This window comes from Nocardiopsis sp. N85, from assembly GCF_028882275.1.
Lineage (GTDB): Bacteria > Actinomycetota > Actinomycetes > Streptosporangiales > Streptosporangiaceae > Nocardiopsis > Nocardiopsis lambiniae.
The window spans coordinates 1-56,679 of record NZ_JARBUT010000027.1; the positions used below are offsets into that span (position 1 = coordinate 1).

The 56,679-nt window shown below is 72.6% G+C and carries 51 protein-coding genes and 1 tRNA gene (1 of these 52 only partly in view); 32 read left to right on the forward strand and 20 right to left on the reverse strand.

Features of this window, described 5'->3' with window-relative positions:
- Positions 1-220: 220 nt before the first annotated feature.
- Positions 221-661 (reverse strand): hypothetical protein, encoded by a 441-nt coding sequence (locus tag PWG71_RS26295; protein ID WP_274812712.1) that lies wholly within the window; start codon positions 659-661, stop codon positions 221-223.
- Positions 662-929: 268 nt separating this feature from the next.
- Between PWG71_RS26295 and PWG71_RS26300 the strand changes: the two genes are divergently transcribed.
- Positions 930-2,387: an alanine/glycine:cation symporter family protein gene (locus PWG71_RS26300; RefSeq protein ID WP_274812780.1), complete on the forward strand. Its 1,458-nt coding sequence runs from the start codon at positions 930-932 to the stop codon at positions 2,385-2,387.
- A 30-nt stretch (positions 2,388-2,417) separates the two neighbouring features.
- Here PWG71_RS26300 and PWG71_RS26305 read toward each other — a convergent pair whose 3' ends face one another.
- Positions 2,418-3,530, reverse strand: a complete 1,113-nt coding sequence (locus PWG71_RS26305; protein WP_274812713.1) for an NADH:flavin oxidoreductase/NADH oxidase — start codon at positions 3,528-3,530, stop codon at positions 2,418-2,420.
- 70 nt (positions 3,531-3,600) lie between these two features.
- A complete protein-coding gene (locus PWG71_RS26310) occupies positions 3,601-4,566 on the reverse strand; it encodes a helix-turn-helix transcriptional regulator (protein ID WP_274812714.1) in 966 nt (321 codons plus the stop codon).
- A 62-nt stretch (positions 4,567-4,628) separates the two neighbouring features.
- On the opposite strand from PWG71_RS26310, the gene PWG71_RS26315 reads away from it, so the two are divergent.
- A complete protein-coding gene (locus tag PWG71_RS26315) occupies positions 4,629-6,884 on the forward strand; it encodes an ATP-binding cassette domain-containing protein (RefSeq protein ID WP_274812715.1) in 2,256 nt (751 codons plus the stop codon).
- Here the strand turns inward: PWG71_RS26315 and PWG71_RS26320 are convergent.
- From PWG71_RS26320 to PWG71_RS26335, 4 genes are all read right to left on the reverse strand, one after another.
- Entirely contained in the window at positions 6,870-8,279 is a 1,410-nt protein-coding gene (locus tag PWG71_RS26320) for a serine hydrolase domain-containing protein (RefSeq protein ID WP_274812716.1), read from the reverse strand. The genes PWG71_RS26315 and PWG71_RS26320 overlap by 15 nt on opposite strands.
- Before the next feature lie 176 nt (positions 8,280-8,455).
- Positions 8,456-8,698, reverse strand: coding sequence for a copper amine oxidase (locus PWG71_RS26325; protein WP_274812717.1), 243 nt, complete (start codon positions 8,696-8,698; stop codon positions 8,456-8,458).
- Positions 8,699-8,775: 77 nt separating this feature from the next.
- The gene (locus PWG71_RS26330; RefSeq protein WP_274812718.1) at positions 8,776-9,168 is read right to left on the reverse strand and encodes an SRPBCC domain-containing protein; all 393 of its coding nucleotides are present in this window, start codon (positions 9,166-9,168) and stop codon (positions 8,776-8,778) included.
- 242 nt (positions 9,169-9,410) lie between these two features.
- On the reverse strand, positions 9,411-10,223 hold the full coding sequence (locus PWG71_RS26335; protein ID WP_274812719.1) for an SAM-dependent methyltransferase: 813 nt from the start codon (positions 10,221-10,223) through the stop codon (positions 9,411-9,413).
- A gap of 250 nt (positions 10,224-10,473) precedes the next feature.
- Between PWG71_RS26335 and PWG71_RS26340 the strand changes: the two genes are divergently transcribed.
- Positions 10,474-11,247 carry a nucleotidyltransferase domain-containing protein gene (locus PWG71_RS26340; protein ID WP_274812720.1) on the forward strand — a complete coding sequence of 258 codons (774 nt, stop codon included), beginning with the start codon at positions 10,474-10,476 and terminating at the stop codon, positions 11,245-11,247.
- Positions 11,248-11,503: 256 nt separating this feature from the next.
- Here the strand turns inward: PWG71_RS26340 and PWG71_RS26345 are convergent, their stop codons facing one another.
- On the reverse strand, positions 11,504-12,364 hold the full coding sequence (locus PWG71_RS26345; protein WP_274812721.1) for a zinc finger Ran-binding domain-containing protein: 861 nt from the start codon (positions 12,362-12,364) through the stop codon (positions 11,504-11,506).
- A 248-nt stretch (positions 12,365-12,612) separates the two neighbouring features.
- Here PWG71_RS26345 and PWG71_RS26350 point away from each other — a divergent pair, with 248 nt between their 5' ends.
- The 6 genes from PWG71_RS26350 to PWG71_RS26375 all read left to right on the forward strand — a co-directional run bounded on the left by PWG71_RS26350 (position 12,613) and on the right by PWG71_RS26375 (position 17,367).
- The gene (locus PWG71_RS26350) at positions 12,613-13,365 is read left to right on the forward strand and encodes a hypothetical protein (RefSeq protein ID WP_274812722.1); all 753 of its coding nucleotides are present in this window, start codon (positions 12,613-12,615) and stop codon (positions 13,363-13,365) included.
- Between the two features lie 134 nt (positions 13,366-13,499).
- Positions 13,500-13,685, forward strand: coding sequence for a hypothetical protein (locus PWG71_RS26355; RefSeq protein ID WP_274812723.1), 186 nt, complete (start codon positions 13,500-13,502; stop codon positions 13,683-13,685).
- Between the two features lie 146 nt (positions 13,686-13,831).
- Entirely contained in the window at positions 13,832-14,416 is a 585-nt protein-coding gene (locus PWG71_RS26360; RefSeq protein WP_274812724.1) for a MauE/DoxX family redox-associated membrane protein, read from the forward strand.
- Complete coding sequence (locus tag PWG71_RS26365; protein WP_274812725.1) at positions 14,413-14,961, forward strand: TlpA disulfide reductase family protein; 549 nt, start codon at positions 14,413-14,415, stop codon at positions 14,959-14,961. Before PWG71_RS26360 ends, PWG71_RS26365 begins: the two co-directional genes overlap by 4 nt.
- On the forward strand, positions 14,951-16,816 hold the full coding sequence (locus PWG71_RS26370; protein ID WP_274812726.1) for an ABC transporter ATP-binding protein: 1,866 nt from the start codon (positions 14,951-14,953) through the stop codon (positions 16,814-16,816). The genes PWG71_RS26365 and PWG71_RS26370 overlap by 11 nt, the downstream gene beginning before the upstream one ends.
- Positions 16,813-17,367 carry a S26 family signal peptidase gene (locus PWG71_RS26375; protein ID WP_274812727.1) on the forward strand — a complete coding sequence of 185 codons (555 nt, stop codon included), beginning with the start codon at positions 16,813-16,815 and terminating at the stop codon, positions 17,365-17,367. Before PWG71_RS26370 ends, PWG71_RS26375 begins: the two co-directional genes overlap by 4 nt.
- 51 nt (positions 17,368-17,418) lie before the next feature.
- Here the strand turns inward: PWG71_RS26375 and PWG71_RS26380 are convergent, their stop codons facing one another.
- Positions 17,419-19,242 carry an AfsR/SARP family transcriptional regulator gene (locus PWG71_RS26380; RefSeq protein ID WP_274812728.1) on the reverse strand — a complete coding sequence of 608 codons (1,824 nt, stop codon included), beginning with the start codon at positions 19,240-19,242 and terminating at the stop codon, positions 17,419-17,421.
- Positions 19,243-19,512: 270 nt separating this feature from the next.
- Between PWG71_RS26380 and PWG71_RS26385 the strand changes: the two genes are divergently transcribed.
- The 3 genes from PWG71_RS26385 to PWG71_RS26395 all read left to right on the forward strand — a co-directional run bounded on the left by PWG71_RS26385 (position 19,513) and on the right by PWG71_RS26395 (position 23,557).
- Positions 19,513-19,584 (forward strand) — tRNA-Pro (locus PWG71_RS26385).
- 110 nt (positions 19,585-19,694) lie between these two features.
- Positions 19,695-22,007, forward strand: coding sequence for a transcriptional regulator (locus tag PWG71_RS26390; protein WP_274812729.1), 2,313 nt, complete (start codon positions 19,695-19,697; stop codon positions 22,005-22,007).
- 551 nt (positions 22,008-22,558) lie between these two features.
- The gene (locus PWG71_RS26395; RefSeq protein WP_274812730.1) at positions 22,559-23,557 is read left to right on the forward strand and encodes a phosphatidylinositol-specific phospholipase C; all 999 of its coding nucleotides are present in this window, start codon (positions 22,559-22,561) and stop codon (positions 23,555-23,557) included.
- A gap of 241 nt (positions 23,558-23,798) precedes the next feature.
- Here PWG71_RS26395 and PWG71_RS26400 read toward each other — a convergent pair whose 3' ends face one another.
- The gene (locus PWG71_RS26400; RefSeq protein WP_274812731.1) at positions 23,799-24,227 is read right to left on the reverse strand and encodes a hypothetical protein; all 429 of its coding nucleotides are present in this window, start codon (positions 24,225-24,227) and stop codon (positions 23,799-23,801) included.
- Positions 24,228-24,752: 525 nt separating this feature from the next.
- Between PWG71_RS26400 and araB the strand changes: the two genes are divergently transcribed.
- Genes araB through mmsB form a run of 6 tightly spaced genes read left to right on the forward strand, consistent with a single transcriptional unit; the run spans position 24,753 to position 32,587 of the window.
- A complete protein-coding gene (araB, locus tag PWG71_RS26405) occupies positions 24,753-26,471 on the forward strand; it encodes a ribulokinase (protein ID WP_274812732.1) in 1,719 nt (572 codons plus the stop codon).
- Positions 26,468-27,160: an L-ribulose-5-phosphate 4-epimerase gene (locus PWG71_RS26410; protein WP_274812733.1), complete on the forward strand. Its 693-nt coding sequence runs from the start codon at positions 26,468-26,470 to the stop codon at positions 27,158-27,160. The genes araB and PWG71_RS26410 overlap by 4 nt, the downstream gene beginning before the upstream one ends.
- A 13-nt stretch (positions 27,161-27,173) precedes the next feature.
- Positions 27,174-28,610 carry an L-fucose/L-arabinose isomerase family protein gene (locus PWG71_RS26415; protein WP_274812734.1) on the forward strand — a complete coding sequence of 479 codons (1,437 nt, stop codon included), beginning with the start codon at positions 27,174-27,176 and terminating at the stop codon, positions 28,608-28,610.
- Between the two features lie 37 nt (positions 28,611-28,647).
- Positions 28,648-29,739 (forward strand): multiple monosaccharide ABC transporter substrate-binding protein, encoded by a 1,092-nt coding sequence (chvE, locus tag PWG71_RS26420; RefSeq protein ID WP_274812735.1) that lies wholly within the window; start codon positions 28,648-28,650, stop codon positions 29,737-29,739.
- A gap of 35 nt (positions 29,740-29,774) precedes the next feature.
- Positions 29,775-31,304, forward strand: coding sequence for a sugar ABC transporter ATP-binding protein (locus PWG71_RS26425; RefSeq protein WP_274812781.1), 1,530 nt, complete (start codon positions 29,775-29,777; stop codon positions 31,302-31,304).
- A complete protein-coding gene (gene mmsB / locus PWG71_RS26430) occupies positions 31,301-32,587 on the forward strand; it encodes a multiple monosaccharide ABC transporter permease (RefSeq protein ID WP_274812736.1) in 1,287 nt (428 codons plus the stop codon). Before PWG71_RS26425 ends, mmsB begins: the two co-directional genes overlap by 4 nt.
- 43 nt (positions 32,588-32,630) lie before the next feature.
- Here mmsB and PWG71_RS26435 read toward each other — a convergent pair whose 3' ends face one another.
- Positions 32,631-33,662, reverse strand: coding sequence for a LacI family DNA-binding transcriptional regulator (locus PWG71_RS26435; protein ID WP_274812737.1), 1,032 nt, complete (start codon positions 33,660-33,662; stop codon positions 32,631-32,633).
- 1,267 nt (positions 33,663-34,929) lie between these two features.
- On the opposite strand from PWG71_RS26435, the gene PWG71_RS26440 reads away from it, so the two are divergent.
- Positions 34,930-35,667, forward strand: coding sequence for an SDR family NAD(P)-dependent oxidoreductase (locus PWG71_RS26440; protein ID WP_274812738.1), 738 nt, complete (start codon positions 34,930-34,932; stop codon positions 35,665-35,667).
- 255 nt (positions 35,668-35,922) lie between these two features.
- On the opposite strand, the gene PWG71_RS26445 is transcribed toward PWG71_RS26440, so the two are convergent.
- Positions 35,923-36,141 (reverse strand): EF-hand domain-containing protein, encoded by a 219-nt coding sequence (locus PWG71_RS26445; protein WP_274812739.1) that lies wholly within the window; start codon positions 36,139-36,141, stop codon positions 35,923-35,925.
- A gap of 225 nt (positions 36,142-36,366) precedes the next feature.
- On the opposite strand from PWG71_RS26445, the gene PWG71_RS26450 reads away from it, so the two are divergent.
- Both PWG71_RS26450 and PWG71_RS26455 read left to right on the forward strand, forming a co-directional pair.
- Positions 36,367-38,100 (forward strand): hypothetical protein, encoded by a 1,734-nt coding sequence (locus tag PWG71_RS26450; protein WP_274812740.1) that lies wholly within the window; start codon positions 36,367-36,369, stop codon positions 38,098-38,100.
- A 231-nt stretch (positions 38,101-38,331) separates the two neighbouring features.
- Positions 38,332-38,508: a hypothetical protein gene (locus PWG71_RS26455; RefSeq protein WP_274812741.1), complete on the forward strand. Its 177-nt coding sequence runs from the start codon at positions 38,332-38,334 to the stop codon at positions 38,506-38,508.
- A 333-nt stretch (positions 38,509-38,841) separates the two neighbouring features.
- On the opposite strand, the gene PWG71_RS26460 is transcribed toward PWG71_RS26455, so the two are convergent.
- Positions 38,842-40,242: a GH1 family beta-glucosidase gene (locus PWG71_RS26460; protein WP_274812742.1), complete on the reverse strand. Its 1,401-nt coding sequence runs from the start codon at positions 40,240-40,242 to the stop codon at positions 38,842-38,844.
- Positions 40,243-40,466: 224 nt separating this feature from the next.
- Here PWG71_RS26460 and PWG71_RS26465 point away from each other — a divergent pair, with 224 nt between their 5' ends.
- Together PWG71_RS26465 and PWG71_RS26470 are read left to right on the forward strand one after the other, a co-directional pair.
- A complete protein-coding gene (locus tag PWG71_RS26465) occupies positions 40,467-42,026 on the forward strand; it encodes a hypothetical protein (protein ID WP_274812743.1) in 1,560 nt (519 codons plus the stop codon).
- A gap of 48 nt (positions 42,027-42,074) precedes the next feature.
- Positions 42,075-42,842 (forward strand): DUF1266 domain-containing protein, encoded by a 768-nt coding sequence (locus PWG71_RS26470; protein ID WP_274812744.1) that lies wholly within the window; start codon positions 42,075-42,077, stop codon positions 42,840-42,842.
- 21 nt (positions 42,843-42,863) lie between these two features.
- Here the strand turns inward: PWG71_RS26470 and PWG71_RS26475 are convergent, their stop codons facing one another.
- From PWG71_RS26475 to PWG71_RS26500, 6 genes are all read right to left on the reverse strand, one after another.
- On the reverse strand, positions 42,864-43,931 hold the full coding sequence (locus tag PWG71_RS26475) for a magnesium and cobalt transport protein CorA (protein WP_274812782.1): 1,068 nt from the start codon (positions 43,929-43,931) through the stop codon (positions 42,864-42,866).
- 234 nt (positions 43,932-44,165) lie between these two features.
- Positions 44,166-44,828 (reverse strand): alpha-ketoglutarate-dependent dioxygenase AlkB family protein, encoded by a 663-nt coding sequence (locus PWG71_RS26480; protein ID WP_274812745.1) that lies wholly within the window; start codon positions 44,826-44,828, stop codon positions 44,166-44,168.
- A gap of 91 nt (positions 44,829-44,919) precedes the next feature.
- Positions 44,920-45,999 carry an IS110 family transposase gene (locus tag PWG71_RS26485; protein ID WP_274812746.1) on the reverse strand — a complete coding sequence of 360 codons (1,080 nt, stop codon included), beginning with the start codon at positions 45,997-45,999 and terminating at the stop codon, positions 44,920-44,922.
- A 234-nt stretch (positions 46,000-46,233) separates the two neighbouring features.
- A complete protein-coding gene (locus PWG71_RS26490) occupies positions 46,234-48,036 on the reverse strand; it encodes a hypothetical protein (RefSeq protein ID WP_274812747.1) in 1,803 nt (600 codons plus the stop codon).
- Between the two features lie 234 nt (positions 48,037-48,270).
- Positions 48,271-48,438, reverse strand: coding sequence for a DUF397 domain-containing protein (locus PWG71_RS26495; RefSeq protein WP_274812748.1), 168 nt, complete (start codon positions 48,436-48,438; stop codon positions 48,271-48,273).
- The gene (locus PWG71_RS26500; protein WP_274812749.1) at positions 48,438-49,229 is read right to left on the reverse strand and encodes a helix-turn-helix domain-containing protein; all 792 of its coding nucleotides are present in this window, start codon (positions 49,227-49,229) and stop codon (positions 48,438-48,440) included. Before PWG71_RS26500 ends, PWG71_RS26495 begins: the two co-directional genes overlap by 1 nt.
- 234 nt (positions 49,230-49,463) lie before the next feature.
- Here PWG71_RS26500 and PWG71_RS26505 point away from each other — a divergent pair, with 234 nt between their 5' ends.
- The 8 genes from PWG71_RS26505 to PWG71_RS26540 all read left to right on the forward strand — a co-directional run bounded on the left by PWG71_RS26505 (position 49,464) and on the right by PWG71_RS26540 (position 54,737).
- Positions 49,464-49,676 carry a hypothetical protein gene (locus PWG71_RS26505; RefSeq protein ID WP_274812750.1) on the forward strand — a complete coding sequence of 71 codons (213 nt, stop codon included), beginning with the start codon at positions 49,464-49,466 and terminating at the stop codon, positions 49,674-49,676.
- The gene (locus PWG71_RS26510) at positions 49,673-49,948 is read left to right on the forward strand and encodes a DNA-binding protein (RefSeq protein ID WP_274812751.1); all 276 of its coding nucleotides are present in this window, start codon (positions 49,673-49,675) and stop codon (positions 49,946-49,948) included. The genes PWG71_RS26505 and PWG71_RS26510 overlap by 4 nt, the downstream gene beginning before the upstream one ends.
- Positions 49,949-50,021: 73 nt before the next feature.
- Positions 50,022-50,918, forward strand: a complete 897-nt coding sequence (locus PWG71_RS26515; protein WP_274812752.1) for a helix-turn-helix domain-containing protein — start codon at positions 50,022-50,024, stop codon at positions 50,916-50,918.
- 213 nt (positions 50,919-51,131) lie between these two features.
- Entirely contained in the window at positions 51,132-52,535 is a 1,404-nt protein-coding gene (locus PWG71_RS26520) for an amidohydrolase family protein (RefSeq protein ID WP_274812753.1), read from the forward strand.
- A 38-nt stretch (positions 52,536-52,573) separates the two neighbouring features.
- Complete coding sequence (locus PWG71_RS26525) at positions 52,574-53,284, forward strand: Atu4866 domain-containing protein (protein ID WP_274812754.1); 711 nt, start codon at positions 52,574-52,576, stop codon at positions 53,282-53,284.
- Positions 53,285-53,307: 23 nt separating this feature from the next.
- Positions 53,308-53,574 (forward strand): Atu4866 domain-containing protein, encoded by a 267-nt coding sequence (locus tag PWG71_RS26530; protein ID WP_274812755.1) that lies wholly within the window; start codon positions 53,308-53,310, stop codon positions 53,572-53,574.
- A gap of 408 nt (positions 53,575-53,982) precedes the next feature.
- On the forward strand, positions 53,983-54,408 hold the full coding sequence (locus PWG71_RS26535; protein WP_274812756.1) for a hypothetical protein: 426 nt from the start codon (positions 53,983-53,985) through the stop codon (positions 54,406-54,408).
- Positions 54,405-54,737 carry a winged helix-turn-helix domain-containing protein gene (locus tag PWG71_RS26540; RefSeq protein WP_274812757.1) on the forward strand — a complete coding sequence of 111 codons (333 nt, stop codon included), beginning with the start codon at positions 54,405-54,407 and terminating at the stop codon, positions 54,735-54,737. Before PWG71_RS26535 ends, PWG71_RS26540 begins: the two co-directional genes overlap by 4 nt.
- 252 nt (positions 54,738-54,989) lie before the next feature.
- Here the strand turns inward: PWG71_RS26540 and PWG71_RS26545 are convergent, their stop codons facing one another.
- Positions 54,990-56,120 (reverse strand): EamA family transporter, encoded by a 1,131-nt coding sequence (locus PWG71_RS26545; RefSeq protein WP_274812758.1) that lies wholly within the window; start codon positions 56,118-56,120, stop codon positions 54,990-54,992.
- Positions 56,121-56,191: 71 nt separating this feature from the next.
- Between PWG71_RS26545 and PWG71_RS26550 the strand changes: the two genes are divergently transcribed.
- Positions 56,192-56,679, forward strand: partial view of a LysR family transcriptional regulator gene (locus PWG71_RS26550; protein WP_274812760.1) — the 5' portion only. The gene runs 451 nt beyond the window's last position; 488 of the gene's 939 nt are visible here — the first part of the coding sequence; its start codon is at positions 56,192-56,194; its stop codon lies off the right edge, out of view.

The following is a 56,679-nucleotide window of genomic DNA, read 5'->3' on the forward strand; positions in this document are numbered from 1 at the left end:
AGGTCACCGCGATGGTCCACCGGGTCCTGACCGACCGTTTCCCCTTCCCCTCCCGGTTCGAGAAGACCGACGCCTGACGGGTGATCTCACCCGACCCGGTGAGAGGTCGCTGGCGTGGTCGACCGGTACGGGGGCCAAGGCACCGGTCGGATGGACCGTGAAGGCGTCAGCCGCCCGGGTCAGACGTTGTCGGCGCCCCTGAGTGATCACGCCCTCTCGATCATCCCGCCGGCGGGTCCGCCCGGCCTCGGAGTGGGGCCGGGTGGATCTCGGTGGGAATGCCCGCCTCCTCCAGGAGCGCGGCGAGCAGGAGGACCTCGGTACGGGTGCCCTCGTACCCTTCCTCCCGCAGCGCGGCGACCGCCTCCCCGGCCTCGTGAAGGGTCATGCCGAACACGTCCCGAAAGGCCTTCGGGATCCTCCCGCTCCGGGTCCGGGGGTCCGCGAGGACCAGGCGGTGCGTCCCGTGCGACGCCACGATGACCGCGCGCACCCGCGTCGGGGCCGGGCCTCTCCCCCGATCACAGACCTCGCCACAGTCGCAGGACCATTCGAGCGTCCAGCGCAGCCGCCCGCCCGCGGCCTCCTGTGCCGCCCATCCGGCGCGGGAGGCGCCGCACGTTCCACAGCGCTCGGACAGCGGCGTGGCCTGTTCGTTCACGTGTCCTCCAAGTTTTCCAGAGGGCCACCGCCGGGCGGGGCCGGGACTCTCTCTTGAGCGGGCGGCGCGCGCCAGGGCGAGGACACCGGGAGGGCGGCCCGGCGACGCTCCCGAGGCGCCTCCGGGGGCACAGCACCGCTCCTCGGCAACGATTCCATGACGGAAAGACTCCGAGCGGACGCATCGTGTTTAATACGGACGAATCGGGCGAGTAAGGGCCTCCGTACGGACATCCCCATCCTCTGTGGAAACGGTGAGCTCCCCTCTCATGCAAGGGTTGACCGACGCCATCGGCGTCTTCAACAACGAACTCTTCTGGCCCCTGGTCATCGTGGTGCTGGTCGCCGCGAGCCTCTACTTCACCGTCCGGCTGGGGCTGGTGCAGTTCCGGCTCCTCCCCGCCATGTTCGGTGCGTTGGCCGGCTCGGGGCACGCGGACGACGGGAACAGGCGGTCCATCTCCTCCTTCCAGGCGTTCGCGGTGTCCGCCGCGGCCCGGGTGGGGACCGGCAACGTCGCGGGCGTGGCCACCGCGATCTCCCTGGGCGGCCCCGGCGCCGTGGTGTGGATGTGGCTCATGGCGTTCCTCGTCGGCGCCGCCAGCTTCGTGGAGTCCACGCTGGCGCAGCTGTGGAAGGTGCCCTACAAGGACGGCTTCCGGGGCGGCCCGGCCTACTACATGCAGTACGGACTGGGTAAGCGCTGGCTGGGCGTGGTCTTCGCGATCACCATCACGGTGACCTTCGGCTTCGTCTTCAACGCCGTGCAGGCGAACACGATCTCCAGCACCCTCGTCGGATCCGCGTCCGAGCTGGGCGCCGACACCGACGCCATGCCGTGGCTGCCCGCCGCCGTCGGCGTCGCACTGGTGGTGCTGACCGCGGGCGTCATCTTCGGCGGCATCCGGCGCATCGCCCACGTCGCGCAGCTGCTGGTCCCGTTCATGGCGCTGGCCTACCTGGTGCTGGGCGTCATCGTCGTGCTCATGAACATCGAGCAGATCCCCGGCGTCGTCTCGCTCATGTTCGCGCACGCGTTCGGCCTGCGCGAGGTCGCCGCCGCCGGTCTGGGCACCGCGATCATCCAGGGCGTGCGGCGCGGGATGTTCTCCAACGAGGCGGGGCTGGGTTCGGCCCCCAACGCCGGGGCCACAGCCAGCGTCAGCCACCCGGTGAAGCAGGGTCTGGTGCAGACGCTGGGCGTCTACTTCGACACCCTGGTCGTCTGCTCGGTCACCGCCTTCATCATCCTGCTCTCCAACCCCTCCTACGGTGAGAATCTGGGCGCCACGATGACCCAGGACGCGCTGGGCGCCAACCTCGGCGCCTGGGCGGTGCACGCGCTGACGGTCATCATCTTCCTGCTGGCCTTCAGCTCGGTGCTGGGCAACTACTACTACGGGGAGTCCAACATCGGCTTCCTCAACTCAAGCGAGAGGCTGCTGACCACCTACAAGTGGGTCTTCCTGGTGGCGACCTTCCTGGGCTCCATCGGCTCGATCCAGCTGGTGTGGACGCTGTCCGACACCACCATGGGGTTCATGGCCCTGCTCAACCTGGCGGCGATCGTGCCGTTGGCGGGCGTCGCGCTCAAGCTCCTCAAGGACTACACGGAGCAGCGCGGGCAGGGGCTGGACCCGGTGTTCACCGCCGACCGACTGCCGGAGCTGCCCAACGTCCGGTGCTGGGACCCGGCCCCGGAGCGGAAGGAGGAGGCCGGTGTCTGACCTCCTCCTCCCGCTCTCCCATCGCGTCCGCTACCTCCCGGCGCGCGGGGTGATGGCGTAGCCGTACTGCTCGGGCCAGCGGGGCGCGGCGCCGAGTTCGGCGGCGGCCCTGTTGGCCCAGTAGGGCTCGCGCAGGAGCCGGCGGCCGAGCAGGACGGCGTCGGCGCGGCCGGAGGCGACGATCTCCTCGGCCTGGGCCGGTTCGGTGATGAGGCCGACCGCTCCGGTGGGCATGCCGGTCTCGGCGCGCACCCGTTCGGCGAAGGGCACCTGGTAGCCCGGGGCGACCGGGATGCGCGCCTTGGGCGCCATACCCCCGGTGGAGACGTCGAGCAGGTCCACGCCCCGGGCCTGGAGTTCCTTGGCCAGGCGGACGGTGTCCTCGCCGGTCCATCCTTCGCGGGGGTCCTCGGTGTTCTCGGTGAGCCAGTCGGTGGCCGAGACCCGGAAGAACACCGGCAGGTCCTCGGGCCAGACCGCGCGCACCGCGTCGACGACGGCGAGCGGGAGGCGGAGTCGGTTCTCGAAGCTCCCCCCGTAGGCGTCGGTGCGGTGGTTGCCGACCGGGGACAGGAACGAGTTGAGGAGGTAGCCGTGGGCGCCGTGCACCTCCACCACGCGGAAGCCCGCGGCCAGGGCGCGTTCGGCGGAGGCGGCGAAGTCGGCGATCAGCCGCTCGATCTCGTCGACGGTGAGCTCGTGGGGCACGGGCAGGGGAGGGAAGGCCTCGGCGCTGGGCGCGACGGGGGTCCAGCCGCCCTCGTTCCCGGGGACGGAGCGGTGGCCGTTCCAGGGACGGTCGACGGAGGCCTTGCGGCCGGCGTGGGCGAGCTGGACGGCGGGGACCGCGCCGTGGTCGGCGATGGCGGAGGTGACGCGGGCGAAGGCGGCCTGCTGGGCGGAGTTCCACAGGCCCAGGTCCGCGGGGCTGATCCGACCCTCGGGCCGCACGGCGGTGGCCTCCGCCATGACCAGGCCGGTCCCGCCGGCGGCGCGGGAGGCCAGGTGGGTGAGGTGGAAGTCGGTGGGCACACCGGCCTCGGGACCCTGGTCGGCGGCCGAGTACATGCACATCGGGGCCATCCACACGCGGTTGGGGATGGTCAGTGACCGCAGGGTCAGCGGGGTGAACAGGGAGCTCACGGCGGCTCTTCGCTCCTCGGTGCGGGGGAGTCCGGCGGACTTTTATACGACGAACATCGTACTACGGTGTTCATCGGACCATCGCGTCGCCCCCGCGCAGGTGCGCGCCGAACCCGCGCAGGGCGTCACGGATCGCGTCGGGTTCGTGGACGGTGACCCCGGCGGCCAGGAACGCCAGGGGCGGCAACAGCCACTCCCAGGTGTCGGTCATCACCGCGACGCGGGTCCGGGCGTCGTCGAGGGCCTCGAACTCGGCGTCGTGCTCGGCGAAGGCGTCCGCCACCGCCGCCGAGGGCGCGTCCACGGTGAGGACGACCCGGGTACGGTCGCGGTCCAGCCCTCGCCGCAGATAGTCCGCGGCGGTGTCGGCGGGCAGCGGTCGCGGCCCGTGCACCCCGTGCGTCACCCGCAGGTCGGCGACGCGGTCCGTCCGGAACAGCCGCCAGTCCTCCTTGTCGACGTCCCAGGCCAGCAGGTACCACCGCCGTCGGTGGTGGATCTGGCGGTGCGGCTCGACCCGCCGCGAGGAGACCTCTCCCGTGCGGCCCCGGTAGTCGAAGGCGACGATCCGTCGACGCCGGACGGCGTCGGCGAGGGTCGACAGGTCCCGGGCCGCGGTGGCCGGACCGGGCACGGTGGTGCTCTCCAGGCTCTCGCGGAGCCGGGCGGCGCGGTGCCGCAGCCGGGCGGGCAGGTACTGGTCGACCTTGCCGTAGGCGCGGGTCGCGGCCTCCTCCACGCTCCCGCCCTCGGCGTCGCCTCCGACGGCGAGGGCGGCGAGCCCCAGGAGGGTGGCGACGGCCTCGTCGTCGTCGAACACCAGCGGCGGCATGGCCGCGCCCGCCACCAACCGGTAGTGGCCGCCGGGCCCGGGGCGGGTGCTCACCGGATAGCCGTAGCCGCGCAGGCGTTCGACGTCGCGGCGCAGGGTCCGGGGGCTGATGTCGAGCCGCGCGGCCAGTTCCTCCCCGGTGAAGGAGCGTCCGGACTGGAGGGTGGTGAGCAGGGCGAGGATGCGCCCGGTGACGTCCGCCATGGGTCCAGTCTCGCCGAGATCGCGGTCGTTTTCCGGCCGCATCCGGTTCTAGCCTCGCCATCATGGAGACGACCGGCATGGAGACGAGGGACGACCCGGTGATCCGCCTGCGCGGCGTGCGGACCAACAACCTGAGGTCGATCGACCTCGACGTGCCCCGTGGACGCCTGGTGGTGTTCGCGGGGGTGTCGGGGTCGGGCAAGTCGTCGCTGGTGTTCGCCACCATCGCGGCCGAGGCCGGGCACCGACTCAACGAGACCTTCCCGCCGTTCGTCCGGGACCGGCTTCCCACGTGGACCCGGCCCGACGCGGACCGGATCGAGGGGCTGTCCCCCGTGGTCGTCGTCGACCAGCGGCGGCTGGGCGGCAACGCCCGCTCCACCGTCGGGACCGTCACCGGGATCTGGACGTACCTGCGGCTGCTGTTCTCCCGGATCGGCACGCCGCACGTGGGCGAGGCGTCCCGGTTCTCGTTCAACGACCCCGCCGGGATGTGCCCCACCTGCTCCGGGCTGGGCGAGGTCGTGGTGAGCGCGATCGACCGGTTCCTCGACCTCGACCTGTCCCTCGCCCGGGGGGCGATCCGCGTCCCGGGGTTCGGCGACGGCCGGCACTGGTACGAACGCTACGCCGACGTCGGGTCCTTCACCGCCGACACCCCGCTGCGGGAGTGGACGGAGGACGAACGCCGGGCCCTGCTGTACGGCGGTGAGCACGCGGCGCGGCTGGGCGGCCGGCCCGCCAGGGAGTACGAGGGGATCGTGGAGCGCTTCGAGCGGATCCACCTGCGCGCCGCCGGCGAGACGTCCGACCGCAAGAGGGAGACCACGGCGCGGTTCACCCGCTCCGGGGTCTGCCCGGAGTGCCGCGGCGACCGACTGAACGAGGCGGCCCGTACCGCCACCGTCCTGGGGTCCACCCTCGGGGAACTGGCCCGTACGGAGATCGCCGACCTCGCCGCCCTGGTGGCGGAGGTGGACGACCCCGCGGTCGCGCCCGTCGTGGCCGAACTCGGGGAACGCCTGCGGGCCATGGTGGAGATCGGCCTGGGGTACCTGCACCCGGGGCGGGCCACCACGAGCCTGTCCGGCGGGGAGTCGCAGCGGGTCAAGACCGTCAAGCACCTGGGCGGCGACCTCGTGGAGATGATCTACGTGTTCGACGAGCCCACCGTCGGCCTGCACCCGAGCGACGTCGCGTCGATGACCGGGCTGCTGGCGCGGTTGCGCGACCGGGGGAACACCGTGCTGGTCGTCGAGCACGACCCCGCCGTCATGGCCGTCGCCGACGAGATCGTCGAGATCGGACCGGGCGCGGGCGCCGACGGGGGTCGGATCGTCCACCGGGGGTCGTTCGAGGCGCTGCGGGCCGCGGGCACCGCGACCGCCGCCGCCCTCGCGGCGCGGACACCGGTGCGCGCGGAGCCGCGACCGTCCGCCGGGGCCCTCACGGTGCGCGACGCCACCCGCAACAACCTGGGGAACCTCACCGTGGACGTCCCCCTCGGGGTGCTCACGGTGCTCACCGGCGTCGCCGGGTCGGGCAAGTCCAGCCTGGCGGCGGAGCTCATCGCCGGCCACGGGGCGGTCGTGATCGACCAGCGGCCCGTCACCGTCAACCGGCGTTCCACACCCGTCACCTACACCGGTGTCGCCGCCCCGCTGCGCGCCCTGTTCGCCGCGCACAGCGGTCTGCCCGCCGGCCGGTTCAGCGCCAACTCCGACGGGGCCTGCCCCGAGTGCCGCGGGCTGGGCACGGTCCGCACGGACCTGGCGTTCCTGGAGAGCCGGGAGACCGTGTGCCCGGTCTGCGACGGCCGCCGCTTCACGGAGGAGGTGCTCCGCCACCGGGTCGGCGGGGCGTCCATCGCCGACATCGACGACCTGACGGTCACCGAGGCGATCGGACGGCTGCCCGACGACCGGATCCGCGCGGCGCTGCGCCGGCTCGACCGGGTCGGTCTGGGCCACCTGCGCCTGGGCCGCCCCCTCACGAGCCTGTCGGGCGGTGAGTGCCAGCGCCTCAAGATCGCCCGGGAACTGCGGGAGGCCCCCGAACCGGCGACGTACGTGCTGGACGAGCCCACCACGGGCCTGCACCCGGGCGACGTCGCCGTCCTGCTCGACGTCCTGGACCGGCTCGTCGAACAGGGGCACACGGTGGTCGTGATCGAGCACGACGTGGACGTCATGCGGCACGCGGACCACATCATCGACCTGGGCCCCGGACCCGGCGCGCGCGGCGGACGGATCCTCTACCAGGGCCCGCCCGCGGGTCTGCGCGGCACCGCCACCGCCGACGCGCTACACGGCGGGTGAGCCCGCCCGGGGCAGCGCCCGCCCGTTGCGGTGGACGTACTCCCGTCCCGTGTCCAGACGGTAGAAGGTCACCGGGGTCCAGGTCAGCGTGTCCGCGGGGCGGGTCGCGTGGACCCCCGGGCCGACCGCGACCAACGGGTGCTCCCGAACGGGTTCGGGCTCCAGGGCGGCCAGCGGACCCAGGGCGGTCACCCGGAGCACCGGCCCGTCCGCGCTCTTGAGGACCTCCAGGCGTTCGGCCGCGTTCTCGTACACGCCCAGGTGGGGGGTGATGTCGACGTCCACCGGGACGGCGGGCGGCGCCAACGCCTCCTGGATCCGCACCCCGGCCAGCGTGTCGAAGACCTCCCCGTACAGGTCCCGGTAGAGGTCGCGGGCGCGGCCGCCGTTGGTGAGCAGGACGACGGCCGTGCCGATCTCGGGCAGCAGGCGCAGGAAGGCGGACTGGCCGAAGGTGTTGCCGTCGTGGCCGATCAGACGGTGCCCGTGCCAGTCGTGGCGGATCCAGCCCAGTCCCCAGGAATCGCCGAGGGTGTGGGGGTCGGGCACCTTCACCTGGAACTCCGTCATGGCGCGCACGGTGTCCTCTTCGAGGATCCGGGTCCCGTCGGCGGTGACGCCGCCGCGCAGGTGGACGGCGGCGAAGCGCAGCACGTCACCGACGTCGGCGGTGACGCCGCCAGCCGGTCCCACCGAGCGGGGCAGCCCCCACCGCGCGGCGCGCACCGGCTCGGGCAGGCCCGTGACATGGCCGATCGCGGCGTCGTGCAGCAACGCGTCCTCGGGGAGGGTGCCGGTGCGCTCCAGCCCCAGGGGGACGAAGAGGCGTTCGCGCATCGCCTCGTCCCAGACCAGTCCGGTGAGCCGTTCGATGATCCGGCCGAGCAGCACGAAACCGGAGTTGCAGTAGGAGAAGGTGGCGCCCAGGGGGTGGACGCGGGCGGCCTCGGGGAGCGCGGCGACGTACCGCTCGATCGCGTCGTCGCCCCGGCCGGTGTCGGTGAACAGGTCGCCGTCGATCCCGCTCGTGTGGGCGAGCAGGTGGCGCACGGTCACCCCGGCCGTGGTCGCGGCCTCGGACGGGACCGCCTCGGGCAGGATCTCCGCGACCGGGGTGTCCACGGTCAGCAGCCCCTCCTCGACCAGACCCATGATCACGGTCGCCGTCCACACCTTGGTGATCGATCCGATCTGGAAGGCCGAGCGCGTGCCGACGGGGTGGCCGGTGCCGGCGTCCAGGACGCCGTGCGCGACCGCGATCGTCTCCCCGCCCCCGTCGGGGGTCGGGCGCAGCACGCCCAGTTGGGCGCCGGGCACACCGTGACGCCGCGCGAGATCGGACAGCCGGGCGGTCCAGTGGTCGGGGTCGAGGGGGGTGGTCGGGTCGTGAGGCAAGGCGCTCCCCTGTCGGTCGTGGCCGGTGGGACTCCGCGCGGCCCGCGCCCGAGACCCACGGCCACCCTAGAGGGCCGGAGGGTCGACCCACCGGGCATCGCGGCCGGTCGCGGCCGGGGGTTCGACGGGGCCGGGTGCCCCGGCCGCGAATCGTCCTCGATGAGCGCCTCACACCGTCAGTCGTGGCAGTGGCCCGCCCCGCCTTCCGGAGCGCGGTGGGCGGAGGTGCCCGGCGGGACGTCCAGGGTGGGGTTGCGGTCGAAGAACCCCACCGGCCACAGCTGGAACCCGGGGCGGGCCACCGGGATGATCGACCGGTCCTCCGGCCGGGGAGCGTGGGTCAGCCCGAAGGTGTGCCGGACCCCGACGTCCTCCCCGTCGATGGTGCGGCCCGCCGGGATGTGCTGGACACCGGTCATCTGGGGCGGATGCTGCGCGCGGAGTTCGGTGAGACCGTCCCGCAGATCCGCGCCCGCGCAGGCTCCTGAGGGACCGTTCAGCCGCGTTCGACGAAGGCGGCCGGCCGGGCCGGGGAGGACGCGAGCCCGGCCGCGTGGTCCTCGGGGGAGATCCCGGGCGGAACGTCCTCGGCGGTGACGGTGACCAGGGTGGTGGCGCCGTCGGAGGCCGGCCGCCAGGTCATCGTCGTGGTCCCGGCGAAGGCGGGATCGTCCGATGCGAAGACCACGCGCTGGACGACCCGCTCCTCGGGGACCAGGTCCACGAACCCGACCTCGACGACGTCGGTGTCCGCGTCGGTCTTGCCGCGTCCGGGATCCCGATAGGTGAGGGTCATCCGGTATCCGCCGCCCGGACGCGGGTCGAAGCGCTCCACCCGGCCGGTCATCCCCTCCGGGGGCAGCCACCGTTCCAGGGAGCGCGGGTCCATCAGCGCCCGGTGGACGACGTCGGCGGGGGCGCCATCCGGAGCTCCCCGCGATCCACGCGTCGCCCGTCCATGACGGTCCTTCCCGTTCCCTCGACGTCCCATCAGACTCGCACACGGCGGTGACCGTCGGCCCGGGGCCGGTACGCGATGCGGCGTGCCACCGAACCCTCGGCCGGGGCGGAGCACGGCGTGGCCCCGCCCCGATCGGACGGGGCCGCGCGTCGACCGGTCGCCGTGACCGGCTAGTTCTTACGGGCGACGCCGCCGTACTCGGCGACCGGGCGGATCTCGCCGATCTCGGTCTCGGCCGGACGCCACAGCGAGCAGGAGACCACCCCGGGCTCCAGCAGTTCCAGGCCGTCGAACAGCGCCTCGATGCCCTCCGCCGAGCGGATGGTGAGCTTGGGCGTTCCCTTCTCGTTCCAGGCCGCCGCGACCTGGTGGGCGCGCTCGCGGTCGATGTCGTCGGTGGGATGCGAGATGACCAGGTGGCTGCCCGGGGCCAGCGCGCCCAGCAGCGTGTCGAGAATGGCGCGGACCTCGTCGTCGTCCTCGACGAAGTTCACCACGCCGAGCAGCATGAGACCGACCGGCCGGGACAGGTCGAGGGTCTTGGCCGCCTCGGCCAGGATGCCCTTCGGATCGCGCAGGTCGGCGTCGATGTAGTCGGTGACGCCCTCCTCGCTCCCGGTGAGCAGGGCACGGGCGTGCGCCAGCACCAGCGGGTCGTTGTCGACGTAGACCACGCGGGCGTCCGGGGCGAGGGACTGGGCGACCTCGTGGGTGTTGTCGAGGGTGGGCAGACCGGTGCCGATGTCCAGGAACTGCCGGACGCCCTCCTCGCGGACGAGGTGGGTGACGGTGCGGACCAGGAAGGCCCGGTCGGCGATCGCGTTGTCCACGATCTCGGGGAAGAACGAGCGGATCTGCTCGCCCATCTCCCGGTCCACCGGGTAGTTGTCCTTGCCGCCCAGCCAGTAGTTCCAGATGCGGGCGTTGTGGGGGATGGTGGTGTCGATCTTCGAGGGCCGACCCTCGGGCGTCTCCGGGGACACGTTCCTACTTCCTGTCCTGATCGGGCACTGATGGCCGATCGCGCACGGTACGCCGATCAGTAAACGGTTCCCGGGCCCCGTGGGGCAAGCGTGGGACGCCGCTCATCGCACTTTTCTTCAGATTCTCCTCTTTTTCTTACTATTACGGACATGGCGACCGCATCGGTGCGCCTCGTGTGAAAACCACGGGCGTTCCGTCGTCGGGAGCGATAGTTTGCCGGTCGACCGACCACGATCCGGGGAGCCACCCGTGAAGCACTCGACACCGGAATTCGCCGCCATCGCCGAGAAGGGCACGGTGCTGCGCTGCCAGGTCGGCTCCGGCGTGCACGGCGTCACCGTCACCGACCAGGACGACCGTGACGAGATGGGCCTGTGCGTCGAGCCCCCCGAGTACGTGGTCGGCCTGCGGACCTTCGAGCAGTACATCCACCGCACCCGACCCGAACACGTGCGCTCGGGCCCCGGCGACCTCGACCTCACCGTCTACTCGCTGCGCAAGTGGATGCGCCTGGCGCTGGAGGGCAACCCCACCGTGCTGCTCCCGCTGTACGTGCCCGAACACGAGATCGTCGAGATCACCGACGTCGGCCGCGACCTGCGCTCCCGGACCGACCGCGTCCTGTCCCGTCGGGCCGGCCACCGGTTCCTGGGCTACCTGCGCGCCCAACGCGAGCGGATGGAGGGGACGCACGGCGGCAAGCACACCAACCGGCCCGAACTCGTGGAACGGTACGGTTTCGACACCAAGTTCGCCTACCACATGGTGCGGCTGGGCGTCCAGGGCGTGGAACTGCTGGAGACCGGTCGGCTCACCCTGCCCATGCCCGAACCCGACCGGACGTGGCTGCGCGAGCTGCGCAGGGGCGAGCACACCAGGGCCGAGGCACTGGAGCGCGCCCGGGACCTGGAGGAGCGACTGGTCGTCCTGTGCGAGACCGCCGAACTGCCCGCCGACCCCGACACCGACTGGGCCGACCGCTGGCTCGTGGACACCTACCGTCGGGCCTGGGACCGGGGATGACCGCGCAGGTCGCGGCACCCGCCCCGGCGCGGCGACCCGGCAGGGGGGAGATAGGGTGACCCCCCGTAGAGGTACGCGCGCCGGTCGAGTGCCGGGCAAGAGCGAACGTGAGGAGAACCAACCGTGATCGGAACCATCGCCTTCGTGCTGATGTGCGTGAGCCTGTCGATGATGTTGATCGCCGGCATCGTCGCCACGCTGGTCAAGACCCGCTAGCGAACGTTCGGGCGCGCCCCGGCGGGGTGCGCCCGTCGTCTCACGACGGGTCGACCTCGATGAGGTCGTGACGGGCCAGTTCGGCCCCGTCACCTCCGATGACGACGACCCTCCCGTCGGCGATCTCGTACCGCGTCTCCCCCGCCCGCGCCGTGTACCCGTCCCCGTCGCGCTCGGCGGGCACCACCATGGGCTCGCCGGTGCCGTCGAGGAACTCCCCGAAGTAGTACAGGGCGCCGGTCCCGTCGGCGCACAGGACGATCCGGTGCCGCTCGGTCTCATAGGACTCCACCAGGGGCCCGTCCCCGGAACCGGGAATGAGCGCGGCCACCCGGTCCGGGCAGGGCCGCTGGGGCGGAGGCCCCGTCGACGCCTCCTCCTCGCCCTCGCCCCCGGGCAGCACCCACCAGAGCACGATGAGGGTCAGGCCGAGCGCGCCGAGCGCCAGGGCCCGCACCGTCCCGGGCGACACACGCGGCCACGTCCGTCGGCGTTCGCCGGGGACCACCGGCAGCGGCGCCGTGGTGGCGGAGGGAGGGGCGGGGTTCGGGGGCGTCGGGGTTCCCGGGGGCGGGCCCGCCGTTCCCCCGCCGGCCCACGCCCTCGGGACGTGGCCGCCCGCGACGGCACCGCCCGAACCGACACGCCCCGACCGCCGTCCCGGCCGGTCCGGCGCGGGGGCGGGCGGCTCCATCACCCGGACCGACGGCAGGTCGTCGGGGAGCGTCGGCGGCGCGGCGGACCCCTGGAAGACCTCGGTCCCCACCGGAGCGGCCAACAGGTCCGCCGGGCCCTCCTCCCGGGCGACCACCGTGCGGACGGTGTCGCACACCAGGCAGGCCCGGCTCACGGGTTCGTTGAGGGCGGCGCAGACCCCGCACCGCCAATCGCCTTCCGCCACGGGTCCTCCCCCGGATCAGCCCCCACCGTACGACGCGAGACCCCCGGAACGGGCCGGAACGACGGAATCCGCGCGCTTCGGAGGTACCCCCACAGATGACACGGAACCCTTACGAAACCCCCGTCACGGTTGCCACTTCCGGCCACACCCTCCTCCCCCGCCGGTGACCTCGTCTCTTACCGCCCGTCCCGGGAACCTGGCCGTCGAGGCCATGGCCCGAACCGTACCGGTCGGGGATCCTCGGAACCATGGCCCGGAACCTCGTTCGCGCACACCCCTGCGACGGTCCCACCCTCCGTGGCGGCCGCTGCCTCCGCCCCCGCCTCAGCCCGCCCTGCGCCGACCACACCCCGCACGCCCTGGCCCGCCGGGTCGAACCGGACCCGTGGACGCGCCGTCCCGAACCGTTGCGCGCCCCTCGACGCCGCGGCCTGTCACTGCGCGCCCTGCTCCCCACCCCCTGGCCGGTCCCCGTCGACGCCCCGGGCAACGCCGAACACGTCCGCCACTGGCTCACCCCGCGCGCCCGCGCCGCCGTGGACTGCTTCGCCTCGCTTCTGCCCGCCGAACGATGGCGGCGGGTCTGCTCCCCGGCCCACCGCGCCGACTGTCCCACCCTGGAGGCGCTGGCCCGCGTCTGTGAATCCCCCACCGCCGTCACCGTGGGGGCGCTGCGGCGCATCGCCGACGACGGCCTGGTCGACCTGGCGCCCACCCCCGAGCACCGCATCGCCCGGGACCTGGCCCGGGCCAAGGAGGAACAGCTCGGGTTGCGGGCCTTCGTCCCGGGAGCCGCTGTCGAGCGTCCCGGGCCCCACCTGGCCGACCTGGCCCTGTCCCTGCGCCTGCTGGGGGTGCTGGCCTGCGCCGTCCAGGGCCGGGCCCGATGGTGTCCGTGCCTGGCGACGTTGCTGGCGCGCGGCCCGCTGCCGGAGCCGACGGCGGTGTTCGACCTGGCGACCCGGTTCGCCACCCCCTACGGTCCGGGGTCCGGCGCCTGAACGTCCCGCGACCGGGCGTTGTATCGGCGGTGTACCCCTTTTATCGACGGCGTTCCCAGGATGTGGTGCACGGTCACCCGCACGGCCTCGTGTCCCGGGTGTCCGGATCACACCCCCCATGAGAGGAACGTCCGATGCGTCGATTCATCACCTCCGCCGGCGACCGCCTGCTGACCGGTCTCGTCCCCCGTGCTCGGGCCTCGGCGGTGGTCTGCTGGTACGAGTACCTGCCCATCAGCAGCCCCTGTTACCGCCGCTACTGCTGCACCGGCGGCGGCATCCCCGGCGGCAGCCACTGCACGGGTTACAGCCGCTGCTGATCCGCCGGTGATCAGGCGATGTACCGGCCGTGTACCCGGTATGTCGCCGACACCGCCGGAATCGCGTCCGTGCGTCCGGCGCCCCGTTCCGCCCGGTGGGGCGGGGCACCGGACGCGCGACCGTGACGCCCTCCGAAGGGACCCGCATGCTCTACCTTCCGATCGCGGTCCGGGCACTGCTCGCCGTGGTCCTGGGCGCCTCCGTCCTGGGGGCGCTGCGCGATCGCGCCCACCGGGGCGACTTCGTGTCCGCCACCGAGCGGCTGGCGCCCGCACGGCTGCTCGCGGCCCTGACCCCCTCCGGCGCGTCCCGCCCGGCGGGGGCGCGGCGGGCCGCGGCCCTCGTCCTGGCCCTGGAGGCGATCGCGGTCGTCCTGCTCCTGGCCCCGTGGACGGCGACGGCGGGGATCCTCCTCTCCCTCGCACTGCTCGCGACCTTCACCACCGCCCTCATCGGCGTGCTGCGCCGCGGCGACCGCGTCCCGTGCGCCTGCCTCGGCTCCGCGGAGCGCCCGATCCACCCGGCCCACGTGGTGCGCAACCTCGCCCTCATCGGCGCCGGAACGGCCGGACTGCTCGCCATCGCCGCGGGCCCGCACGCCCACGCCGTTCCCGTCGTCGTCGCGGTCGCCCTGGCCGCCGGCGCCCTCACCGCGCTGCCCGTCCTGCTACTGGACGACATCCTCGACCTGTTCACCCCCCTCACTCCCGGGAGCCCGACCCCCTCATGATCGTCGCCGCCCTCATCGCCGCCTGCCTGGCCGTCGTCCTGTGCCTGCTCGACCTGCTGCTGACCGTCGGTGTCATCCGCAGGTTGAAGGAGCACACCGAACTCATCGGGAACCTGTCCACGCGAGGGATGCCCGGTACCACCGTGCTCCCCCCGGGCGAACGGATCGGCGCCTTCAGCGCCGTCACCGAGGACGGCGACACCGTCGGCTCCGGAGCCCTCGCCGACCCCGTCCTCATCGCCGTGTTCTCCCCGGGGTGCGGTGCCTGCGCCGAACAGCTGCCGCGTTTCCTGGAGCGGGCCGGCGCCCTGCCCGGGGGCCGGGGGTCCGTGCTGGCGGTCCTGGCCGGGGACCGGGCGCAGGTGGCGGAGGAGGCCGCGCGGCTCTCCCCCGTGGCCCGTGTCGTGGTCGACGGCCCACAGGGGACCGTGACCGACGCACTGGGCGTCCTCGCCTTCCCCGCCTTCCTACGGGTGGACGGCACCGGGCGGGTGCTCTCCAGCGGTCGTCTCGCCACCGACCTGGACGCCCCCGTTGCGGCCTGACCCGGGCCCCGCCCGCACCGGACCCCGGGCCGTCCTGCGCGGGGTGGGCGCCGCGTTCGCACTGGCGTGGAGGGCCGGCCCGCACCTGACCCTCGGATACGGGCTGATCACCCTCGTCCAGGCCGGGGTCCCGGTACTGGTGGCATGGCTGACCAAGGCGGTCCTGGACATGATCGTCGCCCCGGAGCCGTCGACCGAAGGGCTCGCGGCCGTGGCGGTCGGCCTGGCCGCGGCGGGAGTGATCACCGCCCTGACCCCGCACGCGGGGCACTACCTGACCAACGAGGTCGAGCGTCGGGTGTCGCTGGTGTCCCAGGACCGACTGTTCGCCGGTACCGAACGGTTCACCGGCCTGAGCCGGTTCGAGGACCCCGCCTTCCTGGACCGGCTGCGGCTCGCCCAACAGTCGGGGGGTCGCACTCCGGGTGTCGTCGTCAACAGCGTGTTCACCCTCGCCGGCGGTGTCGTGACCATCCTCGGTTTCCTCGGGTCCCTGCTGCTGATCAGCCCGTGGATGGCCGTGGCCGTCCTGTTGTCGGCGCTTCCCGCCCTGGTGGTGGAGTTGCGGCTGTCGCGCGACCGGGCGGCGATGATGTGGCGGATCGGGCCGGTGGAGCGCAAGGAGATCTTCTTCCGCGAACTGCTGTCCAACGTCCAGGCCGCCAAGGAGCTGCGGCTGTTCGGAACGGCCCGGTTCCTGCGGGGCCGCATGGCCCGGGAGCGGAGCGCCGCCAACGCCGAACTCCGGAGCATGGACCTGCGGGTGCTGGGCGCACAGGGCGGCCTGGGGCTGGTGTCTGCGGGGATCGCGGGGGCGGGACTGGTGTGGACGGTGCTCGCGGCCGCCGACGGGCGCGTCTCCGTCGGGGACGTGTCGCTGTTCGTGGTGGCGGTGGCCGGCGTGCAGGCCGCGATGGCCGGACTGGTCCGGGACCTCACCCTCGCCCACCACGAACTGCTGCTGTTCGACCACTACCTCGCCGTCCTGGACGCCCCGCCCGACCTGCCCGTCCGGGCCGCCGCCCGGCCGGTGCCCCCGCTGCGGAACGGGATCGAGTTCCGCGACGTGTGGTTCCGCTACTCGCCGGATCACCCGTGGGCGCTGCGCGGTGTGGACCTCACCGTCGAACACGGCCGGTCGGTGGGACTGATCGGCCGCAACGGCGCGGGCAAGAGCACCCTGGTGAAACTGCTCTGCCGCATGTACGACCCCGAACGCGGAACGATCCTGTGGGACGGGGTGGACCTGCGCGAACTCGACCCGGGGGAGCTGCGCGACCGGATCGGCGCGGTGTTCCAGGACTTCATGGAGTACGACCTCAGCGCCGGGGAGAACATCGGCCTGGGCGACGTCGGGATCCTGGAGTCCGGCGACCGGGCCCCGGTCCGGGAGGCCGCCGTGCGGGCGGGGGCCGACGACCTGATCACGGGGCTGCCCCGAGGGTACGACACCCTGCTCTCCCGGCTGTTCTTCGACAGCGGACCCGACGCCGACGACACGATGGGGGTACCGCTCTCGGGCGGGCAATGGCAGCGCCTGGCGCTGGCCCGCGCCTACCTGCGCGGCCACCGGGACCTGTTGATCCTCGACGAGCCCGGAGCGGGCCTGGACGCCGAGGCCGAGCACGCCGTCCACAGCGGGCTGCGCGAGCACCGGCGGGGGCGGACGAGTCTGCTGATCTCCCACCGGCTGGGGGCGGTGCGCGACGCCGACCGGCTGATCGTCCTGGAGGAGGGGCGGGTGGCCGAGTCGGGCACGCACGCCGAACTCGTGTCGGCGGGGGGCCTCTACGCGCACCTGTTCGGCCTTCAGGCCGAGGGATACCGGACCGGCCCCGCGGAGGGGATTCGATGACCGTGCTCGCGACCGTGGCCGTCATCGCCGCCATCGGAACGGCGGTTCCGCTGCTGTGGCTGCGGCGCACCCTGGTGACGGTGGAGGTGTTCGGGGACAGCATGGAGCCGACGTTCGCCGCGGGGGACCGGGTGCTGGTCCGCAGGTGCGGGGTGGCGGGGCTGCGGGTGGGCGACGTGGTGGTGCTGGAGTGGCCCGGAGACGTCGATCCGCGACCGCCGGACCCCGACGGGCACCGGTGGGCGATCAAACGGGTGGCCGCCCTGCCCGGCGGATCGGTCCCGGCCTCGTGCGCCCGGGCGGCGGGCACCTCCCCCGGCGCGCCCGTCCCGCCCGGGCGGGTCATCGTGCTCGGGGACAACACCCGGTGGAGCACCGACTCCCGGTCCTGGGGCCCCGTGCCCGGAACCCACCTGCTCGGGGTGGTGCTGCGCCCCCTGGCCCCGCGCCGCGCTCCCGTCCGACCGCGCGCCGGCGAGCCGGTGCGGGCCGACCGAACACCGGGTGAACACGGCCGGGACGTTCCCGATCCGGGGAGCGGACCCGCGTGAGCCGACCCGATCCCCGCCGCCCAGAGCGGCCGGATCACGGGGACGGCCTGGTCAGAAGGGCCGGGGGGTCAGGGAGACCCGAGCACCCCGATGGGGCAGGGCCACCACCGGCCGGGTCCCCAGCTCGGCCGCGTAGAGGCGTGCCAAGCCGGTGAGCCGGTAGCGGTCGGCACCCGACGGTTCGATCAGGCGGGCGTCGGCCAGACACCCCAGTGCGGCGGTGGCGGTGGCGTCGTCCCGACCCGACAGCGCGGACACCTCCGTGGGACCGAACGCACCGTGCGCGTGGACCCCCAGGAGCCCGAAGAGTTCCGCCGCCAGCCGTTCGGTGCCGCGGGCGGCCCCGCGCAACGGCGCGAAGGCGGTGTCCAGCGCGGCGCGCACCGATTGGTCCGCGCAGGTCAGAACGTCCAGACGGTGGCGTTCGTCGGCGAGCAGGTCGGCGAACGCCCGCAGTGACCACTCCCTCCGGGCCCGGAGCCGCAGGCCCGCGATCCGCAACGCCAACGGCAGGTGATCGCAGAACGACGCGATCCGCGCCACCGACCGGGGGTCGGCGCGGACCCGCGCGATCCCACAGGTCCGGGCCAACAGGGCGACAGCGTCGGCGTGGGCCAGCGGTCCGAGCCCGATGTGCTCCGCCCGGTCCAGGGCGCCGAGGTGCCGGCGCCCGGTGATCAGCGTGCCGGCGCCCGGCCAGTCGGCGATCAACGGCCGCACCTGCGCCTCGTCGGCCGCGTTGTCCAGCACGAACAGCAACCGCAGCCCCGCTCCGCGTTCGCTCAGCAGGCGGGCGCGGTCCTCGGTCCCCACGGGTGTGTCGGCCGGGGCCACCCCCAGTCCGCGCAGCAGGTCGGCGAGCACGTCCCGGGGCGAGCGCGGGGTACCGCCGGGGCGGGCCGCCCCCAGGTCCACCCACAGGTGCCCGTCGGGGAACCTCCACCGGGCCCCGGCCGCCGCCCTGGCGGCCAGGGCCGACTTCCCGACGCCCACGGGTCCGTGAACGGCGACCACGACCGGCGCCGTTCCGGGGACGAGCAGGCGGGCGAGGGTCGCGCGCTCGGCCCCGCGACCCACCGGCCCCTCGTCCCTCGGGCCCGACGGTCCGGTGGGCGGGCGCACGGTCGGGAGGCCGAGCGGCGGGGTGCGGTCCAGGAGGGAGCGGTGCAGGCGGACCAGTTCCTCTCCCGGGTCGACGCCCAGGTGGTCCCGGAGCGCCCGGTGGGCGGCGCGGCAGACGTCCAGGGCGCCGGCGATGTCGCCCGCGCGGTGCAGGGCGAGCACGAGGTTGACCCATTGCCGTTCGCGCACGGGGTCGGCGGCGACGGAGGCGCGCAGTTCACCGACGAGTTCGGGACCGGCGCCGCGCAGGATGCGGACCCGGGCCAGGTCCTCGGCCGCGGTGCGGCGGCGTTCCTCCAACGCCTGGAGGCGCGGCGCCAGGTCGAGGGTGCGGGGCACGTCCTCGGCCGCGGCCCCCCGCCACAGGGTGAGGGCGGCGGTCAGTTCGTCCTCGGCCCGGCCGAGGTCGCCCGTGTCGAGGGCGCGCCGTCCCGCGTCGAGGCGGGCGGCGAAGACGGCGGTGTCCAGTTCCCCGGGATCGACGCGCAGGAGATAGCCGGGATGGCGGGTGACGATGCGCTCCGACGCGACGAGTCGCCGCAACCGTCCGACGTAGGTTCGCAGATTGGCGACCGCCGAGCGCGGCGGGTCCCCGTCCCACAGCGCGGCGGCCAGCTCGTGGAGCGGCACCACCCGGCCGGGTCGGAGCAGCAGGGCCACCAGCAGGGCCCGTTGTTTGGCCGTGCCGGGGTCGAGTTCGCGGGTGCCGGCGAACACGCGCGCGGGACCCAGCAGCGTGAATCGCAGTCCCATGAGGCCCTCCGGTGGTGACGGGGTTGGGGAACATCGGTCCCGGGGGCAGGGAGGACACTGTTTGGGAGCGCTCCCAGGCACGCTACCCCGCGCCCTCGGAAACCGTCAACGCCCTTTTCCCCGAGGAAAATCGCTTTTCCGCCGACCCTTCCCGCGGCTACGTTACGGACATCGACGGGGTACGGCCCGGCCGGCGGAGCACCCGGTTCACGACCGGGAGGCCGCGGGGCGGGACCCGGCCCGTCGACGGCCCCTCTCCGAGGGGCGTCGCGGTACGTGGCTCAGTAGCGGAGCGCCCGGCTCGGGACCGGGAGGGAGCGGGGGCGGAACCCGCCGTACCGGCCGATCGGCGCGCGCACCGAGTCGCGTGCGCCGATCCACGATGCGTGGCTCAGTCAGTGGAGCACCCGGCTCATCCGGGAGGTCGCGGGGGCGGAACCCGCCGCATCGGCATGGACGACACCACCCCCGTGCAAGCGAACCCCGGATACGCCGCCGACCGACTGGCCAGGGAACTGGCCACCGCCGCGACCCACGGCGATCCCGCCGTGCGCCAGGCCGCCGAACGCCGCGCCGCCTCCTGGCGGCGGGTCCTGGACGGTATGGCCCGCGGCCTGCTGTCCATCGGTTCGCGCACCCCCGTCAGGGGCATGCCCGCCTGGGTCACCCCGGTGGTCTCCCACGGCGGCTTCGCCACCGGCGAGGCCGCCGCCGGAGGTCCGCTGCGTCCCCAGGAACGCGCGCTCATCGACCGGCACGGACTGAAGGCCGACCGCGCCGCCCTGTACGCCCACCACCTCACCGAAGCGGGTCTGGCCCACCTCTCCTCGCTCCTGGACTCCGGCGCATACGAGATCGACGAGCCCGAACAGGCGGCGCTGCTCACCGTCACCTGGCTGCTGCGCGCCGGCGACGCCGCCGGGGCGCTGCGCGTGCTCGGCGAACTGGACCCCTTCGCCGCCGCCCTGTGCCTGACCCCGCGTCCGGCCCCCGCCCGGAACCTGCCCGAGGGCTCCGTGTTCCGGTGGTCGGTCGAGGACGTGCGGCACTCCCTCGCGGACGTCACCGCCAAGGGCGCGCACCGGGTCAAGGTCCAGGGGGAGGCCCTGGCGGTGTGGAACCCGTTCGCCGACCGGTTGTTGACGCACTGGCTGGAGACCACGGCGGACACCGGAGGCCCCGGCGCCGAGGACGCGGGCGCCATCGAGGTGGACGCACGTCGTCCCGACGGCTGGACCGAACGCGGTGCCGCCCTGCTCGACGAGTACGAGCGGCTCGCCGCCGAGCACACACTGTGCACCAAGCACCGCAGGCCCAAGGAGAACCTCGCGATCCTGCTCGCCGCGCTGCGCGAGGCCCTCACCGAGGGCGGGCTCGGCGCGCGCCGGCGCGGGCTGCTCCGGCACGCGGTGATCTCGATGACGGCCAAGCGGGGCGTACCCGGTTCCCCGGGGCACACCGCCCTGCGCGCCGGCCAGGCGGCCCAGGCCGCTCGGCCCGCCCACGACGTGCTGGCCGCGCTGCTGGGCGAACGGTTGGCGCCGCTGCCCGGCAACTCCGGGGTGCCCGACACGGAGGCGGTCCTGGTCCCCACCTCCCCCGAGGAGGCGCGGAGCTTCACCGTGCCCGAGGGCGCGGCGATCCCCGGTCCGCTGCGCGCCCGGGTGGAGCGGGCCGTGATCGCGCCCCTGGACGCGTTGGTGGAGCGGGGGGTCGTGCCCTCCGCCGAGGTGCTGGCCTCCCTGGTGCCGGCCCTGGCCGCCGAGGCCGAGGCCTCCGCGATCGGCGACCCGACGCTGTCCCGCCTGGTCGCCGCCCACCACAGGGCGTTCGCGACCCGGCGCTCCCTGCTGCTGCTGAACCTGGAGAGCCAGGTGCGCCGGAACGAGCTGCCCTGGGTGCGCGAGTCGACGCCGCACCACGACTCCGCCGACACCCGGCGGACGGCCGCCCGTACCCTCATCACCCGGCTCGGCGACACGGTGCTGACCCGTTTCCCCGGCACCATCACCCCGAACCCGCTGGTGAGCGAACTCAACGGGCTGGCGCGGACCGCCGGTCTGGAACTCGGTTTCGTGGAGGAGTTGGCGTCCGACATCTTCATGGGCACCTTCTCCCCCAAGTTCACCCGGGTCGCGCGCGTGGCCGCAGAGGTGCTCGGGGACGACCTCTACACCCGTTACTACGGGATCGACCGCGCGCGGGTGCTCGCCCTGGAGGAACGCCCCGGACGGGGGCGTCCCACCTTCGCGGACCTGTGCCGGGAACGGGCCGGGAACCCGCCCCGGACGGTCGCGGGCAACGGCATGGTCATCGAACAGGCGCAGATCCTCACCACCCACAACCTGGCCGCCCTGACCCTGGCGGGGTCGCGCCCCGCGGACGGATGGGCGGAGGCGGCCCTGCGGGCGCACCTGACGACGGTCCGGCTGGTGGGGGCGCTGCCCCGGGTCCGGGACGCGCTCGCGCACGTGAAGAACGCCGCGTTCGCGTGGCGGCAGACCGTGTTCCTGTTGTCCCGGTGCCCGCTCGCGGAACAGCGCGAGGTGCTCGACCGGATGGAGGAGTCGTCCGCGGAGCGGCCCCACCACGTGCGCGAGCGGCTGGAGCCGGCCCTGAGGGGACTGCGCGCGGCGGTGGAGGGACGGGTCCTTCCGGACCACGACGAGGGGGAGGTCGTCCGGTTCCTGGGGTGGACGGCCCGGCGGCACTGGATGCTGCGGATCGCCCCGCAGGAGTTACTCCCCCATCCGTATCGGCTCTGATCGGCGGTCCGACGGTGCCCCGCCCGGCGGACGGGGCACCGGAGAGGCTCGCGCGAGCGGGACGACCCCACCCCGTGAAGAGGTTCCCGGCCCCCTGGCCCGGCTCCACTCCCCGCGCGGGGCGACCCGTACGCGCCACCACACGGTCCATCGCTCGGTGCGCACCCGGCCGACCAACGACGGCCTCGCCGTGTGGGACGCGCTTCGCCGGTCGGCCCGGGCCCACCGACCGGTTCCCACGGGTGCGCGGTGATCCGCGCGTCCACCGGATGCCTCCGGGCGGCGCGGACGTCCTCGTGGAACCGGACGGGGCCCACCCGTGCGTGCTCCGGGCCGCACCGCCGTTCCGGGAGGCCGGGGACCGGTCGTCGCCGATCACGTCCACGGCGTTCCCGCCGACCGGCGACAGCGGGGTCGACACCCCGTCGATCCGCTCGCGGATCCGGCGCGGAATCGCCTGACGCACAGGGGGTGTGGTGTCACGCTCCGCGTGGCAGTGTGGACGGATCCGGGTGCGCCCCCGCGCCCGCCCCCGCGAGCGGAGGAACCCCATGCTCTCCTCGTCCGCCCCCGTCTCCCCCGTCCCCACCGCGACGGCCCCGACCGGCCCCGCGCCCCTGTCGCTGCTGTGGTCCGCCCTGGTCACCCTGGTCGTCCTGCCCGGGCTCATGGCCCCCGCCCCGGCCCTCGCCGAGGCCGTACCCGCCGCCGAACCCGCCGGGTGGATGGGCGCCCTGTCCGACGACGTGAACCTGGCGGAGCTGTCCATCCCCGGGACCCACGACAGCGCCGCCTGGCGCGGAACGGTGTGGTCGCGCACCCAGGACCTGACCATCGCCGAACAGCTCGACGCGGGAGTGCGGTTCCTGGACGTGCGCACCCGCCATTACCGGGACGCCTTCCCCCTCCACCACGGTGCCGAGTACCTGCACCTGAACTTCACCGACGTGGTCGTCGAGATCGGCGCGTTCCTGGACCGGCACCCCACCGAGACGGTGCTGATCCGGTTGAAGAAGGAGCACACGGAGGAGGAGAACACGCGAAGCTACGAGGAGACCCTCGACCACTACATCGGGGAGGACCCCGGGACCCGGCACATCCTGGGCGAGCGACTGTGGACGCCGCCGGTTCCGGGCGGGACGCGGGTGCCGGACCTGGGCGAGGCCCGTGGACGGATCGTCATCGTGCAGGACTTCCCGGCCTCACGCGACTACGGGATCCGGTGGAACGGGTCGGCGTTGAGCGTCCAGGACGACTACCGGGTGCCCACGCTGTTCGACATCCCAGCCAAGTGGGAGAAGGCCCGCGCCCACCTGGACGCGGCGGCGTCCGGCCCCCGGGGGACGCTGTACGTCAACCATCTGAGCGGGAGCGGCGCGCCCTTCGCCAATCCGCGCGAAGTCGCCTGGGGGTTCCTGGGTTCCCGCGGGGTCAACACCTACGCGGTGGCGCATCTGCGGAACGCGCCCCCGCGACGGACCGGGATCGTGGTGATGGACTTCCCGGACCGGGAGCTGATCGACAGGGTCCTGGTCCGCAATCCGGGTTGAGACCGACCGCCGACGCCGACCGCCGTCCGCCCTGAGGGCACGGCCGGCGCCGGAGGTCCGGAACGGGAAACCGGGAGCCCGAGCGAGGCGTCCGTCCACACCGTCCCGCACCGGAACTCCCGAGGTCCCGGAGAACACCTTACGGAATGCGAGGGAGTGAACGTGAACGCTTTCGGAAAACCAGTGGGGCGAAAGGGTCGGTTGTGGCTCTTGTCTCGTCTTGTCCGTTAACGGTTCCGAATCAGGTCCGCTCGGTCTCGACGAACCACTCGTGCGAGACGCGCAGCTGCAACAGGATGAGCACGACCAGCGGTGAGAGCACCACCATGGCCGCGGCCCGGTCGGTGAGCACGGCGCCGACGATGGTGACCAGCGCGGCCCCGCCCACCAGCAGGCGCGCCAGCAGGTGCGCGCGCCGACCGCCCTTGGGCAGGAGCACCCCGGCCGTCGCCAGGGCCACGGCGGAGAGCAGCCCCAGGGCGAACCGGAGCAGGATCTCACCGAGGTCCGTCCCGGACTCGGCCAGGAGGCGCCGTTGCTCCTGTTCGGGGGCGCCGAGCAGGAAGAACAGGCTGAGCAGGCTCATCACCAGGGACACACCGACCAGACCGGCCGTGACGAACAGGATGATCCGTGCGGCCTTGAGCGGGCCGGGCATCGGGGGATTCACCGGGGATTCCTCGTTCCTTCGAGAGGGGGACGACCCGGGCATGCTATCGCCGCCGCCCTCGGAAACCGCTGGCCAGGGACATGTCCCGGCGGTGCGGTGGACCTCTCGTCCGCCTCCTCCACGGGTCGGTGCGCGCGGCCTCCGACGGGATCACCGGTGACCGCGCTCGGGATCGCTCCCCTCATTCGGTGGTCTTGAGGGGGTTGACTTTCTCAATTGTTAGCGCCAACACTATGAGCTGCGTCATATTTTCCACCCCGGGGCGACGCCCCGATGAGGCGCCCGGAACCACGGGCGCCCCATCGGAAGCCACCCTCGCGGACATACCCCGGTTCCGGGGCTGCCACCCCCTCGCGGGGCGGCCGTCTCGCGATCAAGACCGGCAAATACCTCCCATGAGCCCACCTTCACCGACCCGGAACCGACACACCGCCCCCGCCCTCGGAGAATGATCGGATCCCGAGTTCGCCCCGAGGGCGGGACACGCCTTCTGGCACCGACCGACCCTCGAAAGGGACGCACTCCTTGCCTGAAAATGTTAGCGCCAACAAAACCCCGTCGGCGGACACGGCCGTCATCGGGATCGACTTCGGGACCCTCTCGGGTCGGGCCGTCGTGGTCCGGACCTCCGACGGCGCCGAACTCGGCTCGGCCGAGTACGTCTATCCCCACGGGGTCATCACCGATCACCTGCCCGGCCGGGAGGAGGCCCTGGAACCGGACACCGCGCTCCAGCACCCCGAGGACCACATCGAGGTGCTGCGCACCGCCGTCCCCGAAGCGCTACGGGTCTCCGGCGTGCGCCCGGAGCAGGTCATCGGGATCGGCACCGACTTCACCTCCTGCACCTTCCTGCCCGTGACCGCCGACGGCACCCCCCTGTGCCTGCTGTCCGACCTGCGGGACCGCCCGCACGCCTGGCCCAAACTCTGGCGCCATCACGCCGCCCAGCCCGAAGCGGACGAGATCAACGCCCTCGCGGCCGAGCTCGGAGAGCCGTGGCCGGCCCGCTACGGGGGCAAGGTCTCCTCGGAGTGGCAGTTCGCCAAGGCCCTCCAGGTCCTGCGCGACGACCCCGAGGTGTACGAGCGCGCCGACCGCTGGATCGAGGGCGCGGACTGGATCGTCTGGCGGCTGTGCGGACGCGAGACCCGCAACGCGGCCACGGCCGGGTACAAGGGCCTGTACCAGGACGGCCGGTGGCCCTCGAAGGAGTTCCTCGCCGCCCTCGATCCCCGGTTCCCCTCCTTCGTCGAGGACGGGCTCGACCACCCGCTCTCGCAGCTCGGCTCGCGCGCGGGCGGTCTCACCGCCCACGCCGCCGCCTGGACGGGACTGCCCGAGGGCACCCCCGTCGCGGTCGGCAACATCGACGCCCACGTCACCGCCGCCACGGCCCGGACCACCGCCCCCGGCCGGATGCTCGCCATCATGGGCACCAGCACCTGCCTCGTGATGAACTCCGAGGTCCCGGCCGAGGTGCCCGGCATGTGCGGGTCGGTCCTGGGCGGCATCACCCCCGGGATGTGGGGCTACGAGGCCGGACAGAGCGGGGTCGGCGACATCTTCGGCTGGTTCGTCGACACGCACGTTCCCCCCGCCTACCACGACGAGGCCCGCGAGCGGGGACTGTCCGTCCACGACCTGCTCTCCGCCAAGGCCGCCGACGCACCGGTGGGCGGGCACGGACTGGTCGCCCTCGACTGGCACAGCGGCAACCGCTCCGTCCTGGTCGACCACTCGCTCACCGGCGTGCTCATCGGCATGACCCTGGCCACCCGGCCCGAGGACGTCTACCGGGCCCTGGTCGAGGCGACCGCCTTCGGCACCCGGACCATCATCGACGCCTTCACCGACGCCGGAGTCCCCGTACTCGACCTCACCATCGGCGGCGGCATGGTGCGCAACCCCTTCGTGCTCCAGGTCTACGCGAACGTGCTGAACCGACCCCTGCGGGTCGTGGACACCGAACACGCGTGCGCCGTCGGGGCGGCGATCCACGCGGCGGTCGCCGCCGGCGCCCACCCCGACGTCCACGCCGCCTCCGCCGCCATGGGGCGCGTCCGCGACACCACCGTCGACCCGGACCCGAGCACCACGGCCGCCTACGACGCGCTCTTCGCGATCTACACCGAACTCCACGACCACTTCGGCCGGGGCGGCACCGACGGGCTGCGACGGTTGCGCGCCCTGCGCAACGACGCCCTCACCGGAACCCGGACCGACCGGAAGGAACGACGATGACCACCGGAACACCCGCGGCGGAGGCCGACGCCCACCGCGACACGATCGAGCGCCTGCGCGAACAGGTGTGCGCGCTGCACGCCGAACTCCCCCGCTGGAACCTCGTGACCTGGACCAGCGGCAACGTCTCCGCGCGCGTGCCCGGCGCCGACCTGATGGTCATCAAACCCAGCGGGGTCTCCTACGACGACCTGCGCCCCGAGCACATGGTCGTGTGCGACCTGGACGGGCGCGTCGTCGAGGGGCGGCACAAGCCCTCCAGCGACACCGCCGCCCACGCACACGTCTACCGCCTCCGCGCCGACGTCGGCGGGGTCGCCCACACCCACAGCCCCTACGCCACCGCCTGGGCGGCCCGCGGCGAGGCGATCCCCTGCGCCATCACCGCCATGGCCGACGAGTTCGGCGGGGACATCCCCGTGGGCCCGTTCGCGCTGATCGGCGACGACGCCATCGGCCGCGGGATCGTCGACACCCTCGAAGGCCACCGCTCCCCGGCCGTCATCATGCGCGGCCACGGCGTGTTCACCATCGGCGCCGACCCGGCCGCCGCCGTCAAGGCCGCGGTCATGTGCGAGGACGTGGCGCGCACCGTCCACATCGCACGGCAGGCGGGCCCGGTCCCGCGCCTGCCACAGGAGCACATCGACGCCCTCCACGAGCGCTACCGAAACGCCTACGGACAGTAGAGGAGACACCCCCATGCCCTTCCCCATCCCTCCGCCCTCCGCGAATCCGGCCGTGCGGACGCGCGCCCCGCGCATCGGCCTGCTCGGCATCATGCAGCCGCTCTACGACGACATGATCCCCGGTATCACCGAACGCCAGGCGGCCTACGCCGCCCGGGTCGCGGAGCGGCTCGCCGGCGTCGCCGAGTGGACCGTGGCCCCGCCGGTACGGGGACGCGCCGACGCCGAGAGCGCGATGCGCGCGTTCGAGGCGGACGGCCTCGACGGGGTCATGATCGTCATGCTCACCTACGGCCCCTCCCTGCGCGTCACCCGGGCCCTGAGCCGATCCGACCTGCCCCTCGCCCTGGCCAACATCCAGCCCGATCCCGCCGTCACCGCCGAGTGGGACATGGACGACATGACCTACAACCAGGGGATCCACGGCGCGCAGGACACCGCCAACGCCCTGGTCCGCGCGGACACGCCCTTCGAGGTCATCACCGGCGAGTGGCGGAGCCCGGACTTCGCCGCCCGGGTGGACCGGTGGGCCCGGGCCGCCCGCGCCGTCTCGGACCTGCGCCGGTTGCGGGTCGGCGTGTTCGGTTACCCGATGAACGGCATGGGCGACGCCCGGGTCGACGAGACCGCGCTGCTGCGCAGGCTCGGCCCCGAGGTGCACGTCATCGCCCCCGGTGCCCTGCACCGCACCATGGCCGATCTCCCGGAGGAGACGATCCGGAGCCTCATGGAGTGGGAGGACCGGTCCTTCCGGGTGGACGAGCGCCTGTCCAAGGAGGAACGCGAGGACCACGCCCGCATGCAGTCGGGCATCGAACGGCTGCTGGAGGAGGCGGAGTGCGGCGCCTACTCCACCCACTTCGACGCGATCGGCGAGGACGGCCGTTTCGCCCGGCTGCCGATGGCCGCCGCCTCCACGCTGATGGCCCAGGGGTACGGCTTCGCCGGAGAGGGCGACGTCCTGGCCGCCTCGATCGTCTACGCGGGCCACCGGCTCGCCGGGGACGGCCACTTCACCGAGATGTACGCCATGGACTTCCCCGGCGACTCGATCCTCATGAGCCACATGGGCGAGGGCAACTGGCGGGTGGCCCGCGAGGACGAACCGATCCGGCTCATCAAACGCCCCCTGGGCATCGGCGGCCTCGGCGATCCGCCCACCATCCTGTTCCGGTACCGGCCCGGCCCGGCCACCCTGGCCTCCCTCGTCTCCCTGGGCGGGGAGCGGTTCCGCCTGGTCGTGGCCGAGGGGGAGGTCCTCGACTCCCCCGAACTGCCGTCACTGGAGATGCCCTACGGCCGGTTCCGGCCCGTCTCGGGGGTGCGCGACTGCATGGACGCCTGGCTGCGCGCGGGCGGCACCCACCACATGGTCATGAACACCGGCCACCGCGCCGAGGACTGGCGCGTCCTGTGCCGCCTGATCGACATCGAACACGTCCGGGTCTGAGGACCCGGCAGAGAGCACCGACAGAAGGAGACCCCCCATGCCGAACGGCACACGTACGACGCTCCCCGCCGCGCTCGTCGCGTCCGCGCTCGCCCTCACCGCCTGCGGCGGTGTCGGCGACGCGGCCCGGCCCCAGGGCGAGAACGGCCTCATCGGCATCTCCATGCCGACCCAGTCCTCGGAGCGGTGGATCAACGACGGCGCCAACATGGTGGCCGAGTTCGAGGAACGCGGTTTCGGCACCGACCTGCAGTACGCCGAGGACGTCGTCCAGGACCAGATCTCGCAGATCGAGAACATGATCACCCGTGGCGCGGACGTCCTCGTCATCGCCGCCATCGACGGCGAGGCCCTGGGCGACGTGCTCGACACCGCCGCCGACAGCGACATCCCCGTGATCGCCTACGACCGGCTCATCATGGGCAGCGAGCACGTCGACTACTACGCCACCTTCGACAACTTCGAGGTCGGCGTCCTCCAGGGCGGCTACATCGTCGACTCCCTCGGGTTGGAGGAGGGTGAGGAGGGACCCTTCAACATCGAGATGTTCGGGGGATCCCCGGACGACAACAACGCCTACTTCTTCAACGACGGGGCGATGTCGGTGCTCGACCCGTACATCGACGAGGGCACCCTGGCCGTGCCCAGCGGCCAGACGGAGATGGAGCGGATCGCCACCCAGCGCTGGGACGGGGCCATCGCCCAGTCCCGCATGGACAACCTGCTCAGCGCCCACTACTCCGATGAGGAGCTGCACGCCGTCCTCTCCCCCTTCGACGGCATCAGCCTGGGCGTGATCGAGTCCCTGCGCGCCGTGGGCTACGGCACGCAGGACCGGCCGTTGCCCGTGGTCACCGGGCAGGACGCCGAGCTGGCCTCGGTGCGGTCCATCATCGCCGGCGAGCAGACCCAGACGGTCTTCAAGGACACCCGGTCCCTGGCCGCCCAGACCGTCGCCATGGTGGAGGCCCTGCTGGCGGGCGAGGAGGTCCCCGTCAACGACACCGAGACCTACGACAACGGCGTCAAGACGGTCCCCGCCCACCTCCTCGAACCCGTGTCGGTCGACATCGACAACTACCGCGAGGTGCTCGTCGAGAGCGGCTACTACGAGGAGTCGGACCTGTGATCGACCCCGCTGCGGACGCGGGCCACCTCCTGAGCATGCGCGACATCCGCAAGGAGTTCCCCGGGGTGCGCGCCCTGGACGGGGTGACCCTGGACGTGCGCGAGGGCGTCGTCCACGCCCTCATGGGCGAGAACGGCGCGGGCAAGTCCACCCTCATGAAGGTGCTCAGCGGCGTCCACCCCGCGGGCACCTACAGCGGGGAGATCCTCCTCGCCGGAGCGCCCTGTTCCTTCGGCGGGGTGGTGGACAGCGAGCGGGCGGGCATCGCCATCATCCACCAGGAGCTCGCCCTCGTCCCCCAGCTGTCCATCACCGAGAACGTCCTGCTGGGGCACGAGGTCTCCCGGTTCGGTGTCGTGGACTGGGGCGCCACCCACACCCGGGCCCGGGAACTGCTGCGCCGGGTGGGGCTGGACGAGAACCCGGCCACACCGGTGTCCGCGCTCGGCATCGGGGCCCAGCAGCTCGTGGAGATCGCCAAGGCCCTGGCCAAACGGGTGCGTCTGCTGATCCTGGACGAACCCACCTCGGCACTGAACGAGACGGAGAGCCAGCGGCTGCTGGACCTGCTCGGGGAACTGCGGGAGCAGGGGGTCACCTGCATCCTCATCTCCCACAAACTCGGAGAGGTGGTGAGCGTCAGCGACGAGATCACCATCCTGCGGGACGGGCGCGCGATCGAGACCCTCACCGTGGAACGCGACACCGACGGCACCCCTTCGGTGGACGAGGACCGCATCATCCGCGGCATGGTCGGGCGTTCGCTGGACCGACGTCACCCCGAACCGATCGGGGAGATCGGCCCGGTCCGGTTCGAGGTGGTCGACTGGACGGTCGACCACCCCACCCAGCCGGGACGGCGCGTGGTGGACGGCGTCGACCTGCACGTGCGCGCCGGGGAGATCGTGGGCCTGGCCGGCCTCATGGGCGCCGGGCGCACCGAGTTCGCGATGAGCCTGTTCGGCCGCTCCTACGGACGCCACGTCCGAGGGCTGCTGCTCAAGGACGGGACGCCCCTGCCCGTCCCCGACGTGACCGCCGCGGTCCGGGGCGGTCTCGCCTACGTTCCCGAGGACCGCAAGACCCTCGGCCTGCTGCTGGACGACGACATCCGGCACAACACCACCCTGGCCGGGCTGCGCCACGTCTCCCGGTACGGGGTCGTCGACCAGGAGCGGGAGACCGTCGAGGCCCGCCGGATGAGCGAGCGGATGCGGGTGCGCAGCCACGGGACCGCGCAGACGGTGCGCACCCTCAGCGGCGGCAACCAGCAGAAGGTGGTGCTCGGCAAGTGGATGTTCACCCGGCCCGAGCTGCTGATCCTGGACGAGCCGACCCGCGGTATCGACGTCGGGGCCAAGTACGAGATCCACCTGCTCATCCGCCGGTTGGCCGCCGAGGGCACCGCCGTCCTCCTCATCTCCTCCGAACTGCCCGAGGTCCTCGGCATGTGCGACCGGATCCACACCATGTGCGAGGGGCGCCTCACCGGTGAGGTGCCCGCCGCGGAGGCCGACCAGGAGACCTTGATGAAACTGATGACACGAACCGGGGACCGGCCATGAACCAGACGACCTCCGCGCGCACCGGGCTCGGCGCCCTGTTGCGGGGCAACACCCGCCGGTACGGCATGGCGGCGGCCCTCGTGGTCATCGTCGTCCTGTTCCAGATCCTGACGGGCGGGCTCCTCCTGACCCCGCTCAACCTCACCAACCTGATCCTTCAGAACTCCTACGTCCTGATCCTGGCGATCGGGATGATGCTGGTGATCGTCACCGGGCACATCGACCTGTCGGTCGGCTCGGTGGTGGCCTTCACCGGCGCGGTATCGGCGATCATGCTCACCTCGTGGGGACTGCCCACGGTCGTGGTGGTGCCCCTCGCGTTGCTGCTGGGCGCCCTCATCGGCGCCTGGCAGGGTTTCTGGATCGCCTACGTGGGCGTTCCGGCGTTCATCGTCACCCTCGCCGGCATGCTCGTCTTCCGCGGCGCGACCCTGGCCGTCCTGGGCGGTGAGTCCATCGCCCCGCTGCCCCCGTCCCTGCGGGTCCTGGCCGGGGGCTTCCTCCCGTGGCAGGGCGAGGGCCCGCACCTGCCGACACTCCTGCTGGGCGTCGCGGGCGCCGGTGCGGTGGTCTGGATCCAGTGGCGTTCGCGGACGCGGTCGCTGGCGCACGGGCTGCCCGTGCCGCCGGCGGCGGTGACCGTGGTCGTCTCCGCGGTGGTCGTGGCGGCGATCCTGGCGTTCACCTACGCCTTGGCCGAACGCAACGGCCTGCCCCTGGTGGGCGTGCTGCTGGTGGCCCTCATCGCGGGCTACTCGTTCGTCATGCGCTCCACCACGATGGGGCGTCGCGTCTACGCGGTGGGCGGTAACGAGAGGGCGGCGGCCCTGTCCGGCATCCGCACCCGACGGACGACGTTCTGGGTCTTCGTCAACATGGGGATGCTCTCGGCGCTGGCCGGTCTGGTCTTCACCGCGCGGCTCAACGCGGCCACCCCGGGAGCGGGCACCATGTTCGAGCTGGACGCGATCGCGGCCGCCTTCATCGGGGGCGCCTCGGCCTCGGGCGGGGTGGGCACGGTGGTGGGGGCCGTCATCGGGGCCCTGGTCATGGGCGTCCTCAACAACGGCATGTCCCTGATCGGGCTCGGCGTGGACTGGCAGCAGCTCATCAAGGGCCTGGTCCTGCTGTTGGCCGTGGCCTTCGACATCTACAACAAGAAGCGGGTCGGGGGCGGCTCGGTCGGGCCCGTCCTGTGGCGGCGCGGCGGGGCGGGCACCGGTGGCCTCGACCGGGACGCGCAAGGCGGCGTCGGGAGCGATCGGCGGACCGCGCCCGCCTGAGGCGCGTTCCGGGGAACACGCCCGGGGTCACCGGCCTCGCCCGTCACGCGGGCGGGGCCACCACGCTGTCCCGCTCCACGAGCGTGGGAACGATCGTCCTGCGGGTGGAGCCGGATCCGTCACCGGACATGCGGGACAGGAGGACGTCGAGCGTCTCGACGGCCACCGTGTCGAAGTCGGGGCGCACGGTCGTCAGCGGCGGGGTGAAGTACGCGGCCTCCGGAACGTCGTCGAACCCGACGATGCTCACCTCGCCGGGAACGGAACGGCCGCGTTCGGACAGCGCCCGCAGCATCCCCAGCGCCAGGTGGTCGTTGGCCGCGAACACCGCCGTCACCTCGGGCATGCGGGCGAGCATCAGCCCGACGCGGTAGCCCGAGGCGGCGCTCCAGTCCGCCTGGCCGACCGGAGGCACCTCGGCCCCCGCCTCCTCCAGGGTCCGCCGCCACCCGCGCAGCCGGCCCGCCGCGTCGAACCAGTCCGAAGGGCCGGCCACGTGCCAGACGGTCCGGTGTCCCGCGTCCAGCAGGTGGCGGGTGGCCAGCGCGGCACCGGCCTCCTGGTCCACCGTCACGAGGGCGGCGCTCCGTTCGGGGTCGCCGTCCACGGTGACCAGGGGGAGGTCGGCGGGGACCTCGGCCAGGGCCTCATCGGCCGCGGCCGTGGGTGCTATCACCACGATCCCGGCGGCGCGCTGCTCCCGATGGTGTTCGACGGCCTCGGCGATCGACCTGCGGTCCAGCACGCGGACCCTGCGGACGCTGACCACGAAGCCCTGTGCGGTCGCGGCGAGTTCGAAGGCGGCCAGCAGCGAGGTCGGGCCGAACAGCGTCGAGTTCTGCGCCACCACACCGATGATCTGCGACCTGCCGGTCGCCAGTGTGCGGGCCGCCCGGTTGGGCCGGTACCCCAGCTGCTCGATGGCCGCGCGCACGCGCAGCCGGGTCCGTTCGCGAACGTTGGGGTGCCCGTTGAGGACCCGGGAGACCGTCTGGTGGGACACGCCCGCGAGACGGGCGACATCGGTCATCGCCGGTTCGCGGGCCGCCCGCCCGGACGATGGGTCCTCCGCCATTCGCGCCTCCTCCGACTCGGCGTCACGGCCCCCCGGGCCGAACGGTCCAGGACCGCTCGCGACGGGCGGGGGCGATCGACGCGCGAGAACGGCCGATGCGGGGATCGTATCCGGTCCCGACATCGACTCACCTTGAATGAGCGCTAACATATCTCACTCCGCGATGCGGGTTCAATGCCCGATATCCCCTTTGCACGGCGATCCATGTCCGATTGTTAGCGCTCACGTGAACAGATTCCGTCGACGCCCGCCCGGTTGCGCGCGCCTCCGGAACCGCGTGAGGGCGGCGGCGCGTCGGGGAGGCCGGGTCGGTGGTCCCCCGCGACGCGGCCCGTCGCCCGCCGACGGAGAGCGGGGTGCACGCGCACGTCCCCGAACCCCGCGACGCGGCCGGGAACGGTGTCCCGCCGAGCGGTGTGACTTCTCCGGCCCCGCTCCCGTGGATGCGCGGCGTCGGCGTCCGCCGGAGGCGGCGGTCCGCCCCGTCGGGCGGAGCCACGAGGCCGTAGAAGCCGTAGAAGCCGTAGAAGCCGTCCGACTCCTGTCATCCGCCGCGATGACCTGCAAGGACGCGACCGCGAGAAAGGTACACCACTCCAGGGGGCATGGCCCTGCCGGGGAGCCGCCCCCCGAGGTTCTGCGCGAACACCGCCCGCGGCGGGAGGGGTAGGCGGCGAACGCCCGGAACGGGCCGCCCACGGCCCGGCCGACCGGCGCGCCGGGGCCCCGCGGGTGGGCGCGGCGCTGAAGGGACGGGGAAGGGACGCCCGTGAGGTCCGGGTCTGCCGAGGACCGGGGACCCGCCCTGTCGGACCGGCCGGAGCGCGTCATCGCCGCCGTCGCGAAGGACCTGCGGCGGCCCGCGAGGCGCGTCGGGGGCGCGTGAAGGCGCGGTCGGCGGAGCGGCCCGTGATCGGCCAGGGTGTCACGGGAAGCCGACGGATCGACGGTCGAAAGGGGGAACGAGCGAAAACCTGCGCCGACTTCCCGTGCGAGTCGAATGTACAGCGGTGAGTTATCGGCGAACAGCCCGATGACCTGCCGAATCCGAAGAGCCGACCAAGGTCCCGACACGGAGAAAACCTTCTGTTACTCCCGAAATCAGAGGAATTCCTCAGTCCTCGACGACGTCGCCGAGGAGTCTCCGGAGCTCCACCGCCCGGGGGTCCACCTCACGGCGGGCGGGAGCTTCGTCCGGGACGTGTGACCGGACCGGGGACCGTTCGGTACCCTCCCAGGGTCGCCGTACCCGTGGGAGGGTCCCCTCATGAGTCGTAACGTGCTGGTCACCGGTGCCGCCCGGGGCATCGGCCGGGCGGTCGCCGCCGCCTTCGCCGCGTCGGGGGACCGGGTCGCCGTGCACTACGGCACGCGCCGCGCGGAGGCGGAGGACACCCTGGCCGCGCTGCCGGGTGAGGGGCACGTCCTCGTCGGGGCCGATCTGCGCGACCCGGAGGCGGTGGCGTCCCTGGTCGAGCGGGCGGTCGACGGGCTGGGCGGGGTGGACGTGCTGGTGAACAACGCCGCCGTCAACGTCGCGCACCCCCTCGCCGACACCTCCTACGAGGAGTGGCGCGCGGCCTGGCGCGAGACCATGGACGTCAACGTGTTCGGCGCGGCGAACGTCTCCTACCTCGTGGCCCGGCACATGATCGACCGGGGTGTGCGGGGCCGCATCGTCAACATCGGCTCGCGCGGCGCCTACAAGGGCGAGCCCGACCACCCCGCCTACGGGGCGGCCAAGGCGGCCCTGCACTCCCTCGGCCAGTCGTTGGCCGTGGCGCTGGCCCCGCACGGCATCGCGGTCGCCTCGGTGGCGCCCGGGTTCGTGGCCACCGAGCGCGTCGCCGACCGCCTCTCCGACGCGGTCCTCGCCCAGAGTCCGTTCGGCCGCGTGGCCACGCCCGAGGAGGTGGCCTCGGCGGTGCACCACCTGGCCTCGCCCGGGGCCGTGTGGTCCTCCGGTGCCGTCCTGGACCTGAACGGCGCCTCCCACCTGCGCTGATAAGGAGATTCCCGGCCCGCCCGTCCCAGCGCAGCAGGTCGGCGAGCCGTTCGCGGAGGTGATCGACGTGTCGGTGGTCGACCTCGCGCTCCCACCGATCCGCGCACGTCCGGGTGCCGGCCGTTCGGACGGTGCCGTCGACGCGCCGGGGCATCCCGGACCGGAGCACCCGACGCCGTTCACACGGCGCGTGAGCCCTCGTACGGGACCGCCGTCATCGAGGGCCGGGCGCTCCCCCTTCAGGACGCCGCGGGTTCACTCCCCCTGGTCGGACATGTAGGCCGCGAACTCCTCCAGGGTGATCAGTCCGTCGCCGTCCCGATCCATGGCCTCGATCGCCTGCCGGGCCTGTGCCTCGGTGCAGGGGTCTCCCATGCGGTGTATCAGGTCGGCGTACTCCTGGGCGGAGATGAGCCCGTCACTGTCGGCGTCGACGAACCCGAAGGACGCCGCGTAGTCGGAGGTCGAGGCCATGTGTCACGCTCCAGGTCGTGTGGGGCGGGGGTACGGGCCGGGCCAGGATACCGGCCCGACTGCGGGCGTCCGGACGTCGACGGCACCCTCCCGTCGATGGCCTGCGGGTACCGGGAGGGCCCACCGCCTCGGACTTTCCGGGCATAGGTGACGGGTATCGGCGTTCCCCGGGTGGGAAGGGCCCGTTTTCCCTAGGCTCGCTCGGAAACATCCCGAGGAGCATCGATGCCCAAGCCGGCGGAGCACACCCTCCCCCGTGATCCCTATCGCAATCTGGTCCTTCTGGCCCTCCTCACCCTCTCCGGTCGTCCGCCCGCCCACGAACTCCTCCAACGGGCGCACCGGTTGGTGTCCGGAGCCCTGCCCTGGGGTCGGCGCAACCCCCGCGCGCACGAGTACCCGCGGGTGCGCCGCCGAGTGCTGCGGCGCGCGTTGCGCGGCCGCCGACCGCTCACGCGCGGCCACGCCGGGCTGCGGGTCTCACCCGTGGAGGGCCCGGGCCACCTCGACCGGGCGCTGGAGCCCCTGTCCGGGCTGGACCCGGCGGCGCGCGCCGGGTACGCGCTGCTGCGTGTGGAGGCGCTGTCCCCGGAGGAGGCCGCCGAGCTGCTGCGTTCGGCCGGTGCGGCCGATCCCGAGGGCGCGCTCGACCGCGCGGCCGCCGTCCCCGAGGCCCCGCGTCCGCCCGATCCCACGGTGGTGCGGGTCAGCGGACGCGGCGCGCCTCCCACCCGGAGCGCGCTGGCGGTGGTCGGGGCGGGTCTGCTCGCCGTGGCGGTGGGCGCCCTGGCGCTGACCACCGTGGAGTCGAGTGCGATGCGCTCGGACCCGCCCGCCCCTTGGGCCCCGGGGGCGACGACCGTCGCCGAGGAGGTCTGGCGGGAGAGCTTCCGGTTGGACCTGAACGCCTGGCACGCCAGGGGCGACGCCGTGGCCGACGAGGGACTCGTGGACGCGGCCCTGGCCGCCTGGCGCGACCGCGGGATCCCGCCGCGCGATCCGCGGTTGATCTTCTCGGGGCGGGTCGACGGGCGCGACGTGGTCCTGCTGCACGACACCCCCTGGACCGCCCGGTACGTCCGCGACGGGGACGACACGGAGATGGAGGTGTTCCCCGAACCCGTCAACGGTGTGGCGAACTGGCCGGCGGTACGGCTGTCCGCCTCGGCCGACGGGGTGCGCTACCTGTTGCCGCCGTGGGTGACCGAGGCGGCGACGGCCTCCCTGGCCGCGCCGGAGGACGGGTGGGCCGAGGTGGGGTGGGACGACCACGGGGTGACCGAACCCCTGCCCGCCGACGGGCACTGCGGGACCGGCCCGGTGCTGCGGCTGCGCGCCCCGGACGTGGCCCACGGACAGCCGTACACGGTGCTGGACCTGGGCGGTTCGGCCACCGCCCACCTGGGGTACATGCCCCCGCCGCCCGCCGAGATCCGCAGGCTGGGTCCGCACGAGGTACTGGACCCCGAGAACGGTTTCGCCCTGTGGGGTGAGGTGGCGTGCGCGGGCGGCCCGCCGCGCGAAGCGGTGATCGCGGCGACGGCGTGGGAGTTCGCCGTGCAGGAACTGCCCGGCGGGGGTTCGGGCCGATGGGTGTGTCTGCGCTACGGCACCCACGACGGGAGCGGACTGGCACGGGCGGTGCTGGTGGCGACCACCGGGGAGGGCACCGAGACGATCGTCGCCGGGGAGCGCTCGGGAGGCTGGGAGTGCAGCAACCTGGACCGGCAGGTGGTGGCGGGGACCTGGTGGCGGGATCCCGACGGCGAATGGCACTACCTGGCCGCGGCCTCGCGCGAAGTGGCCGGGATCCGGGTGTCGGGCGGCGTCGACGAGGACGGCGACGGCCCCGTGCTGGCGGTGGCCGGTCCCGAACGCGGTGACGGCCCTCCCGCCGCACCGGTGACGGTGAGCGCGGTCGACGTCCGCGGTGACGAGATGACCTCTCTCACCGGCTGACGCCGAGACCCGAAAGCCCGCCCCTTGGCCGGATCCGGACAAGCCGGAGAACCCGGACACGGCGTGTACGGTCGGTGCTCGGGTGATATCACTGGGGTTGTCGGCCCGTCCGGACGGGAACCGCGTCGCCGTGCGCATTCGACCGCGACGGCCCCGGGCCGTAGTGAGGGTTGAACGATGTCGATCTGGTCTCGTGGAGACCGAAGGGGAAGGGTCGAGGAGGCCCTTCTCATGTTGAAGGGGCAGGGCATCATCGACGGCCTGGAGATCCTGGCCGCCGAGGAGCACAAGCCCTACCGGGTGTTGTTGCCCGCCGGCCTGGTCCACATGGACGAGGACGAGGCGTCGATGTTCGCCTTGGGAGCCGTCGTGGCCGCCTTCGGCGACGTCGCCCGCCGTCGGGGCTGACACCCCCGCCCCGGCCGCCCGCGCCCCGAGCGGCCGTCGACGACGGCCCGGGGCGTGAGGGACCGCGTCCGGGAGCCGGACCCGGTCGGGGATCCGGCGCCCCGGCGTCGGTCCGTCGTTCACGGGCGGCCGGACTCGGATCCGGCGGTCCCCCGGGGCCGTCGCGGAACCGGGCACCGTCGCGCGGCCCGTCGACCCCTCGCCCTGATCACGGTGCCGCGCCCCGTCCCTTCCTCCGTCTCCCGGCCGTCGCCGCCCACGGCGACGGCGTGCCGTGGCTCGCGGGGACCTCCACGGGTGGGCGGGTCCCGGGCCGGCGAACGGACGGCGGGTTCAGCGGGCGGTGGTGCGGCGGGCCCGTTGGGTGGTGAGGAGCTCGCGGTACCAGTGGTAGCTGTCCTTGGGATGGCGGGCCAGGAGTTCGTAGTCCACCCGGACCAGGCCGAAGCGCCGGTCGTAGCCGTAGGCCCACTCGAAGTTGTCGAGCAGGGACCAGACGAAGTAGCCGCGCACGTCCACTCCCGCGTCGATGGCGGCGGCCAGGGCGTTCAGGTGGTCGCGCAGGTAGACGATGCGGTCGGCGTCGTGGACCCGCCCGGAGTCGTCGGGCCTGTCGTCCTCGGCCGACCCGTTCTCGGTGATGAGGATGGGCGGCAGGTCGGGGTAGCGCCGGTCGAGGTCGACGAGCATCTCGGTGAAGGTCTCCGGGACGACGGGCCAGCCCATGGTGGTGTGCCGGACCCCTTCGTAGGCGACCTGTTCGGTGCCGATGTCCACGGCGGTGCGGGCGGCCGGGTCGGGCTCGGTGTGGGGGGCGTCCCGCAACATGATGGGCCGGTAGTAGTTGACACCGACGAAGTCGAGGGGCTGGCCGATGATGTCGAGGTCGCCGTCGCGTCGGTGGGCGTCGTCGACGAGGTCGCCCCACACCTCCTTCTCGTTGTCGGGGTAGGCCCCGGCGAAGAGGGGGTCGAGCCAGACCCGGTTGTGCAGGGTGCGGGCGCGTTCGACGGCGGCCCGGTCGGCCGCGGAGTCGGTGGCGGGGACGAGGTGGTCGGGGTTGAGGGTGATGCCGACGTCTCCGGCGGCGGCCGCGCGCAGTTCTCCGACGGCCATCCCGTGGGCCAGGAGCAGGTGGTGGGCGGCGGCCAGGGCGGGGGTCCCCTCGCGGGTGCCGGGGGCGTGGCGGCCGATGGCGTGGCCGACGAAGGCGACGCAGAAGGGCTCGTTGAGGGTGATCCACCGGCTGACCCGGTCCCCGAGCCGGTCGGCGACGATGCGGGTGTACTCGGCGAACCGGTAGGCGGTGTCGCGGACGCGCCAGCCTCCGGTGTCCTCCAGCGCCTGGGGCAGGTCCCAGTGGTAGAGGGTGAGGACGGGTTCGATGCCGGCGGCCAGGACGGTGTCGACGAGTCGGTCGTAGAAGGCCATGCCTTCGGGGTTGGGGCGGCCGGCGCCGGTGGGCTGGACGCGGGGCCAGGCGACGGAGAAGCGGTACAGGTCCACGCCCAGGTCGGCGAGGAGGGCGACGTCCTCTCCGTAGCGGTGGTAGTGATCGCAGGCGATGTCACCGGTCTCACCGCGGACGACCCGGCCCGGGGTGCGGCAGTAGGTGTCCCAGATGGAGGGGCCGCGCCCTCCCTCGTGCGCTCCGCCCTCGATCTGGTAGGCGGCGGTGGCGGTGCCGAAGAGCAGGTGGGCGGGCAGTTCGGGGAGGTGAGCGGGGTGTTCCATCGTCGGCCTTCCAAAAGGTGGGAGCGCTCCCAATATTAAGCCACGTGATTCATATGACCAATCACCCCTCGGTAGTGGATACACCACCCTGCGCAAGGAACCCCCTCCCCCAGATCACCGTGTGCTCACGTTCGCCCGGAATTCGGAACCCGGAGCGGCCCCTCCCCCGTCCCAAGCGGCAGCGCATCACCCGCCCCGGGCGCCTGGAAGGAACTCATCGGATCGTGGACTGGATCGACTACTCGCAGAACCGACGCATCAGGGAACTCGAAGAGGGCGTCAGCACGGCCCATTCGATGCTCTACTCCGAACGCCGAAGGATGCGCTCGGAGCTGTCACAGCTGCGCGGCGGCCTCGAACAGCGACTGAACCGGGTCTCGGCGACCCTGGACGCCTTCATCGAACTCAGCGACGTACGCGCCACCCTGGCCGTGTTCGCCCCCAACGCCCTGGCCCGGCACCGCACCCTGAGCATGATCGACGGCGAGGTCCCCGCCACCCTGGAGCTGGAGGACGTCCCCGACTACTGGCTCGTCCCCGCCGCCCGGGGCCTGCACGCCCTGCTCACCGGCTCCCCCGACACGGCCCGGCTGCGGTTCCGGGAGGCGGCCGAACGCGATCCGGAGCGGGCCGGCGCCTTCGCCGTCCTGGCCACCGCCCTCACCAGCGCCGAGTACGCCCGAGCCCTGGGCACGACCGAGGAGTTGCTCCCCCACCTGCCCGCGCCCGACGAGCGGATGTCCCGGGGACGCCGCGCCCTGTGGATGTTGACCGCCGACGGCTCCCTGGGCGAGGACGCCCGCGAACACCTGCTGCTGTCCACCCTGCGGCACTGGTCCCGGCTGGAGACGACCCTCCCCTCGATCGACCTGTCCGGTCCGGCCCGGACCGCGCAGTCCACCTCTTCGCGCAAACGCGGCGGTGTCAACGCACAGGGCGAGGAGGCCATCGAAACCCGCGCCCGGGCCGTCGAACGGCTCGCCGCGCTGCGCGAGAACATCGCCCGCATCACCGCCCTGGGCAGTGAGGACACACAGGTCGAGGGGCTCGCCCCCGACCAGGCCAGCGCCGTCTTCCTCTCCGAGGCCCTGATCTCCCTGGTGAGCGAGGGGACCGCCGAGGAGGCCCCGCTCATCGCCCGCGCCAACGAACTGCGCGCGGTCATCGAGAACGGCGGGGGCGGCCGCATCCCCGGCTGGGACGACGAGGTCGGGACCGTCGCCTCGCTGCTGGAGGAGGACCTGCGCCGCGAGGGGGTGCCCCCGCACCGCAGCACGTTCGCGCTGGTCCTGCAACGCCCGGCCGTGATGAGGACGGTCGAGGAGCTGGTCGAACAGGCCCGCACCCCGATTCCGGAGGACACCTTCGTCACCCTGCACGGGTTGCGCGTCACCGTCGGCGGGCACGGGCCCTCCTCCGAGGAACTGCGCAAGGCCCGGACCCGGCTCGCCGACCGCCATCGGCCGGAGGGCAAGGGCCGCACCTACCTGTGGGGGTTCGCGGCGCTGGCGGCCCTCCTCGCGGTCCTGGGCCTGGTGGCCCAGTCCGGGTTCGCGTGGTTCCTGTGCCTGGCCTCCGCGATCGCCGCCGGAGGCGCCTACGTGTTCGACTCCAAGGAGCGCGGGCGGGCCCGGGAGGCGTCGGAGTACGCGTTCGACCGGTTGAAGAAGGAGGCCGACCAGGCCGGGGACCGGTGGCGGAAGCGACGGGAGGCCGCCGAGGAGCATCCCGCCACCGCGCAACGGTCGGCGAACGAGATCTCCGGGTTGCTGGACCCGCGCTAACATCCCTTGAATCGATGGACCCCAGGAGGCGGGAGGCAGGGACCGGGCATGGGCCTGTTCACGAAGAGACCGCGGCTGCTCAGCGACCCCCAGGGGGTGTTCCAGGGGCCGCTGGCACACGCCTTCGCCACCGGGGCCCACATGCCGGTGGCGGGCGGCGGGGTGTGGAACGCGGTGCACTCGTCGTGCTCGTGTTGCGACGCCGAGGACGAGCGCGAGAAGTTGCGCGTCTCCTGGGACATCACCGACACCGCCGGCTGGGAGCAGGCCCTGCTGGCCCTGACCGAGGAGGTCCGCCCGCCCACCGCCCTGTCCACCGTGCTGGAGTTGCGCGTCCAGGCGATCACCGCCCGACCCGACGTCCCCTTCGACGCGGGCGGCTGGCCCGACCTCATCGGGTACTGGTGCCAGAGCCGGGGCGCCGCACGCGAGGTCTACGACGAGATGGTCACCGAGGCCGCCCGGGTGTGGGAGTACGAGGAGCGCATGACCTCCGACGGGGTGCTGCCCCGGGGCGCCGTGGTGCGCACCGTACGCGCCTACGACTTCGGGCGGGCGGTGAACCTGGCGCGGTGGGGCGCCAACGGCGGGTACGCGAGCGAGGACATGGCGCGTCACCACATCATCCGGGCCGGGGCGATGTCGATGCGCTTCCACGGTTCGTGGGAGGAGATGTCGGCCGGGTTCACCCTGGGGCGGGCGATGGGTTTCGACGACGGTGCGTTCGGGCCGTACTACACCGACTCGGTCGAGGCGCACAAGGCACTGGTCGGCGATCCGCGGAGCCCGTGGCGGAACCTGCCCTGGCGGATGTAGCGCACCGGGGCGGCACCGTGGTCAGAGCCAGCCGTTGCGACGGAAGACCAGGTAGAGGGTGACGCTGGACAGCGCCATCAGGGCGAGGGTGAAAGGCCAGCCGAAGGCCCACCCGAACCCGGGTCTCGGGGCGATGTTCATCCCGTAGATCGAGGAGATGAGGGTGGGCACCACCAGGATGCCGCCCCAGGAGGACACCTTCTTCATCGCCTCGTTCTGCGACTGCCCGATGAGCGTGCTGTTGACCGACATGATGTTCTGCAACAGCTGCCGGAACCCGTCGACGCGTTCGCGCACCGCCGTCGCGTGGTCGGCGACGTCGCGCAGGTAGTGGCGCAGCAGGGTCGGTCCCCCGTGGCGGTCACCGTGCGGGCGGAGGTGGCCGGGGCCGTCCGGGTCCGGGTGTTCGAGCGAGGTCATGAGCTCGTCGAGGAGCGCGCCGAGCGGATCGACGGCGCGTTGCAGGAGGATGACCTCGCGGGCCAGCCGGTAGGTACGGCGCGAGGCCTCGGGATCGCCGCTGAACACCTGGGTCTCGACCTCGTCGATGTCCTCCCGCAGGCTCGCGATGGCGGGGGCGTAGGCGTCCACGACCCGGTCGAGGGTGACGTAGAGGACCGCCAGGGGGCCGTGGGCGAGCAGACGGGGCTCCCCCTCCAGGTCGCGGCGCAGGGCGTCGAGGTCGAGCCGGTCGTCGTGGGTGATGGTGATGACGAAGTCCCGGCCCACGAAGAGGTGGACCTCGCCGATCCGGACCGCCTCCCGTTCCTCGTCGTACCCCGCCGGGCGCAACACCATGAAGAGGATGTCGTGGTACAGCTCGCCCTTGGGTCGCTGGTGGGCGACGATGGAGTCCTCCAGGGCCAGGGGCGGCAGCCGGAAGACGCGGGCGAGGTCCATGAGCCGTGACCGGTCGGGGTTCTCCAGGGCGATCCACGCCATGAGGCCGTCGTGTGCGGCGATGGCGTCGCGGGCCTCGGCGGCGGAGTCGACGTCCCGCTCGGGCCGACCGCCCCGGTAGAGGCGGATCGACATGCGTCCGGGTCCGGTGTCGGCGGGCACGACCGCGGCCGAGCCCCCCAGGGCCATGGTGCGCTCGGGCGAGGAGGCGGCGTCGCCGGGTTCCTCGTGGGGGTCGGGTGCGCCGGTGGTCACGGAGGTCCCCTTCGTCGTCGGTGGCGTCGACGTGCACGATCCTGTCCGGTGGGAGGAGGCGCGGACGTCCCGACACGCCCACGGCGGGCGTGTTCGCTCGACCGCGCGCCACGGAGGGGTCGGGGCTGGAGCGGGCGGCGGACGTGTCCCTCCGACGGCCCCCGGGGATCAGGGGGCGGACGGGGCCGCGGGCAGGCCCGAGGCGCGCAGGGTGATGTTGAGCCGGCCGACGAGGCCCAGGGCGGGCGGCGCTGTTCCGGAGCGGGTGCGGGGCACCCCGTGGTACGCCAGGCGGGAGGGCCCGCCGAACACGAACAGGTCACCGCTGCGCAGTTCCACGTCGGTGTGGGGCCGGGTGCGGGTCTCGGTGTTGCCGAAGCGGAACACGCAGGTGTCACCGAGGCTGAGGGAGACCACCGGTTCCCGGGCGACCTCGTCGCGGTCCCGGTGCATGCCCATGTGGGCGCCGGCGTCGTAGAAGTTGATCAGGGCGACGTCGTAGGGGGCGGCGTCGGGAGCGGGCGGGGCGCCGTAGGCGACCTCGACGGCACGCACGGCCAGATCGCCGAGTTCCTCGGGGAAGGGCGGCACCGGGGATCCGTCGGGCAGGACGCGCTCGTAGGCGTACGGGCGCCAGTACAGACCCAGCGCGGTCATCCCCACGGACATGCGGCCGCCACGCGGCATGGTGTGGTGGCGCATCCGACCGCGCGCCCACTCCCGACAGCGTTCGACCAGGGCGCTCTGGTGCTCCTCCGGCAGCCATCCGGGCAGGTGGACGGCTCCGGGGGCGATCTCCACGGGCGGGGTGCCGAACAGCGCGTCGCTCATGCGTCCATGGTGCCCGCCCGGAACGACGAACGCGCCCCCGCACCGTGTGCGGGGGCGCGTTCGCGGGACGCGCGGGATGCTCCTATGGATGTCAAGCGGCTTCAGCGAAGTCGTCCTGACACTGTTGCGCGGGAATGTTCTTCGAGGCCAGAACCCGGAAGACCTCCCGAGCCACGTACCGCTTCAAGCAACGCATGATGTCCTTCTTGGCCAAGCCCTGGCCGGTGCGCCGCTCCACGTAGGCGCGGGTGCGCTCGTCCCAGCGCATCCGGCACAAAACGATGGTGTGCAACGCGTGGTTGGCGGCCCGGTCACCGCCCCGGTTGAGCCGGTGCCGGTCCCTGCGCCCTGAGGAGGCCGGGATCGGCGCGACCCCGCACAGATGCGCGAACGCCGCCTCCGAGACCAACCGGTCGGGGTTGTCCCCGACCGTGGCCAGCAACTGACCGGCCACGTCAGAGCCCACCCCCTTCAGCCCCAGCAGCTCCGGGGCCGCCCGCCGGGTCAGGGCCTTGAGCTCGACGTCCAGCTCGGCGATCTCCTCGCCCAGGGCCAGGATCCGCCTGCCCAGACGGCGCAGCGCGAACTTGACCGCGACCGCGGGGTCGGCCAGGTCGTCGGCGGGCCGCAACCGGGCACACCTGGCGGCCAGCTCCGCCACCGCCAGGGCGCGCAGCGGGGCCCGGACCTGTTCGGGGGCGGTGACCACCAACTGGCGGGCCTGGTTGATGGCCTGGGTGCGGGACTTGACCGCCGAGCGGCGCACCACCCGCAGGGACCGGATCGCCTCCACGACGCCGTCACGGGTCTTGGGGACGCCGGTGGCCCGGCCCGAGGCCACCGCTTGGGCGGCGGCGTAGGCATCGATGGGGTCGGACTTGCCCTTCATCCGCCGTGTCTTGCGGTCGGGCCGGTCGACCTCCACCACTGTCAGGCCCTGGCGGGCCAGGTGGCGGGCGAGCTCGGCGCCGTAGGCGCCGGTGCCCTCCACCCCGACCGCGTCCACGGTGCCGTGGGAGAGCAGCCAGGCCGCCAGGTCCAGGTAGCCCTGCCCGGTGGCTTCGAACTCGCGGTCGGCCAGGTGGCGGCCGAGCGGGTCGATGACGGCGACGTGGTGGGTGTGGCCGTGGGTGTCCACGCCCGCTGTGACAATCAGGGGTCGATCGGTCATGCTGGTACCTGCCGTCCTGTCGCTGATCCCGGAGGGGTGGCACGCGCCGGCCGGGCGGGCGGACAAGACTGTGGCGGGGCTTTTCGACCAAGCTCCTATGAGGTCACGGTCGCCCGTCCGGTCGCGTGCGGTGGCTTCCCCGGACAAGCCGACGAATCCCGTAAAGGACAACCTGTCGGTGTCGGTCAGCGGGTGGGTCAGACCTGCCGGAGAAGCCATTACACATCCTCACAGTCAGCGGCGCATGAGGTCGCGGACGTTGACCACGAGCAGGAGCACCACGATGACCACGATGGGGACCGTGACGGCGATGCGCCAGTCGAGGACGAACGCCACGATGACGCCGACCACCAGGCCGACCAGCACCGCCAGGATCGCCAACCCGGTGACGTACTGGAGGAACTTGCGTCGGGCGATCGAGTCGACCGCGGCGAAGGCGACGACCACGCCGATCATGGCGTAGAAGGTGAACTGGCCTTCCAGGAGGAACAGGGGCAGCGCGAGCGCGATCAGCAGCAAGGGGGTGCTCAGGGCCACCCACAGGTGCAGGAAGCGGGTGCTGCGCTGCTGGCCCGACGTGTAGGGCAGGTGCGGGGCCTTGAGGTGCTCGGTCGGCGCCGGGACCAGCGGGACGTCGGCCTCCAGGGCGCGCAGGTGGCTGTCGCGTTCGTCGGCGGTGAGGACGCGCTTCTCGTAGACGCCGGCGAGCTCCTTCTCCAGGGAGGTGATCTCCTCGGAGTAGGCGCGGGCCCGGGGGCGCGAGTGGGCCTCGCGGGCCAGGACCATGCGGGCGGAGTCGAGCTGGCGCAGGCGGTCGCGGCGCTTGACGATGTCGGCGTCGAACTCGCGCAGGCGCCCCTCCAGGGTGAGGATGTGGGCGCGCAGTTCGGCGCGGGCGGCGGTCTCGGTGGGGGCGACCTTCTGCAACCCCACCCAGGCCAGGGGGTCGGCCCAGGAGCGGCGGATGGTGCCGTCGCGTTCGTAGCGGGGGCCGCTGGGGGCGCGTTCGCCGTCGAAGAAGTCACGCGTGTCACGGCCCCACAGACCGCGGAAGCCCTTGACCCAGGGGGTGTCGTCGTCGATGAGGACGGCCTGCCACCGGCGGTCGCCGCCGGGGCCCAGCCGTGTGCCGTCACCGCGGGCGTAGTCGACGAAGGGGACGCCGATGCCGTGGCGGTTGATGACGCTGTCGGCGCGGAAGACGCGGTGGGTGATCCACTTCCAGGCGTTGATCAGGCCGCGGAAGACGGAGGGGTCGACCTGGATGAGGTAGTCACCCGGGAGCATCTGGTGGGAGTGCGAGCCGGCGCCGACGTAGATGAGCGGGTGGGCGCCGTCACGGTGGAGGTCGGGGTCGTCCCAGCTGCGACGCAGGTCGTCGCCGTGGTACTCGTGCGAGGAGGCGCCGATCCAGACGGGGCGGGTGGTGCCGTCGGGGTTCTCGACGACGTAGACGGTGACGCGTTCCCAGTCGGCCTCGTGGTCGTTGACGCCGCCGTAGATGGTCCGCCAGTCGTTCATCGCGTAGAAGAACCAGTACTGGAGGATGATGTAGCCGCCCTCGCGGGTGACCCGGCCGTAGTAGGTGGCGTCGCCGTTGTCGACGCGTTCCCGGTAGCGGGTCACCGCCGCGAAGGTGACGCCACCGGGGACCGCGCCCCGGATGAGCAGGGAGAGCTTCATCAGGATGTCGAGGATGCGGCCGAGGACGCCGACGGCGGCGAGACGGCCGCTCTTGGGGATGACGGTGCGGGAGATGCCCTTGAACCGGCGGGCCTCCTCGCGGAGGGTCTCCTCTTGGACGAACCGCAGGTGCTTGTGGCGTCCGGGCCACTCCTCCTCGGCGGTGGCCAGGCGGTCGAGGGTGAGTTCGCCGGCGGGGACGATGACGCGTTCGCCACCGCCGGACTCCTCGATCCACAGGCTGCAATTGCGTACGTAGGCGTCCACGTCGGCGGGGAAGAAGAGTTCTCCCTTGGTGCACATGAGCACCGGTTCGTGGGCACGCAGGAGTTCGAGATCAGTTTTCGCGGCCATGGTCGCGCCAGATTAGTGCATCCGACAGGGCCGTTAGTCCCTTCCGGGAGGGTGGGTCGAGGACCCTGCGTCGGCGGTGAAGGGCCGTCTTCCCAGTTCGGAGCGGGAGTGGAGCTGTGGGACCGGGCAGAGGGGACGCCGTGAGCACCGAGGGGAGCCCGCGGCTGTGGCGCGGATCACGGCGAAGCCCCTGCCTCGCGAGGAGCGGAGCAAGGACTCCGAGGGGAAGAGGGTCTACCGCGCGGCCTTCAACAGCGCGGACCACTCCACGGCGGGGAAGGACAGGGCCCCCTCGTCCCGGTTCTGCGTGTCACGCACGTCGGCGCCGTTCAGGTGTTCCCGGACCTCGACACAGTGGCCACCGTCGTTACTGTACGAGCTCTTGTGGAAACCATCTGTCATCAAAGCGTTCCTTCCAACAACGACACCGACTCACTTCGAGGGGATGCGAGTCCGATCAGGTCACGTACCAGGGACTCTACCGCTTCGGTATCCCCCGGCTTCTCCAGAAGCACATTCCCCCGAACATGATCGGAAGCAGCGACCGACCGACCTTCCGGAAGGTGATAGACCTGCGCGGACGACGAAACGGCAAGGATGGGCGTCGTCTTCGGAATCAGGTACACGATCAACCTTCCCCGTTCCAAATGACGCAACAGGTACTCGATCTGGTCTTCCTTCACCTCCGAAGGAAGGTGCGACAGCGCGTTCATCGGGAAGACCGCCGTGACCAGCGGGTCATTCCGTCTGGTCAGCGACTCGTAGCGAGCCACCCGAAGCTGAGCCAGGCGCTCGATCTCCGCGCTAGCGGATCGTGGATGGAACGCTCGGAAGACAGCGTGCGCGTACTTCGGAGACTGGATCAGGCCGGGAACCAAGTTGACCGAGATCGTGTCGATCGCCACCGCGCGTTCTTCCCGTGCCCCAGGGGATCGCATCCACGAGGGAAACCCCTCACTGTTGGCGGCCTCCCACTCTGCGACCAGGCGTCCGTTCACATCCAAAGCCTTGTCCAGCCTGACCACGTCCGCGCGAATCGGAGAGGTCTTTCCATTCTCCCACCTGGACAACGTCGATACCGCGAAGTGCGAAACCGTAGCGAACTTACGCAAAGTGAATCCGGCGTTCTTGCGTTCCGACCGAAGTGTGGCAGCAAATGAGGGGGGATGGTATTCCAAGGGATGTTCTTCCATGCTCCAGAGCGTACCGAAACTGTTCCCCTGCGCACTCTATCCTTCGAGGATACGACTCACTCACTTGGGAACACGCGAGCTCTATCGGATTCTGGTCTCATGGACCCGCAGGAACACCCACAGAAGCCGAAACAGGCATGGTCAAAACTCGCAATAGCATCCGAAGCATTCCAAAAACGACAAATAATCATGAAGTGCGAATGGTTCCGTTTCCCGTGGACACGGGGACCGGAGATGGCTCCCTGCCTCATCGGGCCCGAACACCTCGGGAACGCCGTCATCGGGGTGACGGCCGACGGCACGTACACCTTCGAGTCCCGCCCCGGCGTCCGGGAGGACCTCCACCCCGCGTACCCCGAATCCCTCGTGGACACGGTCATCGAGGCACGTGCGGGCCGCCTCCTCCCCCTGCCCGCCCGCTCCGGCCGTCCGGAGGCCCGGCGATGAGGCTCGACTCCCTCGACGACCTCCTCCTCACCCACCCCGACATGTACTTCACCACCGGGGAGACCGCGATCGTGCTGGAGGTCGGCACCACCACGGTCAAGCGCTGGGAGGCCGACGGCCGCCTCTCCTGCCTCAAGAACCCGCGCGGTGTGCGCTACTTCCGCGCGGGGGACGTCTTCGCCCTGCGCGAGACCCTGGGGAACCGGCACCTCGGCGACCCACCACCTCCGACACCGGCACCGTTGGAGGGCGAGCGAACCGGACGGGCGTGACATCACGAGGGTGGGTGGCGCGCACCCACCCTCGTCCCTGTTCGGCGGGACGGCCTCCGCCTAGCCTGAGGCCATGGGCACTGACGAAACCTCCGGGGTCGGCCCCCGGGTCACCCTGGAGGGGTTCCTTCGGGCGCGAAGAGACCGGGTCCGGCCGGACGACGTCGGGCTGGCGACCTCCGGACGCCGCCGGGTACCGGGCCTGCGTCGGGAGGAGGTCGCGATCCTGGCCGGGGTGAGCACCGACTACTACATGCGCCTCGAACAGGGACGGGAACGCCACCCCTCCCCCCAGGTGCTGGACGCGCTGGCCCGCGCCCTGCTGCTGGACGAGGAGGCGACCGACCACCTGCGGCGGCTGGCCCTCTCCGACGGGCGGCGCGGCCGGGGGTCGCGCCGATCCGGGCGGGTGGGCCCGCACCTGCTCCGCCTTCTCGACCGGTGGGGCGACACCCCCGCCTTCGTCATCGGCCCCACCCTGGACCTCGTGGCCCGCAACCGTCTCGCCGAAGCCCTGTACGCCGACTTCACGGTCACGGACAACCTGGCGCGGATGACCTTCCTCGACCCGGCCGCCCGCGACTTCCACCGCGACTGGAACCGTGCGGCGGACGCGGTGGTGGCGGAACTGCACAAGGCGGCGGGGCTGCGCCTCGACGACCCCCGGCTCAACGGACTCGTCGGAGAACTGTCCCTGAAGAGCACGGATTTCCGCGTGCTGTGGTCGCGTCACGACGTCCGGGGCAAGAGCGGCGGCACCAAACGGCTGTACCACCGCACGGTCGGCGACCTGGATCTGCACTACGAGAGCTTCACCGTCAACGACACCGAGGGGCAACAACTGGTCGTCTACCAGGCCGAGCCGGGGAGCCCGTCGGAGGAGGCCCTAACCCTGCTCGGGTCCCTGCACACCGCCTACCCGGCGACCGGATCGGAGCCGGGCGCGGGGGAACGACCCGCACGGACCTGAACGCCTCTCCGAGAGCGTCCAACGCGAGGGCCGCGCCGGTCACCCGGCGCGGCCCTCGCGCGTCGCAGGGCCGGGCCGTGCCCGTCGGCCCCGGCCGAGACGCCCTGACCGGGTGTGGCACACCAGGGTGCACGGCGACCTGGAACCCCCGGTGACGCGGAACCAGACTCGGGAGGGTCGGTCCACACAGAACCACCCGAGGGGACACCTCCCATGCGTTCCGAAGACTCCAAGCGCACCGCCGCCGAGGCGCCACTGGAGGCGATCCGGCGCCGGTCCGGCGACCCGCGCCGGCGCATCCTGTTCACCGGAGCGACGGTGCTCACCATGGACCCGGCCCTCGGCGTCCTCGACGACGCCGACGTCCTGGTCGAGGGGAACACCGTCGCCGCCGTGGGAACCGTCCCGGACGCGGGTGACGCGGTCGTCGTCGACGCCTCCGGAAGCGTCATCACACCCGGGTTCGTCGACACACACCGGCACGCCTGGCAGTCCCAACTGCGCCGGATCATGCCCGACGTCGACGACCTGGCGGGCTACGTGGTCTCCACCCTGGCGGGGTACGCGCCCGCCTACGACCCCGAGGACATGTACGTCGGGACCCGGCTGGCGGCACTGTCGGCGATCGACGCCGGTATCACCTGCATGCTCGACTTCTCGCACAACTCCCGTTCCCGGGAGCACTCCGACGCCGCCGTGCGCGCCCTGACCGACACCGGGATCCGAGGCGTGCACGCGTCCATGGGACCGCACTTCGGGGAGTGGGACCGGCAGTGGCCCGGGGACCTGGCCCGGCTACGCGAGGAGCACACCGACGACACCTCCCGCATGCTGACCCTGCGGGTCGCGGCACTGGCCACCGACGAGGTCGCCGGACCGGGCCCGGCCTACGGGCCCGACCTCGCCCGGATCTCCCGGGACCTCGGCATCGGCGTGAGCGTGGACGCGGTCTTCGGTGCCGGTTCCTCCTCGGCCGTCCTGGACTGGGCCGACCGGGGGCTGCTGGGACCGCACGTCACCCTGATCCACGCCACCGGGCTCACCGGGGAGGCGTGGAAGGCCATCGGCTCGACCGGGACCACCATCGCCCTCGCGCCCACCTCGGACGCGCAGATCGGGCTGGAGACGGCGATCCCGGCCGTCGACGAGGCCCTGGCCGCGGGGGTGCGCCCGGGGCTGAGCATCGACGTGGAGGTGGCCCTGGCAGGGGACATGTTCACCCAGATGCGCGCCCTGCACACCGTGCAGCGGATGCGCGCGGCCAACGCGGTGTACGGCACCGGCCGGGAGGCCGACCGGATCGGCGTCCACGACGTGCTGGACTTCGCCACCCTCCAGGGGGCCCGCACCAACGGGCTGGACGACGTGACCGGGTCGCTCACCCCGGGCAAGCGGGCGGACCTGCTCGTCGTCGAGGCCGAGGACCTCAACAACATGCCGCTCAACGACCCCGTGGGCACCGTGGTGCTCGGCGCCGACGCCCGCAACGTCACCACGGTGCTGATCGACGGGGAGCCCCGCAAGTGGGCGGGACGGGTCCTGGACGTGGACCTGGGCGAACTGCGCGCGCGGGTCCACGAGTCGCGGGACCGCGTGCTGGCGCGTGCGGCCCGTTGAGCACACCGCACGGACACGACGAGGGAACGAGGACGACCATGGGCATCACCGAAGCCTCCCGGCCCCGACGCGAGGACGCCGTGTCCGCGCGGGCCCGCGAGCCCGAGGACCGGCCGCTGCTGCTGACCGGAGGCACCGTGATCACGGGGAACCCGTTGATGGGCGACTGGGAGCGGGCCGACGTCCTCATCGGTGGCGGGGTGATCGTCGGCGTCGGCCCGGGGCTGCTGACCGCGGCCGAGGACGACGACATGATCGTGATCGACTGCGCGGGGACCGTGGTGCTGCCCGCCGCCGTCGACCTCACCGGGAACGGTGCGAGCGGCACCCTCACCCCGGGTGAGCGGGCGGACGTCGCCGTGTACCGGATCGCCGACGCCCCCGGTACTCCCCCGGGCGCGGCGCCGTTCCGGGGAGGGCACCGCGATCTGCTCATCGTCGACGGCCGGATCCGGGACGCCACGGAGGCGCCGGACGGGAGCGGGCCGGTGGCGGCCCCCTGGCCCGAGGGCGACGCCCCGCACCCGTACACGGGGACGTGGGTCACCGAGGACGGGTTCATCCGTCAGGAGCTGTTGCCGAACGGACGTTACGACGAGGGGCGCGGGGAGCGCGAGAGCGCCTACACCGGCCGCTACCGGGTCGGCGGGAACCGGATCGACTACCTGGACGACCTGGGGTTCTGGGCGTTCGGGGAGTTCCACGACGGCGTGCTGCACCACGCGGGGTACCGGTTCACCCGCCGTTGAACGATCGAGAGAGGAGGGCCGCCATGACCGAGGAGACCATCGCGCCGCACCCGTACGTGGGCATGTGGGTGACCGCCGACGGCCACATCCGGCAGGAGCTGTTGCCGAACGGACGTTACGACGAGGCGCGGGGGAACCGTCGGAGCGCCTACACCGGGAGCTATCGCGTCACCGGGGACCACATCGACTACGTGGACGACACGGGGTTCACCGCCACGGGCGATGTGCGCGACGGGGTGCTGTACCACGAGCACCTGGTGCTGTACCGGGAGGGAGGGGTGCCGGGCTGAGGGCCGGGACGTGCGTCGAAGGGCCGGGGTGCGTCCCCGGCCCTTCGGCGTTCGCGGACGGGGCCGGTGGCACCGGAACGAAGAGCGCGAGGGCCTTCACCGACCGGGACGGAGGCGCCGGGACCGGAGACGCGGGGGCGCTCACAGGGGTGGCGGGGCGCGCCCGCGCCTCGCCACGGGGAGGTCCGCCGGGCGCCCGGCGCGCTCTCGCGGCCCGTCGGGGTCGGCCGGTCGGGGGCGGCCGGTCGCTCACGGCGGCAGGGGTGATCGGTGTGATCGAGGGCCTCGCCGTCGGCCTTCGGTCGGCTCGACGTCCCGCCGCAGGGTTTTCCCGCCACCCCGGAAAACACTTGCCAAAGTGGAAAGTGAGTGCGAACCTGGAAACAGGAAACGATCGGAAGGATCGGCATGCGACAGGACGAAGCGGTGGACGCTCTCGAACAGGCGGGGACCCTGGGGGCCCGCATGCGCGGACAGGGTGGCTGGTACGGGATCTTCGGCGCGGGTTACGCGGCGATGAGCTGCGGCTTGATCCTCGCCATCGGGTTCGCCCCCTCCCTCTCGTTCATGATGTGGGCGACGGCGGCGTGCCTTCTGCTCATCGCCGTACTGGTCACCTATGCGCTCACCCGCCCCGTGCAGCCGCGCAGCATGGGGAGGCTGCACCTCGGCATGATGGGCGCCTGGACCGTCGTCTACTCGGTCACCGTGGTGGTCGGCAGCACCTGGCTGCCCGACGTGGCGGCGTGGTGGATCACCGGTGCCGTGCTCAGTGCCGTCCCGCCCCTGGTGGCCGGATACGTGGCGCTGCGACAGAGCAGGAACCCACGATGAGTCACCCGCGCAACCGGCTGGACGAGGTGATCCACTCCCCCGTGCGCTTCTCCGTGGTGGCAGCTCTCGCCGCCGTGGACCGCGCGGAGTTCCGGGTGGTACGGGACACGGTGGAGGTCAGTGACTCGGTGCTGTCCAAGCAGATCACCGTTTTGGAGAGCGCCGGCTACGTGAAGGTCCACAAGTTCACCGTGGGTCGGCGCACCCGGACCTCCCTGTCGCTGACCAAGGAGGGTCAGGCCGCCTTCGAACGGCATGTCGCGGCGTTGCGCGAGATCGCGGCGGGCACCGCCCTGGAGGGGTCGTCGGTCGGCGAGCCCACGGAGTGATCCCCCGGAGGTAGACGGCTTCGACGCGGCCGAACGGACCCGGCCTCGCCGCAGGGGAGGCCACCACGCGCTCGGCGCGCGGGCTCCCCGGGGTTCACCGAACGGTTCGGGCCGAGGCCCACCGCGCGGGAACGCAGAGGGCGGGAGGGTGCTCGCGCACATCCCGGTGCGGGGGTTCTCCTGAGGGGCGGAAGGCGACCGTTCGGCGCGCGCCCGTCCGCCCTCGTGGTGGGCGCGCGCCGAACGGTCGGTTCAGGTGGCCCGCCGCCGCAGGCGGAGCGCGGGCCCGGCATCGACGAGTTCCGCGCCGGAGACCTTCACGGTGTCGCCCTCCGTGGAGCCGGGATCCGTGGCTCCGAAGTCCGGAGCGCCCGGGTCCGTGGCGGCGGAGCCCGTGGAGCCGGGGTCCAGGGTGAGCGCGACGTTCTTCACCGCGTCCGCCGTGCCCTCCGCCGGCGCGGCGCGATCGCGCCGCTCGCGCACGATCTCCGGGACGGCGGGGCGGTCGCCGCGCTCGCCCCGTGTGGCCCCGATGCCCGCGACCACCACCAGCGCCATGCCGACGATCTGTAGGGCGGCGGGCGCCTGGCCGATGATGATCAGGCCCATCACCAGTGCCACTCCGGGTTCCATGCTGGAGAAGGTGCTGTAGGCGGTGCGGGTCATCCGCTGGAGCGCGATCATCTCCAGCAGGAACGGCACCATCGGGAACAGCAGCGCGATGAACAGGGTGAACAGGATGAGGTCGAGATCGGGTGCGGCGATGACCGCCGGGGCCCCGAAGGGCGCGGTGACCAGTGATCCGACGCCCATGGTCAGGGCCAGCCCGTGGACGGCGCCGAATCCGGCGCCCACCTTCTGGGTGAGGACGATGTAGAACACCACGCACACCGCGCCCGCCAGGGCGAAGCCCACACCGAGCAGGTCCAGGTCGCCCTGCCAGGGGCGGGTCAGGCAGAGCACCCCGGCGATGGCGGCGACGATCCACACGAGTTCGCGGCGGCGGCGCATGGCGGCCACGGCGACGACCAGGGTGCCGAGGAACTCGATGGCGGTGGCGGTGCCCAGCTCGATCCGCGCCGTCGCCTCGGAGTAGAACATCATCATCCCCGCACTCGCTGTGCCCAGGATCACCACGGCACCGCGCTCACGCCACGTCGCTTCGCGCACGGCCCGCCACAGAGAGCGACCACCCAGGGCCAACAGAAGGAGCGCCGCCCACGTCAGCCGCAACCAGGTGACCGTCGCCGGGCTCGCCTGCGCGAACGCCGTGACGGCCAGGGCGCTGCCGGTGTGCAGCGTGAACATACCGATGAGCAGCATGATCGGCGCCGGCACCTGGAGGCGGGCACGGCGCAGCGAGGGAAGGAAGGAGCGGATCACCCGACCAATCTGGCGCAGAGGTCCGTTTCTGTCCACGAACCGTTGGTTGATGGACCATGTAGTTTCAGTGGATGGATTTCACCCGTTTGCGGCTTCTGGTCGAACTGGAGCGCCTGGGCACGATGGTGGCCGTCTCCGAGGTCACCGGCATGAGCACGTCGGCGGTGTCCAAACACCTCGCCGTCCTCGAACACGAGGCCGGGGCGCCCCTGTTGGTCCCCGACGGGCGCCGGGTACGGCTGACCCCGGCGGGGCGGCGGTTGGCCGAACACGCGGTGGACATCCTGGCCCGGGTGGAGGCGGCTCGGGCGGAGTTCGACGGCGACGGCGAGCCGGTGGGCCGTGTCGACCTGGTCATGTACACCAGCGCCGCGCCCTTGGTGCTGCCGGCGCTGCGCCGGTTGCGCCACGATCACCCGGGCATCGACATCCATCTGACCGAGTACGAGTCGGAGCAGGCGCTCACCCTGTTGCAGAACGGCGGCGCCGATCTGGGGGTGGTGTACCAGTACAGTCTCCTCCCCCGAGATTTTCCGGGGACACTGACGGTACATCCGGT

Excerpts from the sequence above, each read along its gene's own strand:
- PWG71_RS26300 (WP_274812780.1), top strand. The coding sequence starts at position 930 with ATGCAAGGGTTGACCGACGCCATCGGCGTCTTCAACAACGAACTCTTC.
- PWG71_RS26310 (WP_274812714.1), bottom strand. The coding sequence starts at position 4,566 with ATGGCGGACGTCACCGGGCGCATCCTCGCCCTGCTCACCACCCTCCAG.
- PWG71_RS26315 (WP_274812715.1), top strand. The coding sequence starts at position 4,629 with ATGGAGACGACCGGCATGGAGACGAGGGACGACCCGGTGATCCGCCTG.
- PWG71_RS26325 (WP_274812717.1), bottom strand. The coding sequence starts at position 8,698 with ATGACCGGTGTCCAGCACATCCCGGCGGGCCGCACCATCGACGGGGAG.
- PWG71_RS26330 (WP_274812718.1), bottom strand. The coding sequence starts at position 9,168 with ATGGACCCGCGCTCCCTGGAACGGTGGCTGCCCCCGGAGGGGATGACC.
- PWG71_RS26350 (WP_274812722.1), top strand. The coding sequence starts at position 12,613 with ATGGCCCGGAACCTCGTTCGCGCACACCCCTGCGACGGTCCCACCCTC.
- PWG71_RS26355 (WP_274812723.1), top strand. The coding sequence starts at position 13,500 with ATGCGTCGATTCATCACCTCCGCCGGCGACCGCCTGCTGACCGGTCTC.
- PWG71_RS26360 (WP_274812724.1), top strand. The coding sequence starts at position 13,832 with ATGCTCTACCTTCCGATCGCGGTCCGGGCACTGCTCGCCGTGGTCCTG.
- PWG71_RS26365 (WP_274812725.1), top strand. The coding sequence starts at position 14,413 with ATGATCGTCGCCGCCCTCATCGCCGCCTGCCTGGCCGTCGTCCTGTGC.
- PWG71_RS26375 (WP_274812727.1), top strand. The coding sequence starts at position 16,813 with ATGACCGTGCTCGCGACCGTGGCCGTCATCGCCGCCATCGGAACGGCG.
- PWG71_RS26380 (WP_274812728.1), bottom strand. The coding sequence starts at position 19,242 with ATGGGACTGCGATTCACGCTGCTGGGTCCCGCGCGCGTGTTCGCCGGC.
- PWG71_RS26390 (WP_274812729.1), top strand. The coding sequence starts at position 19,695 with ATGGACGACACCACCCCCGTGCAAGCGAACCCCGGATACGCCGCCGAC.
- PWG71_RS26395 (WP_274812730.1), top strand. The coding sequence starts at position 22,559 with ATGCTCTCCTCGTCCGCCCCCGTCTCCCCCGTCCCCACCGCGACGGCC.
- PWG71_RS26410 (WP_274812733.1), top strand. The coding sequence starts at position 26,468 with ATGACCACCGGAACACCCGCGGCGGAGGCCGACGCCCACCGCGACACG.
- PWG71_RS26415 (WP_274812734.1), top strand. The coding sequence starts at position 27,174 with ATGCCCTTCCCCATCCCTCCGCCCTCCGCGAATCCGGCCGTGCGGACG.
- chvE (WP_274812735.1), top strand. The coding sequence starts at position 28,648 with ATGCCGAACGGCACACGTACGACGCTCCCCGCCGCGCTCGTCGCGTCC.
- PWG71_RS26425 (WP_274812781.1), top strand. The coding sequence starts at position 29,775 with ATGCGCGACATCCGCAAGGAGTTCCCCGGGGTGCGCGCCCTGGACGGG.
- mmsB (WP_274812736.1), top strand. The coding sequence starts at position 31,301 with ATGAACCAGACGACCTCCGCGCGCACCGGGCTCGGCGCCCTGTTGCGG.
- PWG71_RS26435 (WP_274812737.1), bottom strand. The coding sequence starts at position 33,662 with ATGGCGGAGGACCCATCGTCCGGGCGGGCGGCCCGCGAACCGGCGATG.
- PWG71_RS26440 (WP_274812738.1), top strand. The coding sequence starts at position 34,930 with ATGAGTCGTAACGTGCTGGTCACCGGTGCCGCCCGGGGCATCGGCCGG.
- PWG71_RS26445 (WP_274812739.1), bottom strand. The coding sequence starts at position 36,141 with ATGGCCTCGACCTCCGACTACGCGGCGTCCTTCGGGTTCGTCGACGCC.
- PWG71_RS26450 (WP_274812740.1), top strand. The coding sequence starts at position 36,367 with ATGCCCAAGCCGGCGGAGCACACCCTCCCCCGTGATCCCTATCGCAAT.
- PWG71_RS26455 (WP_274812741.1), top strand. The coding sequence starts at position 38,332 with ATGTTGAAGGGGCAGGGCATCATCGACGGCCTGGAGATCCTGGCCGCC.
- PWG71_RS26460 (WP_274812742.1), bottom strand. The coding sequence starts at position 40,242 with ATGGAACACCCCGCTCACCTCCCCGAACTGCCCGCCCACCTGCTCTTC.
- PWG71_RS26470 (WP_274812744.1), top strand. The coding sequence starts at position 42,075 with ATGGGCCTGTTCACGAAGAGACCGCGGCTGCTCAGCGACCCCCAGGGG.
- PWG71_RS26475 (WP_274812782.1), bottom strand. The coding sequence starts at position 43,931 with ATGGCCCTGGGGGGCTCGGCCGCGGTCGTGCCCGCCGACACCGGACCC.
- PWG71_RS26480 (WP_274812745.1), bottom strand. The coding sequence starts at position 44,828 with ATGAGCGACGCGCTGTTCGGCACCCCGCCCGTGGAGATCGCCCCCGGA.
- PWG71_RS26485 (WP_274812746.1), bottom strand. The coding sequence starts at position 45,999 with ATGACCGATCGACCCCTGATTGTCACAGCGGGCGTGGACACCCACGGC.
- PWG71_RS26490 (WP_274812747.1), bottom strand. The coding sequence starts at position 48,036 with ATGGCCGCGAAAACTGATCTCGAACTCCTGCGTGCCCACGAACCGGTG.
- PWG71_RS26495 (WP_274812748.1), bottom strand. The coding sequence starts at position 48,438 with ATGACAGATGGTTTCCACAAGAGCTCGTACAGTAACGACGGTGGCCAC.
- PWG71_RS26500 (WP_274812749.1), bottom strand. The coding sequence starts at position 49,229 with ATGGAAGAACATCCCTTGGAATACCATCCCCCCTCATTTGCTGCCACA.
- PWG71_RS26505 (WP_274812750.1), top strand. The coding sequence starts at position 49,464 with ATGGCTCCCTGCCTCATCGGGCCCGAACACCTCGGGAACGCCGTCATC.
- PWG71_RS26510 (WP_274812751.1), top strand. The coding sequence starts at position 49,673 with ATGAGGCTCGACTCCCTCGACGACCTCCTCCTCACCCACCCCGACATG.
- PWG71_RS26515 (WP_274812752.1), top strand. The coding sequence starts at position 50,022 with ATGGGCACTGACGAAACCTCCGGGGTCGGCCCCCGGGTCACCCTGGAG.
- PWG71_RS26520 (WP_274812753.1), top strand. The coding sequence starts at position 51,132 with ATGCGTTCCGAAGACTCCAAGCGCACCGCCGCCGAGGCGCCACTGGAG.
- PWG71_RS26525 (WP_274812754.1), top strand. The coding sequence starts at position 52,574 with ATGGGCATCACCGAAGCCTCCCGGCCCCGACGCGAGGACGCCGTGTCC.
- PWG71_RS26530 (WP_274812755.1), top strand. The coding sequence starts at position 53,308 with ATGACCGAGGAGACCATCGCGCCGCACCCGTACGTGGGCATGTGGGTG.
- PWG71_RS26535 (WP_274812756.1), top strand. The coding sequence starts at position 53,983 with ATGCGACAGGACGAAGCGGTGGACGCTCTCGAACAGGCGGGGACCCTG.
- PWG71_RS26540 (WP_274812757.1), top strand. The coding sequence starts at position 54,405 with ATGAGTCACCCGCGCAACCGGCTGGACGAGGTGATCCACTCCCCCGTG.